The following is a 56,522-nucleotide window of genomic DNA, read 5'->3' as shown; positions in this document are numbered from 1 at the left end:
GCCTCGAAACTGTCGACGCGGATCACTTGCAGCAAAGGCCCGAACAATTCGATGTCGGGGCGTTCGGGCATGCCCGTCACGTCGATGATGCCGGGGGTGAGGAACGGGCGCCCGGCGATCGGCCGCGTCATGTGACGGATCACCTGGCCACCGTTCGACATCAGGATCAGGAAGCTTTCGGTCAGATGGTCGGCGGCCTCATTGTCGATAACCGGCCCCATGTAAGGCGCGGGGTCGGCGTGCGGGTGATCGACGATCAAGCGGCTCGCGAGTGTCTTGACCTCTTCGAGCAGCGCGTCGGCCAGACTGTCGCGTACAATCAGCCGCCGCGCGTTGCTGCACCGTTGCCCGGCGCTGAGGAAGGCCGACTGAACGACAAGAATCGCCGCCGTGCGGATGTCGGCGGTGTCCCACACGACGATCGGATTGTTGCCGCCCATTTCGAGCGCGAGCATCTTGCCCGGCTGGTCGGCGAACTGGCGGTTGAGCGCGAGTCCGGTGCGCGCCGAGCCGGTGAACAGCAGCCCGTCGATGCCTGCGTGTCCAGCGAGCGCCTTGCCGGTGTCGGGGCCGCCGACAATCAGCCGCAGTACCTCGGGTGGCACCCCGGCGCTGTGAAAAAGCTCGACCAGCTTGGCGCCGACCGCAGGGGTCTTTTCCGATGGTTTGAACAGCACCGAATTGCCCGCGATCAGCGCCGGGACGATATGGCCGTTCGGCAGATGCGCGGGGAAATTATAGGGACCGAGCACCGCGAGCGCGCCATGCGGTTTGTGGCGTACCGCATTGCGCAGCCCCATCGCGCCCTCGATCCGCCGATTGGGGGTGCGCTCGGCATAGGCGGTGACCGAAATATTGACCTTGTTCACCACCGATTCGACTTCGGTTCGAGCTTCCCAGAGCGGTTTTCCGGTTTCGCGCGCGATCAGGTCGGCGAGCGCTTCACCCTCCGCCTTCACCCGGTCGGCGAAGCGGCGCAGCGTTTCGGTGCGGAAGGCAACGGGCTTGGCGGCCCATGCAGGCCAAGCCGCGCGCGCGGTCGCGACTTCATCATCGACGTTGCTGACCGCGCCGCGCCACAGTTCTTCACCGGTTGCGGGTTCGAAGGAAAGCAGGGCATCGCTCATGGTCACCCCGCTCTTATCGGCGAAAGCGGGTGGCGGCAACCTGTGCGGCGCGATGGTACGACGGATCGCTTGCGCCGCGCGGTCTGGTTGGCGATAGACACGGACGACTCCCGCGGACGGCACGCCAGGGACATCAGCCAAGGGGACGAGCCATATTGGCCAAGCACGACGCAAAGCAGGACGGGCGCCGCGACTGGTCGGACCAATATTGGTGGTCGGGCGACGGCGTGCGACTGCACGCGCGCATCTATGCCGGGCCTGAAGCGGCAGAGAGCGCGCCGCCGGTGCTGTGCATGCCGGGGCTGGCGCGGAATGCGCGGGATTTCGAAATGCTGGCGCCGCACGTTGCGCAGCACCGCAAGGCGATCGTGATCGAATTTCGTGGGCGCGGCGAGAGCGCCTATGCCAAGGACCCGATGACCTATATCCCGCTCACCTATGTTCAGGATGTCGTCGCGCTGCTCGACGAACTGGGCATTGATCGGTTTGCAACGATCGGTACGTCGCTCGGCGGCCTGGTGTCGATGCTGATGGCGGCGACGCTGCCCGGGCGGTTGGTCGGCGCGGTGCTGAACGACGTCGGCCCCGAATTAGAGACCGCGGGGCTTGACCGGATCCGCGACTATATCGGCGCCGGGGGCAGCCAGCCGACATGGATGCACGCGGCGCGCGCCTTTGCCGAACTGAACGGTGCGATTTACCCGCACTATGGCGTTCACGACTGGTTGCGGCTGACCAAGCGCACCCACCGCCTGACCCCCGAAGGCCGCATCGTTACCGATTATGACAAGCAGATCGCGGCGCCGCTGCGCGCGCCGGGCGGGGAGGGCGCGTTCGACCTGTGGCCCGTGTATCACGCGCTGGGCGATGTGCCGCTGTTGATCCTGCGCGGCGAATTGTCCGACATATTGGCGCGATCGGCGGGAGAGAAGATGGTCGCCGCGCTGCCGCAGGCGCGCTTTGTCGAGGTTCCGGGGGTCGGTCATGCGCCGACGATGGACGAACCCGAAGCTCTCGCTGCGATCGACGCCTGGCTGAGCGACTTGCCCGCCGCGTGATCGGCGCGAATACGCCTCTGCGCCTGTTGCACCTTCATTCCAGTTTTTCGCTGGGCGGAAAGGAGGCGCGCGCCGTCCGCCTGATGAACCTGATGGGGCCGCGCGCGCGGCACACGATCCTGTCGGCCGTCCCCGACGCGCTCGGCGCCCGCGATGCGATCGATCCCGCCATCGATGTCGAATTTCCGGACGATAGGGCGCCGCCGCTGCATGGCAAGCCGGGGCTGGCGCGGTACCGCGACCTGGCGCGCTTCATGCAGCAATTCGACCTTGTGCTCAGCTATAATTGGGGTTCGATGGACGGGGTGATGGCGCACCGGATTTTCGCGCCGTTTCGCGACCTGCCGCCGCTCATCCACCATGAGGATGGGTTCAACGAGGATGAAAGCGTCCGGCGCCACTGGAAACGCAACAGTTTCCGGCGCCTCGCGCTCCCGACCGCCGAGGCGTTGGTCGTGCCGTCCGAACTGCTGCAGCACATTGCCGCCGACGAATGGCGCGCGCGGCGGCGTACCGTGTTGATCCGCAACGGCATCGACGTCGCGGTCTATGCGGGCGCCCCCGCGATGCCGATTCCGGGGCTCGACAAAGGCGAAGAAGGGGTGGTGATCGGTACCGTTGCGGGGCTCCGCAAGGTTAAGAATCTGACCCGGCTCGTCCAGCTAACGGCGCATCTTCGTGGCGACGCGCGGCTCGTGATCGTCGGCGAAGGGCCGGAACGCGTTGCGATCGCGGCCGAAGCCATGGCTTGTGGATGGGGCGATGATCTCGTCCTCCCGGGCTTCATGCCCACGCCCCATCGCTGGATCGGCCATTTCGACATCCTCGCGCTGACCTCGCTCAGCGAACAGGCGCCGATCGCCGTCATCGAGGCGATGGCCGCCGGGCTTCCGGTGGCGAGCTTCGACGTCGGCGACGTACGTGCGATGGTGGCGCCGGAAAACCTGCCTTTCATCACATCGGACGAGGCTGCCTTTCGCAAAGGGATCGAGCAGCTTGCATCCGATGCCGCGCTGCGCCGCCGGATCGGCGAGGCGAACCGGCGCGTCGCTGCCGACCGTTTCGACGAATCAATCATGGTCGCTGCCTATGAAAAGCTCTATGGTCGGGCGCTGGGCGGACGCCGCCTCTTTGGTGGCTGAACCACCGCGGAACCATTGACTTTCGCCGCGCGCTTCCGCTTACGGAACCGGCACGGGGACCGGCCCAAAACACGGCGGCCGGTGGAGAGAAAGAGATATAAAATGTTCAAAGGATTGAAGCCCATCCTTTACGGCGGACGCGAAGTCTGGCCGTTGGTCGAGGGCGGCAAGGGCGTGTCGGCGACCAACCATATGTCGAGCGGCGCGTGGGCGGCGGCGGGCGGCATCGGCACCGTGTCGGCAGTCAACGCCGACAGCTACGACGCCGAGGGCAAGATTGTGCCGCAGGTGTACAAGTCGCTCACCCGCAAGGAACGCCACGAAGAACTGATCCATTACGGCATCGAAGGCGCGGTCGCGCAGGTCGAACGCGCTTATGAAATCGCGGACGGGAAGGGCGCGATCAACATCAACGTGCTTTGGGAAATGGGCGGCGCACAGCAAATCCTGGAAGGCGTGCTGGCGCGTACCCAAGGGAAGATCGCCGGGGTCACCTGCGGCGCCGGGATGCCGTACAAGCTCAGCGAAATAGCCGAGCGCCACAATGTCCTGTATCTGCCGATCATCAGCTCGGCGCGCGCTTTCCGCGCGCTGTGGAAGCGCGCCTATCACAAGGTACCGCAGCTGTTGGGCGCGGTGGTCTATGAAGACCCTTGGCTCGCTGGCGGCCACAACGGTCTGTCGAACGCCGAGGACCCCTTGGTGCCGCAGGATCCGTACCCGCGCGTGAAGGCGCTGCGTGACGTCATGAAGGCAGAAGGGATCGCCGACAGCGTGCCGATCGTGATGGCGGGCGGCGTCTGGTATCTGCGCGACTGGAACGACTGGATCGACAATCCCGAGCTGGGCCAGATCGTTTTCCAATATGGCACGCGCCCGCTGTTGACCGAAGAAAGCCCGATCCCACAGGCGTGGAAGGATCGCCTCCGCACCCTCGACGACGGCGACGTGCTGCTCCACCGCTTCTCGCCGACCGGATTTTATTCGAGCGCGGTGCGCACGCCCTTCCTGCGCGACCTCGAAGCGCGCTCGGAGCGCCAGATTCCTTACTCGAAGCAGGAAGCGGGGGACCATATCGTCCAGCTCGACGTCGGGGTGAAGGGCAAGAATTTCTGGGTCACCCCGCACGACCGCGCCCGCGCGCGCGATTGGGCGGCGGAGGGCTATACCGAGGCGCTCAAGACGCCCGATAACACGGTGGTTTTCGTCACCGAAGCCGACAAGGCGGTGATCCGCAAGGATCAGACCGACTGCATGGGCTGCCTGTCGCATTGCGGTTTTTCGTCGTGGAAGGATCATGACGACTACACCACCGGCTACCTCGCCGACCCGCGCAGCTTTTGTATCCAGAAGACGTTGCAGGACATCGCGCATGGCGGCGATCCCGAACAGAATCTGATGTTCGCGGGCCATGCCGCGTTCAATTTCAAGACCGATCCCTTTTATTCGAACAACTTCACCCCGACGGTGAAGCAGCTGGTGGATCGGATTTTGACGGGGGATTAAAGAGCGTCGCCCCCGCAGAGGCGGGGGCCGCTGGAGATGTTGCGCAAGGCCGATTGCGACCGCGCCCAGTGGCACGTGACTCTGGTCGCATTTCCGCGGGGGCGACGGGTTGCTAAGCCCATCCCTCCAGCACCTGATCCTGCGGGCGATGTCCGTCGCACCAGGCGCGGATGTTCGCGATGACTTTTTCACCCGATGCCTCGCGCCCCTCGATCGTGGCCGAGCCGAGGTGCGGGAGCAGCACCACGTTGTCGAGCGCGAGCAGCGCGGGGTCGACCGCGGGTTCGTGCGTGTACACATCGAGTCCGGCGCCGGCGATGCGCCCGGTCTGGAGCGCAGCGATCAGCGCCTTTTCGTCGACGATCTCGCCGCGCGCGGTGTTGATCAGATAGGCGGTGGGTTTCATCGACCCGATCCGCGCTGCACTCACCATCTCGTGCGTTTCGGCGGTGTGCGGGCAGTGGATCGTCACGACATCGCTGATCCGCAGCAGCGTGTCGACGCTGGCATGATAGCTGGCGCCCAATTCCTCCTCGATTGCTTCGGGCAAGCGGCGGCGGTTGTGGTAGTGGATCGACAGCCCGAACGCCCGCGCGCGGCGGGCGACGGCCAGCCCGATGCGCCCCATGCCGATGATGCCGAGCAATTTGCCGCCGACGCGGTGGCCCAGCATCGCGCTCGGCGCCCAGCCGGCCCATTGGCCCGAGCGCATCAGTTTCTCGCCTTCCGCCAATCGCCGCGGCACCGACAGGATCAGCGCCATCGTCATGTCGGCGGTATCCTCGGTAAACACGCCCGGCGTATTCGAAACCATGATGCCTTTGGCGCGCGCCGCCGCGAGGTCGATATGATCGACCCCGGCGCCGAAATTGGCGATCAGCTTGAGCCGGTCGCCCGCTGCCGCGATGACATCGGCGTCGATTTCGTCGGTTACGGTCGGGACGAACACATCGCAGTCGGCGACCGCCGCCTTCAACTCGTCCTTGGTAAAGGCGTGGTCGTGCGCCGACAGCGCGACGTCGAACAATTCGGCCATGCGCGCCTCGACATGCGGCATCAGTTGGCGGGTGACGATGACGCGTGGGCGTTTCGGGCGGGATGAATCGGGCATGGGGGCCGATAGAGCGCGCCGGGACGCCACGGTCAAGGGTGCGAACGCAGAGAGAAGCTTGAAAAGGCTGGGGATGAACGCAGCCTTTTGCGCGGCGAGCGGTTGAATATCGGGTCCGAGTTTGACAAGGCAGAATGATGACCAGCCGCCTGATATTCGCAACCGCCGCGCTGCTCGCCGTCGTAGGACCGGCCGCGGCGCAGTCCGATCCCGTATTGCCCTACTGGGCGTCGATCAGCGTCGATGAGGCGCGGATGCGCAAGGGGCCGTCGCCCGACGTTCCGGTGATCTGGGAATATCGGCGCAAGGATTTGCCGGTCAAGGTCGTCGCGCGGCACGAGACATGGCGCAAGATCGAAGACCCCGACGGAACGCAGGGCTGGATGGCGGCCCGGCTGCTCAGCCGCACGCGGACCGCGATCGTGACCGGGGATATTCGCCCGATGCGCGAACAGGCCAGCGCTTCGGCCGCAATCGCCTATCGCGCCGAACCGGGTGTTGTCGGGCGGATCACCGAATGCAACGCTGGCTGGTGCCTGTTCGACGTCAAGGGCCGCAAGGGCTGGATCCAGACCGATCATATCTGGGGCGATTGATCGCCTGTATGGAAAAGGGCCGGACGGTTTCCCGCCCGACCTTTCCTTGGCTGTCGGCTGATGCCGTTAGCGGTTAGCGCCACCGGAAATGGTTGCGGTAAACCTTGATCACCCGACCGTTGCGCTCGTTGACGAGCAGCAGGTCATTATAGTGACGCACATAGGTCAGGTTGCGACCGGCGCGCGGCACGCCCCAGCGGCTATCCCACGCCGGGCGATAGGCCGGTGCGTAATAGTTCGGTCGGATCGTCGCGCCGACCGCGAACTGCTGGTAGCGGAAGGGCGCGCGGTAATTCTGGTAGCGCGTGTCGCGGCGCCAGTCGCGCTTGCTGTCGCGCAGGTCCTGACGGGCGTCGCGCAGCTCGCGGCGTTCTTCGCGAATGTCGCCACGGTCGCCATAGCGCTGCGCCTGACGCAGTTCGCGCTGCTCTTCGCGCACGTCGCGTCGGTCTTCGCGGATTTCGCGGGTCTGCGCCTGCGCGGCGGCAGGTACCATTATGGCGGCGATCAGGCCGACGGTCAGAAACTTGGTCTTCATAGGTCTATCCTTTCAATCCGTCAGGGGGAGGGGACTGCCCGATGACAAGGATAGATTTACGAGAGTCGATTTGAATTGTTCCGGAACGGCGCGTTTATTTTCAGGACATTAGTGTCGCAATTTGTCGCGATGATGCGGTGGGGCGGGCGTAGGGTACGACCAAGTAACGCAACCTTTGGCGCCGTCATTGCGAGCGCAGCGAAGTAATCCAGAGCGGCTTGTCACGCTCTGGATTGCTTCGCTGCGCTCGCAATGACGGAAGTGGCGGCTAGACCAGCTCGACCGCGACCGCCGTTGCCTCGCCGCCGCCGATGCACAGGCTCGCGATACCGCGCGTCTTGCCGTGGCGTTGGAGTGCTGCGATCAGCGTCGTGATGATGCGCGTGCCGCTGGCGCCGATCGGGTGGCCGAGCGCGGTTGCGCCGCCGTGGACGTTGATCTTTTCGTGCGGAATGCCGAGGTCGTGCATCGCGAACATCGCGACGCAGGCAAAGGCTTCGTTGACTTCGAACAGGTCGACGTCGCCGATCGTCCAGCCAGCCTTGGCCAGCACCTTATTGATCGCGCCGACGGGGGCGATGGTGAAATCCTTCGGTTCCTGCGCGTGCGCAGCGTGCGCGACGAGGCGCGCGACGGGCTTCGCGCCCTTGGCGTCCGCGACCGACTGGCGCGTCAGCACCACCGCAGCGGCGCCATCCGAAATCGAGCTGCTGGTCGCCGCGGTGATCGTGCCATCCTTGGCAAAGGCGGGCTTCAGGGTCGGGATCTTGTCGGGCATCGCCTTGCCGGGGGCTTCGTCGGTATCGACGATGGTGTCGCCCTTGCGGCCCGCGATCGTCACCGGCGCGATTTCTGCGGCGAAGGCGCCGTCGGTGATTGCGGCCTTGGCGCGGCTCAGCGATGCGAGCGTATAGTCATCCTGCGCCTGGCGGCTCAGCTGGTAGGCGTCGGCGGTGTCCTGCGCGAAAGTCCCCATCGCGCGGCCCGCTTCATAGGCATCTTCCAGCCCGTCGAGGAACATATGGTCATAGGCGGTGTCATGACCGATGCGCGCGCCGCCGCGGTGCTTCTTGAGCAGATAGGGCGCGTTGGTCATCGATTCCATGCCGCCCGCAACAATCAAATCGACGCTGCCCGCGGCAAGCGCTTCGGCGCCCATGATCACCGTCTGCATGCCCGACCCGCAGACCTTGTTGACCGTGGTCGCCTGCACCGACTTGGGCAGGCCCGCCTTGATCGCCGCTTGGCGCGCTGGCGCCTGGCCGAGCCCGGCGGGCAGCACGCAGCCCATATAGATGCGCTCGATGTCGTCACCCGCGACGCCCGCGCGCTCGACCGCCGCCTTGACCGCGGTCGCGCCCAGGTCGGTTGCGCTTGCGTCCGACAGGCTGCCCTGCATGCTCCCCATCGGAGTGCGGGCATAGGACAGGAAGACGACGGGATCGGTGGCGGCCATGGGACAAGACTCCGTAAGGGAAAACAGGATCGGCGGCCCGATTAGCGGAAATGCTGCAACTGCGAAAGGGGGTGATATAGCGTACGGCTTTTGTCGAGAGGGGGCGACCCACCCGCGCGGCGCGGGTTCAAAGTTCAGTAAAGTTCAGCCCAACGACGAGCCCTGCGGCCTTGCTATCCGCCGTGGAATCGCGTGCCTGAGCCGGCGTGACGTCATTGCTCTGCCATGTTCAAGCATAGCGAAATATAATAGGAAAGCGGCTTCTTTGCCCGAGGGCGTCGAGCGCAAGGACAGTATTTCAACCGTCCAGCCACTCGCAGATAATTTCTCCCCGATGCCCCTCCGGCGCGAGCGCGCGCCGCATGGCTTCCAGCAGCGGCGGCAACGCCTGCGTGAAGGCATAGGGCGGGTTGACGATGAAAAGGCCCGCGCCGTTATAGATGTCGGACTGATCGCGATCGTACAGCCAATGCTCGACCACCAGAAACTTCGGGATCCCGAGATTTCGCAACTGCTGCTTCCACCGCCGATGCGTTTCGCGGTCCTTCAGCGGAAACCAGATCACCGTGACGCCATGCGCCCATTTGCGATGCGCGGCGGCGAGGGTCGATGTGATGCGCGCGCGTTCGTCGGTCTGCTCATAGGGCGGATCGACCACCACCACGCCGCGCGGGGTGCGTGTCGGCAGCAGCGCCAGCCAAAGCTCGTAGGCGTCGCGTTGATGCACCGCGGCGGATGTGCCGCGCATCGCGCCGCGCAGGGTGTAAGCATCATTGGGATGCTTTTCGTTGAGGATCAGAAAATCCTGCGGCCGCAGAAGCTGCGCCAGAACCTGCGGCGAGCCGGGGTAGAGACGCGGCTCCGCCCCGGCATTCACCGCCCGCACGGCGGCGCGATAGTCGTCCAATAAGGGATTGTCGTCGGCAAAGGCGCGCAGCACGCCCTGGGTGGCTTCGCCGGTCCGCTGGGCCTCCTCGCTGCCCAAGTCATACAGGCCGCAACCAGCATGGGTGTCGATCAGGGTCAACGGCCCTTCTTTGAGTTGCAAGGCCCGCACGAGCGCGATCAGCAGGCCGTGCTTTACGACATCGGCGCTATTGCCAGCATGAAAGGAATGACGATAATTCATGGCAATTCAAAATCCCGGCGATCTGCCTTCTTGCGGACGGCCGGGCGCAGCAGCCGGGCGCGAGGCGGTGAAAGCAATCAATCCGGTGCCCGTATAGCGTCGGGCGGAAAGCTTCAAAGCTTTCTGCGCAACGCTTGGCCCCACGATGACAATCGTCGCCAGAGGCGGAGATGTCGCGAACGCGGGTTTCAACTTGCAACGCACCGCGCGTCATGGTGAAGTCGTGCAAATCGAAACAGGGGAGACAGGTCATGGCCACCGCCATCAAGCAGGATATCACCGGCGAAACCGCACGGATGCACAAGATACTCGAGGCGCAGAAGGCGAGCTTTACCGCAGCGATGCCCGAAAGCCTGAGCGTCCGTACCGATCGTATCGACCGCGCGATCGCCTTGCTCGTCGACAATGCCGAGGATTTCGCCAAGGCGGTCAGCGAGGATTTCGGGCATCGCAGCCGCGAACAGACGCTGATGACCGACATCATGCCCTCGGTAAGCGCGCTCAAGCATGCGAAGAAGCATATTGCCGCCTGGTCGAAGGGCGAAAAACGGAAGCCCACCTTCCCGCTCGGCCTGCTCGGCGCGAAGGCGGAGGTCGTCTATCAGCCCAAGGGCGTCGTCGGCGTTGTCGCGCCGTGGAATTTTCCTGTCGGCATGGTGTTCGTACCGATGGCGGGCATCCTGGCCGCGGGCAACCGCGCGATGATCAAGCCGAGCGAGTTCACCGAGAATGTCTCGGCGCTGATCGCGCGGCTGGTGCCCGAATATTTCGATGAGACCGAAATGGCCGTGTTTACGGGCGATGCCGATGTCGGGGTCGCTTTTTCGAAGCTCGCGTTCGACCATCTGATCTTTACCGGCGCGACGAGCGTCGGGCGCCACATCATGCGCGCCGCGGCGGACAATCTGGTGCCGGTGACGCTCGAACTCGGCGGCAAGTCGCCGACCTTTATCGGGCGCAGCGCCAACAAGGATCTGGTCGGGCAGCGCGTGGCGCTTGGCAAGATGATGAACGCAGGGCAAATCTGTCTCGCTCCCGATTATCTGTTGGTGGCGGAGGATCAGGAGGGCGAAGTCATCGACAGCGTCACCAAGGGCGCGACCGCGCTTTATCCGACGCTCCTCGCCAATGACGACTATACGTCGGTGGTGAACGGCCGCAATTACGACCGGCTGCAATCCTATCTGGCCGATGCGCGCGAAAAGGGCGCCGAGGTGATCGAGGTCAATCCGGCGGGCGAGGATTTCGCGAGTGCCAATGGCCACAAGATGCCGCTCCACATCGTCCGCAATCCGACCGACGACATGAAGGTGATGCAGGAGGAAATCTTTGGCCCGATCCTGCCGGTCAAGACGTACAAGAATATCGACGAGGCGATCGACTATGTGAACGCGAACGACCGCCCGCTCGGCCTCTATTATTTCGGGCAGGACAAGAGCGAGGAGGATCGCGTGCTGACGCGGACGATCTCGGGCGGGGTGACGGTCAACGACGTGCTGTTCCACAATGCGATGGAGGATCTGCCGTTCGGCGGGGTCGGGCCGTCGGGGATGGGCAATTATCACGGCGTCGACGGCTTCCGCACCTTCAGCCATTCGCGCGCCGTGTATCGTCAGCCGAAGCTGGATGTAGCGGGCTTAGCGGGCTTCAAGCCGCCCTATGGCAAGGCGACGGCGAAGACGTTGGCCAAGGAATTGAAGAAATAGGTAAACCACAGCGACAAAATCACCATAGCCCTGAGCCTGTCGAAGGGCGCCTCTCGGATAGGCGCCCTTCGACAGGCTCAGGGCTACGGTCTTTGCCTAAGCGGCGACCTCAATCCGCCCCGGCGATCTTGATATCCTTGCCCAGCAACGTCTTCACATACACCCGCTGCACCAGCACATAGACCACGACCGTCAGCGGCGCCGCGAGCAGCACGCCGAGGAAACCGAACAGCACCCCCGCCGCGACCACCGCGAACAGCAGCACCGCGGGCGGCACGTCGACCGCCTGTTTCTGGATCATCGGTTGCAGGAAATTGCCCTGCAACTGCTGGATCACCAAGAACAGCACCAGTGTCCACAGCGCGGTCGCGGGCGATACGGTGAAGGCGAGCAGCACCGCGGGGATCCCCGCGATGATCGGCCCGATCATCGGGATGACGTCGAGCAGGCCGGCGATCAGGCCGAGCCCGCCTGCGGCCGGAACGCCAAGCAGCGCCAGCCCTGCCCAGGTCAGCGCCGCGACGACCAGCGACGACACCGCTTGCCCGACCATCCAGCCCTTCAGCCCGCGCCCGGCATCGTCGAGCGCCAGCGCGGCGGTTGCTTCGGCCTTGGCGGGCATCAGCAGCAACAGGCCGCGGCGGTAGGTGGCGGGATCGCTGGCGAGGAAGATCGCCGCGACCAGCACCAGCACGAAATCGGCGATGCCGCTGCCTGCGGCCAGCGCATAGCCGCCCGCTTGCGACACGAGCTGCGAGATGTCGTTGCCGCCGACTTCGGCGAGTTCGCGTACGCGCTCGCCGAGGCCATAGCGGTCGAGGAAGGCCTCCACCCCTTGCAAGGCGCGCGGAACCTGCTGGCGGATCGTATCGACCTCGTTCGCGAGCTGCGATCCGAACAGCACGAAGGCGCCGGCAAAGACCGCGATGATCCCGGCCACCGATCCGGCCAGCGCGAAACCGCGCTTCATGCCGGTCCGACGCACGAGCCAGCTGGCGATGGCGTCAAAGATCGCGCCCAGCACGATCGCGGCGAACACCAGCATGAAAAAGCGGGTGAGGGTGATCGCCAGCCACGCGACCCCGATGATCGCAATGACGATCAGCGCCGTCATCGCGATCTTGCCGGGGCCGAAAGGCGCGGCGGCGGCTGGCTGCGCGCGGGCGGGCTTGGCGGGGGCGGGGCGTGATGGCGATGCAGCGGGGGCTGGCTTGCTCTTGTCGGTCATTCCACCGTCTTATGCACGATGCCGCTTATCCACTAGACTAAAACCACCTTTCTGTGGCAACGGCACCTCCGCATCGGTCGTCCGGCGGGAATCAGTCCCGGCGCGGGCGCCGTCCACGGGCCCCTGTGGTGAAATTGGTAGACGCGCCGCACTCAAAATCGCGTTTAGCCTAAAAATCTAAGCCAAAAACCCTGTAAAACCAACAGTTTGAGTAAGGACGAGGTTTCCAAAAAGACTTACACAAGTCTTACACACTTTGGGGACTTCGTAATGCCAGTTGAAACCCACGAGCTAATGGATGGTGCGCTCCACGTTTATCGGCGTGAGGGTAGCCGCTACTGGCAATGCGCCACCTATCTGGGAAGTCGCAACCATCGCCAGACGACCAAGGAAACGAGCCTTGCCGCTGCAAAGGATTTTGCCCGCGATTGGTATATGGAGCGATGCGTCGAGGATCGCCAACGCCGACGCGGTGGCGTTTCCTTGCTGGACGTTCCCGTCCAGAATCTTATCGCCGGACCCGGCGCGCCGACCGATGGGCGGCGTAGGCGAACGCCAACTGGCCCCAGTTTCGAGGATGCCGCCAAAGCGTTCACCAGCGAGTTCGAGGTCATCACGATGGGCGAGCGTAATGCAGGATATGTGGCGTCGAAGTCCGACATAATCCGCGTCCATCTGTTGCCGTTCTTTGGTAACACGGCTCTGGAGGACATTACCGCTGGCAAAGTGCAGGAGTATCGGGCGCACCGTCAAACATCGCGGCTCGATCCAAAGACCGGCAAACCGAAGAAGCCTGCCCGTGCCACCCTACATCACGAAATCGTCACGCTCCGTCAGGTGTTGAAAACCGCCAACCGTAAGGGCTGGATCGCGGCAATCCCGGATATGTCAGCGCCCTACAAGACTTCCGGCAAGCTGGAGCATCGCGCCTGGTTCTCGCCCGAGGAATACAAGATGCTCTACGAGGCGACGCGCGAGCGGGCGAAGAATCCGCCCAAGCCGCGCTGGCGCGAAGTCTGCGAGACCTTTCACGATTATGTCCTGTTCATGGGGAATACGGGGCTGCGTCCCGATGAGGCCTCGCGGCTTGAGCTGCGGGACGTCAAGATCGTGAACGACGAATCGACCGGTGAGCGCATCCTGGAGATTGAGGTTCGCGGCAAGCGCGGCGTTGGTTTCTGCAAGTCAATGCCCGGTGCGATCCTGCCCTTTGAGCGTGTTCGCAAGCGCAAACAGCTCAAACTGACCGACAAGGTTTTCGGGAAGTCGCCGCGCGAATTGATGAACACTGTCTTAGATGAGCTGAATCTGAAATTCGACCGGGATGGTCACGTCCGCACCTGTTACAGCCTGCGGCATACCTATATTTGCCTTCGCTTGCTCGAAGGTGCAGATATTTATCAAGTTGCGAAGAACTGCCGCACGAGTGTCGAAATGATTGAGAAATATTACGGGCGGCATTTGAAGAACAACATTGACGCCTCGGCTGTCAATGTTCGCAAAGCGCGACCAAAGCCAGTCGCCGCTGGTAAGAAGGCTGCGAAGTCAACGAAATAAGCTACATAGTTCGCTTTTCACGTTGCACATTTTGATCTCGTCGCTATAGGCGTGTCGCAACGCGGGCGTGGTGGAATTGGTAGACGCGCGGGATTCAAAATCCCGTTCCGCAAGGAGTGTGGGTTCGATTCCCACCGCCCGCACCATCCATGATAGCAGGCTCCGAAAGCACACCGCACGGTGGGCAGGAGCCTGCATCAGCGGACGCCCAAGGGTCGCACGATCCGCGCTCCGCTGTGCGAAATGACAATCGAACGACATTGTCATGCTGGCCCTAGGAATTCCGGACGGGATTCGGCCATCGCCCAAACCTATGTTCGCTGGGCTTATGCCATCTTTTCGTCTCACTAGCTGGAACCAAGGACCAACAGTGCTTTCGACGCTGTCTTACCGGTTTGAAACGCGCGCGCGAAGGGAACTTATTCGACAGGCCTGATCGTCCAACGTGCTTGTGTCATCTGAGAAAGATTGACATCAGCCGAATCATCATTATTCTCACTGCAAATAGTGAGGATAATGATGATTCGGTATTCCATATTCGATATTGCCGCCAAAAGGGCGACCCTAGCGGGCAGCGCAATGGGGCGGCAGATGCTTGCCAGCCTTATCGGCGAAACCCAGCCAGTAACCGCGCCGGTTGTTGCCTATCTCGATTTCGCAGGCGTTGACATCGCCACTGGCTCGTTTTTGCGTGAGGCCGTCCTCGGCTTCCGTGACTTCGGTCGCAATGCCATTGGGATGCTTTATCCGGTCGTGGCGAACGCAAACGCAACCATAGAGGAAGAGCTTTCCGTATATCTTAAGGATCGCAATGACGCGATCTGGGCGTGTTCGCTGAGCGACGCGGGGAACGCTTCGCAGCCGCATATTCTTGGCGAACTGGATGCAGCACAACAGTCCACCATGAAGCTCATTGCCCAGCATCACCGTATCTCGGCACCGGAACTGGCGAAGCTCCGCCCCGACGAGGGAATAGGGACAACCGCATGGAATAACCGGCTTGCAACGCTCACCGCCAAGGGCATTTTGATGGAATTCAAGAGCGGTAAGACCAAGACGTTTGCGCCTGTGATGGAGGCGATTTGATGGGCGTCGATTTCATCCGCGAACAGTCTGGCAAACCGTGGCGCAAGCGCTGGGACAAAGGATTGGACCGCCTAACATCACCTGGCCTGTTCGACGTTCAATTCACCAATCGACAGCGCATTGTGACCGCCGACCTTAGCGGCGGATCGACTTTGAAGGTTGGCGACCAAGTGGTTGTGCAATGCAACGGTCAGGCGGTCATTGTGTGCAGCGGCCACCGGCAGGTGGGCGCAATTCAGGGGATTTCGGCTGATGTTCGCGCCGCCATTGATGGGTGCGGTGGGGTGGCCCTGGGCATGGTGGAGCGCGTCGGTTTGTTTGGCAACAATGCGGAGCTGAGTATCAGATGAAAGACCCCCCTCAACATCACTCCCTCCGGCAAATACCGAATACGCAAGCGTTATGGGACGATGCGGAAACTGCATCCGCGTCGCTCGGATGCTGGACCTGCGTGGATCGCGGCACCTGCGGCGGCGCGCACAAAGATTCCAGTTTTTTTGACTGCAACGATTATTGTCGCTGTGCAGACAAGGCATCCTGCGATTTGGTGTGCCGAGGAAATCCGGCAGCATTCGTTGCTCGATGGCGTGAAATAGGCGGATTCGATTTGGCGACTGCGCGGCGAGCGCCCGAAATTAGTGTTGATCCGTTGCCGAGCATGGTCCCGCTGATCGAGCACAATTCAGCAAGGCACGGACGCCTCAATTTCCCGATCGTCGCGATCCCGCTCTACGCGCTGATCGACCTTGGCAACGCATCGTTGAAATTCAAAGACCGCGAAGCTATCGCCAACCAATTCGGCATCGCGTCGGAAGCGCGGATTGTGGTGTCGGGCGTTGGGCGCGACTCCGACATCGAGCGCTATTGGGGACTGCCGAACCGTGCCGAGTTGCTTGGTCAGCTCCAATCGCTTGGCATCGCACTTATCACTCCGCCTAATTTCAGCGTGCTAACTAACGTGCCGCGCACCGACAACCTGCACGCTATGAAACGGATATTATTGGCTTGGCTGGAAATGGCCGAGGCGGGGCTGCCCGCCGCGCTTCACGTCAACGCCCGCACCGAACGCGACTATCAGCGCTGGGCTGAACTGATTGCGGCTCGTCCCGAGATCCAATCCATTGCCGTCGAGTTTGCAACCGGAGCAGGGCGCGGTAGCAGAATCGATTGGCATGTTGCCCGACTTCGCCAGCTTGCCGCTGTAGTAAATCGCCCGCTGCGTCTTATGGTGCGAGGCGGAGCGAGGGTGCTTGAACCCCTTCGTCAATCATTTGATGCGGTCACCGTGATTGATACCGATGCGTTCCACAAAACTCGTTGTCGCAAGCAGGCCTACTTTACAGAGTCCGGTAAACTGCATTGGCACAGCCACCCAACAGCCGCTGGCGAGCCGCTTGATGGGTTGCTTCAACAGAACGTCGCTACCCTCCACAGCCATCATACCTATCTGGAACGTCTGCACGCAGATCGAAGGGTAGTGCGTTCAGGGCAAAGCCCCACCATTGCAAAACACGGATATGGACAGTCCGGCCAGCGGGGCAACTTGAGCCAAGACCGACGCGCCTTCGGTGAAATCGCGACCAGGTCTAAGGGTTAGAGCATGATCGCCACTGCGAAATCGTAGTTCGGCGTTGTGGCCAACAAGCGCACGAAATAGCTGGTTGAAGCCCTGGCCGTGCCCCGTCTCCGACGGGAAGCGAGAAACACCGTCGGTTATCGCCAATCCCAATGCAACACCCGCGTCGCTGACATGCGCGTATTTGGGGTTCTGCCGCAGGCTCGACAGCACACCGATACCGCGATCCGCTACCACGAACTCAAATGAGCTTGCAGTCGTCGCGTAGGCGACGACTCCGGATTCGGGAGCGCCGCTGTGCTCATAAATGTTATCCTGAATTTCAATCAACGCACCGAGCAAGCCCGCAACGAGCTGGGCATTGAACCCTTGGGCCTTGGCGATGTTTTCTGCATGGGTCGTCCATTGATCCCATTCCGGCCCAGTCGAAGTGACGGGGTTGACCGCGCTGAGCGGGAACGCGCCCGCACGATCATTATAGCTACTGCCGAATGGACAGCGCGATTGCAGTGCTTGATTCAGGTGCGCGGCAAATGAGCTGTTCATGGAAACGCCGCGATATTGGTCGCCATGCGTCATGGCAGCCAACGCAATCTCGACAAGAGGACCAATTCGACCAGATTTTTGCAGAACGATTGAGCCATGGCCAGCCAGTCGCCCTTGGCCAGCTTCGCGCAACAGATCATCGGCTGCTGCAAAGTCTGCGACAACAGATGCCATCTATGTCTCTATGTTCGCTTTAGACCCGCACATACGCCGCCAACAGCCCGGTCAGTGTCGCATTCTCGGTAATCGCCTGTGCGGGAACCAAGGCGTAACGCCAATGCTTCCCGTCGCCATCGGCGGCGAACTCGTTGGCGTGTTTCACCCATTCCGAAGCAGCCCGCGCCTTTTCCAGCACGGTAGGATCAGCCATTTCATTGTCGGCTTTCACCTCGACGATCAGCTTTTCGGCAGTGGTTTCGATCACGAAGTCCGGCTCATATGGCTTGCCCGGCTGATATTCGATCCTGAATTGCCCGCGCCCCGGCTTGAGCCAGCGCAGCACGTCCTTTTCAAATCCGCTGTCGATCATCACCGCAAAACGCCGTTCGGGATCGGAATGGAATTTGTGGAACTGATACGGGCTTTTGCTGCTGCCGGAGAAGGTGAAGCCCGGTGTCGTCGAAAGCGGCATCGCGGCTTGCGACATCGGTAACAGCTTGGCGAGCGAATAGCTGAATTGCTGCGGTTGCAACGCGCGGAACGACCGAACCTTGCTCGCACGGTATTCGGCGGGGGTTTGCCGGTAATGCGCCTTCATCTGCGAGAAAATCCGCTGGGCGAGCATCTTGCCGTGCGCCAGCGCGACGTTCTCAACGTCTTCCTCCGAGGTGAGATAGCTGCGGAGGTAGTCGATCATCTGCCCCGCCAGCTTGTAAAGCAGATCGGCCTGGCTGTCATAATCCACCTGCGGGTAATCCATCAGGTGCTTGACGAGATAATTTTCGACCCGCGCCTCTTTCGGCCCTTCCAATGCCCGCGCCAGTTCGCGTTGCGATTGATCGCGCAGGTTACGGATCAACAGGCGGTCGGAGATTGGCTGCAACCGAATGTCGGCCATGCTGCCGAGGTCAAAATCCTCGAACCAGAAATTGACTTCACGGCTTGGCAGCACGACGATTTCGGGAATCTCGATGGTGTTCTCGGCAACGCTAGCGGTGACGATGCCGACCAGTTTGGCAATGTCAGGCGTTTGGACGATGCCGCCCAAAACGCCTTGGCTCTGGCGCGCGGCGGAAAGCCGCGTCACGTCAGCCGCAATCGCCTTTTGAACTTCGGGCTTGAGCAAATCCTTGAGGCCGCCGGTCAACTGCCGCTCATATTTGTCGCGGATCACGTCGATAGTGGTCTGGGCAATCTGGCGATCTTCGAGGCTGTCAAAGATGAAGGGCGTCCGTTCCTCACGCACCCCTTCCGGCACATCCTTGCCCGTCAGCGCCGCTTCAAATGTCGTCGTCACTTCCATGATGGATTGCGGCTCGGTCGAAATGTCGCCGCCCGCGCCGATGGTGAATGCCTTAAGCTGGACGAGTGAATCAGCTTCCTTCGCCTTGCTGATGACTTCGCTGAATCGGTCATGCGCGATGACGGTCAGCGTATCGACCGCCTCGTTGCCGGTGCGTTCGCCGTAAGGCAGGCGCAGGCCTCGCCCCAAAGTCTGTTCGGTGAGAATGTCGGAGGCCGACGCGCGCAGCGGGACGATGGTGTAAAGGTTGGTGACGTCCCAGCCTTCTTTCAGCTTGTTGACGTGAATCACGATGTCCGTGTCGCCCGCTTCCTCCAGCGTCACCAGCCGCTGCGAGGCTTCATCGCTTTCAACGCCGGTCTGGTTGGAATGCACTTCCACCACGCGGCCCTTGTAGGCTGCGTTGAAAAAATCATCGCTTTCGATCCAGTCGCGCAGCCGCTTGGCTTCCGCCGTATCTTTCGCCACGACCAGCATGAACGGGTGGACGTGCTTGCGCCCGGTCTGGCGCGCGTAAAGCTCCAGCTCGGTCTTCACATGCTCGTGATAATGCGCTCCGTCTTCCAGCATGATCTTTTCAAGGCTGTCGGCATCATAGTCTTTGGCGTTGAAATCCGCGCGCGTCGCGACGGCGGGTTCCTTCACATAGCCATCGGCCATCGCGTTGCCGAGACCGTAATGGTAGATGACATTTTTGAAATCCTTGGGGCTTGCGCCGACCGTCTTGGGTGTCGCGGTGAGTTCCAGCCCTAGCTTGGGATCAAGTTCAAACACCGCCTGCGCCGCCGCCTTCGCGCGGTATCGGTGCGCTTCGTCCATCAGCATGACGAGATCGGGCAGCTTGGAGAGATAGTCGAAATAGCTGTCGCCCAGCGTCTCGCGGAAAGACCGGATTTTGCCGCTTTCCCGGTTGATCTTGTCTACGTTGAAAATGTTGATGATCGCTTCGTTGCCGAACAGATCGGCCCCGCGAATACCGCGCCCTTCCTGCCATGTGTCGCCCGTCACGATCACCGGCGGCGTCTGAGCAAATTGGGATATGCCGCGAAACACGTATTTCGGTGAAGATTGCTTGGAGAAATCATCGACCAGCTTGTTGTAGATCGTCGTGTTGGGAGCGAGGACGAAGAAATTTTTGGAACGGCCTGTGAGGTAGAGGTAGGAGATGAACGCACCCATCAGCCGCGTTTTGCCAACGCCGGTGGCGAGGGCGAAGCAGAGCGAGGGGAAGTCCCGCTCAAACGCTTCGACACTGGGATAGGTCTTTTTGATTTCAGCGAGCAGCGCCGCCAGATCGCATGGCGCGCTGAAATCCATATGCGTCAGCACATCGCCGAGAATGCCCAGCGCCAGTTCCTGCGGCCCGCGCAATGAGAGGCGCTGCGCAATCTGACGGCGGACGCGGGTTTCGTTCACATCACTCATCGCCTGCCTCCCCGCCGAACAGGGGGAGGGCATCGGCGGTGGGCGCACCGTCATTTTCCATCAGCGGCAGGTTCGCGATATTGAGCGAATAATCGTCACGGCCCCATTCGCATTTTTGCAGGATGGCGGTGGGGATTTTCACCAGCGTCAAATTTTCAAACGCCTCGGCTTCGGCGCTATAGGCTTTGCAGCAGATCAGCAGCGAACGATCCGGCCCGACATCCTGCGATATTTTCGCGCAGGCTTCATGCGTCAGGCTTTGGGTGGTGACGTAGATGAAGTCGGTTTCGGTCGATGCCCCGTGCCGCCAATAATCCCCTGCCGATGGCGCATAGGTAAAGCCCATATGCTTGCACATCGCCTCTGCCAGCATCGCGGGGTTATAATCCTGGGCGATCACCCAATTGCCATATTTGTCCTGGGTGAGCAGCGAGGGCGCGAGCGTGAAATAGCGGAACCCACCGCCGCCCTTCCAATCCACCGCCTTGCTGATCCCGCCCTGATCGCTGCCGTCGATCACCTTTTGCAGACGCGGCACGATATGCGTATCCGCATGATCGCCAATTTCGACCATGATCCAGCGGCGGCCCATTTTGTGCGCGACTGCGCCAGTGGTGCCGGAACCGGCAAATGAGTCGAGGACGAGATCACCGGGATCGCTACCTAGGTCTATGCACCGTTTTATCAGAGCTTCCGGTTTCTTACCTTTGGGAAAATCGACGCCACCCTCATTGTGCAAATTGTTCGACAGAAGATCATCCCAAATGGTCGTTAGCGGTTCACCCGCTACATATTCGCCATCGACCAACTTCAATTTATCAGAGTAAAATAGAATTCTTTGCCCACCTATGAAATACATATCCGAGTGGTCATCGCGATTCAGGCAAAGAATGCTCTCTATATTTCTAAGAGATTGGTCGATCATGTCCCTAGCTGCTGCACTAACCGCTTTGTAATCCGGTTTTGCGACACGAATTACGCTTCTAGCATTTGTATGCACAAAGCCCTCAATTTGCGTTTCAAAATCCTCGCCAAGCTCCTTTTTGAGCGCCTTCTCCGGTAAACCAAGGTGGGCAGCAAACGCTTTCGCAAGTGTCGTAAATCGCCATTCTGAAAAATGGTCATCGCGGTTAGTGATGAATTGACCGTATCGCTTGTCCCTCTCTCCGCGAGCGGTGAAAAGGCGATTTGGTTTCCATTCAGATTTATCTTTGGCATAGATCAGCAAGAAGTTAGACGTGCTAACAACGCCGGGGTTGATCGACTTGTGCCCGGTTGCAGCCCCTTGCTTGAAGGTAACGATGTTGATCCGGTTTTGTCGCCCGAAGACCTCGTCCGCCACTATGGTCAGATAGGCCAGCTCGTTATCGTCGATGTGAATGAAGAGGCTACCATCCGAGGATAGCAATTCTCGAATGTATTTGAGCCGCTGTTGCATAAGGCTGAGCCAGAGCGAATGCTCAAGGCCGTCCTCATAGTGGTCGAACGCCTGCTTGGTATTGAACGGCGGATCAATATAGATGCACTTCACCTTGCCCGCGTAATCCGCTTCCAGCGCTTTGAGCGCGAGCAGATTATCCCCCTTGATGAGCATATTATCGAATATATCAGCGTCCGACCGCCGCGCGGCGGCGTGGGTGCTTTTGTCCGGGTTCTCGATCAGAATGCGCGGCTCCAGCTTGGGGCAATCCTCCTTGCCGGGCCAGGTCAGTTCAAGTTTGGTCTTTTTGGTCATAGGATTCGATAGTCATTTCTTAGCTGATTGTCTCGTCGCCAGTTGTTGAATTGAAAGGCAATCCAAGCCGTTTTGCCTTGCCGATCACGGCATTGCGGCTGACATCGCCGATCTGCTTGGCGATTTCGCCTGCCGATACCCCGTTGAGCCATAGCTGCCTCAACATTTCTACCCGCTTGAAAGGCCACTTGCTGGCCGGATCGTCGCGCGATTCGGCAGGTGTTGCCGCCTGTTTCCCAGCGATCATAGCATCCAGTGCCGCTATGCGCCGCGCCATGTCGGCCCGCTGCTCCTGATTTTGCAGATATTTCCGGGAGCTGGGGAAGAATTTCTGCCCCTGTTCCTCCAGTCCTTCCAGCAAGCCCGCTAACACGTCTCGTTCGATGTTGAGTTTGCCATAGGATGCGCCGTTGGATTCGGTAGTTGCGACGGGCAAGGGGCCAAGTGGCGGCTTCGGGACGACACGCGCGGGCGCGGGAATCGTTGCAGCAGTCGCCAGCTTGCGCAGGAATGGCGAAGTTTTGGGCAGGTCTTCAAGCCCGACTGCGGGCGCAGGCAAATCATCCGCCGGGCGATTTTCGGACTGACGCTGTGCATTGGCACGCAACGCCGCCGTTACTTTGGCGAGCACAACATCGGCCTCTTCAGGTTCGGCAAATTCGCCAGAAACCTTCGGTGCGTAGAATCGTCCGGCTTGCCAGACGGGGAAGAGCGCGCGTTCGGCGGCAGGACGACCATCGCGCCAATGGATAACCCTCGTTGTCTCAACTTCGATCAGCACGTCGGTATTCTGCCAAAGCGCTTCTTCGGCGAAATCAGCTCGGCGTCGCATTGTAATCCTTTGATCTATCAACCACTCGGCGTCGGCGTCGCCCTCTTCTTCCAAGTCGGCGATCACCGACGCGAACGCCGCGCGCGCGGCTTCATTGTCTGTCATACGCCGTCGTCGTTGAAGATCGCGGATTTGTCTGTCTAGCTTGCGCGCCTTGCTGGTCGCTTTTGCTTCCAGAGCATCCATGTTCCGCTGCGCTTGTTCGTGCAGTGAGGCAAGCTCGCTATTGGCTTCGCGCTGCCATCGCGCATAAAGCGCACCTTCCTCTTCACATAGCAGCTCATCCAGCATTGCCGGCGGTTCGTAAGGGCAATGATCGAGATCAGACCATTGGCATTGTGCCAGATGAGTGGCCCGCCAAGCTGGGATGGCATTCTCTTGGGCGTCGCAGGCAACGATCAGATTCGCATGGAGAATATCATGAGCGCTCTGAATGGTCGCAGATGCCATCAACAGCCAGCCCGAATGTCCGCGAAAGGCGGCAACGTGTCTCCAGTCATCCTCATAGCTGCTGAAATCGAGCGCCAGGCTGATAGGAACAGGGCCAAACTCGCGGAACATCCAATCATTCAACCGTCCAGCGCAGCGTCATCAGCGGCGTGATGGACGGTTGCATGTTCAGGCTTTCGGCAAATTCGTCGAGCTTGTCGCTGACATCGCGCCGCACCTTCTTGCGCCGTTCAAATTTGGACAATTTGAGATCATCGACCTCACCCTCCATCCGCTTGACCTTGCGGCTGAGCGCCACCTTGTCCTCCATCGAAAGATCGGGCGACCGCTTTTGCCGTTGCAGTTCCTTGACCTCGGTTTCCAGCGTATCAATCTGGGCATCGAGCTCAATTTCAATATCCGCCGCGTAGCGATCCAGCCGGTCTTCTTCGGCCTGAATCCACGCGAAATTCTCGTTTTTGATCTTGTCCGAAAATGCCGCGAACTGCGTATGTTCGATGGCTTTGAGCGACGCTTCATCGGGAGCGATTTGCGTGTGTGAAGGCGCTCCCTTGGCAGGAACCATGAACATCTTGTCGGCCACTTCGCCCGAAATGAGCGCCCCGGCATCGCTGCTACAGGCAATCAGCAATTCTTCGCGCAGGGCATCGGGCGTCGGCATCACCGCCCGGAACACCCGCAGCCAGCCGGACTGTCCGGCCAAATCCTTCACCGCGCCCATCTGCCCAGCATAGGGAAAATCATCGGGCCGGAATGTCAGTGCGGCGCACTGGCTCGCATGATCGCGCGCCTTGGCGGCTTCGACGATTTCCAACCCCAGGCCATCCGACACGCGCAGGAATTGCCAATCATTGTCATCGGCAATCGGCCACTCGGTCGTGAACGTGAGTCCGTCCAGATCGAACCGCTGGCTGTCAGGCGCGGGAAACGCGGCGCCGGGCAATTCCGCTTTAGCGATAGTCAGGAGCCTTTGCCGGAACTCGGGCACGCTGGTTGCCAGTTCAGCCTCGCGGTGGTGGAGCTTTGCTATGACCTCCGCATCAAGCGCGCCAAGCACTTTGGCGCGCGCCGCTTCCATATCGGCGTTGATCGTGTCCTCAATGGAGGATTTCAGGGCGTCAAATTCAAACTCCGATTGTTCCGGTGTCCGGCAATCCTGCACGATGCGCAGCACCTCACGTTCAAAATCCAGACCGCTGACCAGCGTGCCCAGAACTTCATCGCTGGCCCCGAAGACTCCCTCGAACAGATGGAATTTATGGGCGAGCAGGTCGTGAATCCGTTGTTCCGTCTGGTTCTTGAGGTTGAGCATGTTGACTACGGTGACGTCGATCAACTGCCCATAACGGTGACAACGCCCGATACGCTGTTCAACCCGCTGCGGATTCCACGGCAGGTCATAATTGACGATCAGCGAGCAGAACTGAAGGTTGATGCCTTCTGCCCCGCTTTCGGTCGCAATCAGGATCGCCTTGTCCTCTCCTTTGAACGCTTCGACTATCGCGGCCTTCATATCGGCCGATTTTGAACCGGAAATCTTGTCCGTTCCCTTGTGGCGCTCCTTCCACGCGGCATAGACTTCCTTGCTGGCAGGGTCAGCATTGGAGCCATTCATCAAGACTATCTGTCCTGCATAGCCATGCTTGCTGAGCAGCTCGTTCAGATAGCTTTGAGTGCGGACGCTTTCGGTGAAGATCACCGCTTTGCGTTGGCCGCCCTTGTTCGCGATTTCATCAAGCACCGTGGGCAATTGGTGGAGCAGCACTTCGCCCTTGGCATTGCTACCGATAGACCGGGCCAGCGCCAGATAGGTTTCCAGTTCGGCGATTTCCGCCGCCAGCTTCACCGGATCAATGGGTTCGGCCTCGTCGGCCTCATCATCTACATCGGCCTCTTCAAACGTCGTTTCGATGTCTTCGACATCATCGGTAATATCCAGCGTCGCACGTTCCTTGCGGCGCAGGCGTTCGATCAGCTTGTCGAGATAACTTGCAACGGCGAATGTTGAAGACCCCAGGATTTTGCGGACTTGCAGCACGACGAGCTGATTGGCCTTGTCGCCATATGAAATGCTATCTTTCCGCTGCAAAAATGCCGACAGACTGTTGTAGAGTGTCAGTTCGTCGGCGGACGGATCGAAGGTAAATGTTCGGGCGTTGCGCCGCTTGAAATTGATATGGCCAGCTTTTTGCACCTGTTTGCGCAATGTTCGGTGACAGATCGGCGCCAGCCGTTCCTTCAACACGTCGAGCGCGCTACTATTCGCCGAAGCCCCGGCATATTGCGCCTTGAACGCATTCTCCCCGCCGAAATGTTCGTCGTCGATCACCGAGACGATTCCGTAGAGTTCCATGAGAGAATTTTGCAACGGCGTTGCCGTCAGCAGGATTTTGAAGGGGTCTTGCAGTGCGGCTTTCAGCTCCTTTGCGCGCTGAGATCCGCCCTTTTTATATACGTTGCGCAAGCGATGGGCTTCATCGAAAACAACAAGATCCCATTTTGCTGCGCGCAGCTCGTCAGCCTTCCGTGCGGCAAATTCATAGGATGAAATGACGATGCCATCGGCTGACTCGAAAGGGCGGGCAATCTTGTCCTTTTTCATCGCCTTGTAGGTAGCTGCTTCAATGATAGTGCTACGGATAGAAAACTTCTCAAACAACTCCTGTTGCCATTGCTTGCGGAGTGACGCTGGCACGATCAGGATTATCCGGCGCTTATGTTCAGCCCACCTCTGGGAGATGACCAATCCGGCCTCAATCGTCTTGCCTAATCCCACTTCATCAGCGAGCAAAACGCCTTTTGAAAGGGGGGATTTGAGGGCAAAAAGTGCAGCATCAACTTGGTGAGGGTTCATTTCAACCCGTGCGGATGTCAGCGAACGCGTAAATGCTTCGTCATCAGTGCCAGCCAATGTTAGCTTGTGGGCATGGTAATGCGCGTGGATTTGCGTGAACACTATGCATCTCATCCATTTTCTAGTGCCAAACTATTTGGCATTGTAAGCTTGCTCGACTTGCCGCTTTTGCGCAACCCTGCCAGATATTTGATTGTCTAGAAGCCGTTTTTTAATGGCATCTCTTGCGCGATGACGCTCAGCGCGAAGTTCGAACAGTCGTTTCAATTGCCGGTTCGGCAATTTAGTTCTGTCACCAACGACAATGACGCCGGTAATGTCAGCAGGACTGTCAATCAGACTCAATTCCTTATCTGCCTTTATCTTCATCCCGTGTTTATGTACGGATTGCTTTACCTCCCAAATTAATTCTTTCCTTATCATCTGGCCTGAAATCGTAATATCGTCGGCATAGACGCTGTGTTTCAGTCCTGCTTGCATGACTGATTGCTCAATCTCTTGCCACAGGTCCAGATTAGAAAAATATGCGAGGATTGGGCTGCATGGCGATCCTTGAGGCAAGCATTGTTGCCAGGTGGTCAGATGGACAAGTATAGCGGTAACATCTGGTGAACATTCAAGTTTGCGGTTGAAAAAATGTGCTACATTGTTGGCACTACAACTTGGGAAATAGTCTGCAATATCCAACAACCAGTATGCCCGAGCACCTTTATGGGACGCGGCATTGTCAACATACGACCTCCCTTTGACCGGGCTGAATAACCAGTCTGGAGGGGTGATACGGCTCAGCAGGCCAGCAATTCTAGACTGAACTGCCTTGAGGCCGCTGTCTGGAATATCAATAGGACGGTAATGCGCCGCAATATCTGGGGCTGGTTGCTCGCGCAGCCAGATGTCTTTGTCCTTCTTGTGTTTCCAGCACCTTACATAGAGATCATTGCGCGCGGAAATATCAGCAAGAGCAGCTTCCGAAACGCGCAGCAATGTCGCCAGCTTCTTGCGAGTGCGCAGGCGGAAAAATGGACTGTCGCGCAACGTGTAGGGTGTGGCGCTATGCCGCAGTGGCATCCGCCTTCCTCTCGATAAAGCTCAGCAAATCAAGAACGGTTGACGCAATTTTTGTCCGCGCTTTTTCACCGCGCTTGGCATTGGGGATTTGCTCAGCGAAGAACATGATCGCTGAAACCGGAATCCGAAATTCGATCGAATATTTTTCGATCAAATCCAGTGATGGCGTTTTGCTACCGCTTTCAATCTCCGAGATGTGTGATTTTGAAACCTTGAGGCGGTCTGCCAGCTCAAATTGTTTCAGATCGTGAAATACACGGATCAGTCTGAGGGCTTCATTTATCATGTCATTTCCTAACGTCCGCTGCATGTAGATATTAGGTTGGCGGTTTACTCGAAGAGCTGATGGATTTTCTGCAATGAGCGGAAAACCCGGTAGATCATAAAGCCCACCGAAATGATGAACTTCAAAGTATTTGGGGACCGGAGTTTCATCCAGAACCCACGACGCTGCTCAAGAGGTTCTCCTCGCAGCCCACGTCGCCGCCGTCGTCGGTATGTGATCTTAGAAAAAGCCATAGCTTTTCCTTTCTCTGTTTGCCTTGGCGACCAGCCCGGAATGGACTGGTCTGACCAAGGATTCTCGCCAAACAGAGCGGACCCGACGACTACACCCGTTACCTAGAGACGATAGCAATTCTCGCTATCGTCTCTGCTTCGCCCGTCCCGTCCGCGCCGTCCCGTCGCCGGGGCCATCGCGGGCAGTGCGGATAAAGTGACAGAGACCCTTCGATCTCCACGCTTCGGCATAAGCCAAAGCTGAATATGAGAACTTCTTCCGTTATTCACACCATGCCTACATAGGCTGAAAAATCTCGATTGCAAGATAATAGTTCGCTCATGGCGAATTTATGTCGCATTCAGAGATGGGCTTCTACGTCGTTCCCATTGGACAATGTAAATCGCGGCATTCGGGGGAGGGATGTTCGAAGGCAGCTCGGCGAGTAGACCGAATTTCTGACTACAACGTCACCAGATGAAAGCGTTGGTCGCTGCCCTCTGGGCAACCCGCTCTATCCGCTGCGCGGACCAAGCCTGTAGTCTTGGCCCTTCGGGTGACGATCGGGAGCGCGTGAAAATGAGCGGGAGAATCCAGGGACGCACTCTTTCCCGCTGCGCTCCTTAGGGTGCGGTGATTTCTGGCTGACCCGCTGGCGCTCTTGCCTCTCTCCTTGACGAGCGGGCGACGGACGCGCCTTCGCTTCGACTGGCGGCGCAGCGCCGTTGGCGCGACAGCCTGGTCAGCGCTCTGCTTGCCGCCACACCGCCCGTCGGCGTCGCGCCGTGCAAGGGTGCCGTTCTTGTTGCGCCGCTGCGCGGCGGTATTCTTTCAATGATATTCGACTGATTTTTTGGACGGCGCGGATGCGCCGGCGTCTGTGTGGCCGTCCCCGAAGAGGGGGATGGGCGGCGCTTCCGGCTAGGCCCGCCGCGCTCAGGCGCAACCCGCAAGCGGGTCTTTCACTTTGTTACAGCCTTTCAGGTGCGCCTGATCCCGGCGGGCCTCTTGGTCGCTCTTTGCCGCCCACCCCCCTCTCCGGGGGCGTGTGGTTTTAGAGGCGAGGAGGCGACGATGGTGGATCAAGGCAGGATGCGGCGGAGCAGAGGCAAGGGCGGGGCAGAAGGCAGCGCGTCACGCGCATCGCTTTATGACGAGGTGACGGCCAAGATCATTGCCCAGCTTGAAGCGGGCCGCTTCCCGTGGGCGCAGCCGTGGAGTTCAGCGGCGGCAGTTCCGGGACTCCCCCGCAACGCGGTTTCGGGGCGTCCCTATTCGGGCGTCAATGTTCTCATTCTGTGGGGCGCAGTCATTGAAGGCTGTTACCCGTCACAGGATTGGTTGACCTTCCGGCAGGCTCTGGCTGCTGGCGGATGCGTCCGCAAGGGTGAGCGCGGTCATACGATTTTCTATGCCGACCGCTTCACGCCCGAAGATGGACGCGAGAAGGGCGAGGGCGCGGAGGGCGAACCCCGTTCAATTCCGTTCCTCAAACGCTTTGTCGTGTTCAATGCCGCGCAGTGCGACGGATTGCCTGAGCGGCTGACAGCCGACCCCACGCCGTTACCGGCCCGCGAACAGCATGAGGGCGCGGAGTCGTTAATTGCCGCGACGGGTGCGGATTTCCGCATCGGCGGCGCGCGCGCCTTTTATGACATTGGCGGCGACTATGTGCAGGTTCCGCCGCAACCGGCGTTCACCCATCAAATCGACTTCTACCGCACGGCCCTTCACGAACTTGGACATTGGGCGGGCAGCAAGGAGCGGCTGGCGCGTGACCAGTCGGGGCGGTTCGGTTCCGCACTTTATGCCCGCGAGGAACTTTGCGCCGAATTGGCATCTGCCTATCTGTGCGCTGCGCTTGGGATCGTCCCCACCGTTCGCCATGCCGACTATCTCGGCTCTTGGCTTGCAGTGTTGCGCGCCGACAATCGCGCCATTTTCAAAGCCGCCAGCCAAGCCAGCAAGGCGGCTGATTTCCTCTTGTCCTTCGTTCGGGAGAGCGAATGCACCTTGGCGCGCGCGGCATGAGGGCCGCTCTCCCCTTATCGTCCGAGCAAACCCCCATCGGTGAGCAGACGCTTGTTTACGGGGTTGCGCCGATCACGCCCCGCGACCGTCTCGCCATGCGCGCCAATGCGCCGCTGGAGCCGCGCAAGACGCAGCGCCCCGCCGATCATGGCTTGTTCGACACCAACGCCCGCAATCAGATCGAGATGTTTTGAAAGGATTTTCGCCATGCTGCTACTTACCCAAGACTTGCGCGCGCGCCTCATCACCAACGGCAAAAGCCGTGGCGATCATGTGCCAGTCGTCAAATTCTTCAATCCCGTAGGGTCGGGCACTTGGCTGTTTTCCGAACTGGACGAAGACGGCGACATTTTGTTCGGGCTTTGCGATCTTGGCTTTGGTTGCCCCGAAATGGGGTCGGTCAGCCTTGCCGAAATTGCGGCGGTGACGTTGCCGTTCGGCCTCACCATTGAGCGCGATCTTTGTTTTGAAGGGCGCTTCCCGCTGACCATTTATGCCGATGCCGCCCGTCTTTGCGGCGGCATTACCGAGGACGAAGTGCGGCTTGAGGCCGCAGCCATCGCCATCGCCAACGAAAATTCAGAGCTTCCGCAGCCTTGACCCCCAAGGCGGCGGCAGACCCTGCGCGGGATCGTCCCGCGCGGACAACCGGCCCCATCCTCACTGCCCCCCAAGATGCCCCGAGGATGGGGCCACCCCCAAGCGAAGGAGTAACCTACCATGCACATCGACCAAATCCCGCTCGACCATCTTTCGGTTTCCAAGGCCAATATGCGGGCGGGCAAGAAGCCGCCCGAAATTGCGGACATTTTGCCGTCGATCATCAAGCGCGGCGTGATTTCGCCGCTGTTCGTTCGACCCAATTGCACCCCCGGCCATTTCGAGATCGTTGCGGGCAAGCGCCGCTACTATGCCAGCCTTGAGGCCGCGCGGCAGGGCCAGGACGGCGTGACGCTGCCCTGCATCACGCTTTGCGAGGGCGACGACGCCGAGGCGCTGGAAATCTCGATGATCGAGAATATGCTTAGGCAGAATCCCGATCAGGTGACGCAGTGGGAAAGCTACACGCGGCTGGTCAAGGAAGGCCGCAGCGTCGAGGACATTGCCGCGACCTTCGCGCTGACCGAGTTGCAGGTGAAGCGCATTCTTGCGCTGGGCAATCTGTTACCACGCATCCGCGAGGCATTCCGCGCCGAGGAAATCGACGCGCCCACGGTCAAGCACCTGACCTTGGCGACCAAGGCACAGCAAAAGGCGTGGCTGGCGCTGTTCGAGGATTCGGACGGCTATGCGCCGCGCGGGCAGCAGTTGAAGGCGTGGCTGTTCGGCGGCACGTCGATTGCGACCGGCGCGGCGCTTTTCGACCTTGCCGCTTTCGATGGCCAGATCGTCAAAGACCTATTCGGCGATGAAGGCTATTTCGCCGATGCCGATCAGTTCTGGGCCGCGCAGAGCGCGGAGATCGAGCGGCGCAAGGCCGCCTATCTCGAAGACGGGTGGAGCGCGGTCGAGATCGTCCCCGCCGGTGTCTATTTCCAGACATGGGAGCATGAAAAGACCGCCAAGCGCAAAGGCGGGCGGGTCTATATCGACGTCAACGGCAAGGGCGAGGTGGTGTTCCACGAGGGCTATTTGACCCACAAGGAGGCGCGTCGGCAGGGTGAGGGCGGCGGTGATGCGGGCAAGCAGCCCGCAGCCGCACGGCCGGAAATCACCGCAGCCATGACCAGCTATGTTGACCTGCACCGCCATGCGGCGGTGCGGTCAGCGCTTGCCGCGAATAGCGGCGTGGCGTTGCGCGTCATGGTTGCCCATGCGATTTGCGGTTCGCCCCTGTGGGGGGTGAGGGTGCAGGATCAGCGCAGCCGTAACGAAGCGATCACCGAGAGCGTTGAGGCCAGCATTGCCGAAGCCCGCTTCGACGAGCGGCGGCGCGCGGTGCTTGCCGTGCTGAACTTCGACCCCGACGAAGCCAGCATTACCTTGGGCCACGAACCGAGGAACGGCGTCAGCGGATTGTTCCAGCGGTTGCTGGAACTGCCCGACGCGGTGGTCATGGAGGTGTTGGGTGTGGTCATGGCCGAGACACTGGCAAGCGGAACCGGACTCATCGAAACCATTGGCCTTCACCTTGGCGTCAAGATGGCCGACTATTGGGTGGCGGATGATGCCTTTTATGCGCTTGTCCGCGACCGCGAGGTTTTGACCGAAGTGTTGCGCGAGGTCGGCGGCGATACGGTTGCCGAGGCCCATGCCGCCGAGAAGGGCAAGACGATCAAGGGCGTCATTGGCGACTATCTGACCGGCGGCAATGATCGCGCCAAGGTTGAAAATTGGGTGCCGCGCTGGATGGCGTTTCCGCCATCGGCCTACACCCAGCGCGGCGGGGTGGCGACGGTTGCCGCCGCCAACCGCGCGGTATGGCTGGCCGAACCCGAAGGGCCGCTCGATCCCGACCCCGCCGCCGCAGATGCGGCGGACGAGGTGGAGGGCGGCGATACCGAAAGCGCCGATGCGCTGGAGGAGATCGACGAGCAACGCCTTGCGGCGTGAGCGGGGAGCGGGCGGCAATGTGCCGCCCGCTCTTGTCCGCGTCACGCGCGCCACAAAGCCCCGTCCGGCAGGGCCGGACGGGGCTTGAGTGCCTTGTCATTTTGGATTGCGGCTGGGCACGAACCTGACCTGATGATGTGGATTCCAATCTCTGCGCGTGAACAGGCGGGCGGATCGGGGCGGGGCGGAATGCAACGCTGACCGAGTCCGTCGCCGCCTTCCTACAGCCTGCACCAGCAGCCCTGTCACCAGCAGCCACAGAACCCGGCGCGACGGAGCGATTCCATTCCCTGCCCTGTCGGCAGGATGCCGCGACGTGGCTCGACAATCCCACCCTGTGACTTCGTGCGGCAAAGTTCCGTCAGCCAGACATCGAACGCGCCAACCAATCCTTGCCAAACATCCTTGCGTCCGATGGCCAGAACCGCGCTCACCCACGGCCTCGTCAATGGCTTTGGTTGGCAGCGGACGGCTGCGCCTCTTGCCCCTTGCTGCAACGGTGCAGCCCAAAGTTTCTTCCCCTGGGCTGCGCCCATTCCTCGCGGGACAAGAAACCCCGGTCTACCCCGTCCTCCACTGCGTTGCGGCCCTGCGGGTGCAGCGGCGCAAGCCCCTGCCTTTAACCAGCCATCGAGGCCGCGAATGAGCGCGGGGTTCGACCAACTCGAAGGAACTGTATCATGGCAAATATCGGCACATTCAAGAAGTCCGGCGACACCAACTACACCGGCGAAATCGTCACGATGAGCTTGCAGAAGAAGAACGTCACCATCATCGCCGAGGAAGCGAGCGAAAATGAAAACGCCCCCTCGCACCGGGTGTTCGTGGCCAAGGCCGAGATCGGTGCCTGCTGGCAGAAGACCTCCAAGGAAGGCCGCGATTATCTCTCGATCAAGCTCGACGATCCCAGCTTCACCGCCCCGATCTTCGCCAGCCTGTTCGCCGATGAAGATGGCAAGACCTTCAATTTGATCTGGTCACGCGCCCGCACTTCCAACAGCCACTGACCACACCACCCAAGCCCCGCCCGGTTCCGCCGGGCGGGGCTTTGTGGTTTTTTCGTCTCGTTCTTCAGCTTGAGCGAACCCACATGCTTTGGCCTTGTGCGGAATTTCGCGTGCCTCGAAGGTATCGCGAGCTTACCTTGATTGCGACCATATCACCTGCGATGTTGGCGTGCATGATTGACTTGAACCTTGCTGCTTGGCCCCGAGTTGCCAACAAGCAGACGATATATCCGAATTCGGCTGGCGTTTATGCGCTGTTCCTTCACGAAGATGCGACCATACCAAATGTGCGACCGGGCGAGCTCGGATTGGTTTACGTCGGATTGGGACAAGGCGCACGAGGACTGGCGGCTCGGTGCCACTTCAAAGGCAAGACTGCTGGTCATTCGCCCCGTCGTAGCCTTTCGGCATTGCTAGCGGAACAACTGGGTTTGCGACCGATCTTCATCCGCAAACCATCCGGGGCCACGACCTTCAAACTCGACAAGGCATCGGAGCAGCTACTCGACCAATGGATGGAAAACAGCCTCAGTGTCGCATTTCAACTCAACGATAACCCAGGCGAACCTGAGCGCGAGTTGATTAGGCGTTGGGAACCGCCGCTCAACTGTGACAAGAAAATCTGCCCCTTGAATGCCCAGCAATTGTTCGTCCTGGATCGCCGTGACAAGTTCAAAGCAATGGCAGCACAAATGGCCAGCAACGGTTAGCGACCTCCCAATTTTGCCTCGGAACAGAACCCAACGGCAGCGCCCGCCATCCCCTTGCAAAGCGATTTGCACGCTGGATCGTAGCGCCAGCGTCTGCACCGGCTGCGGTCGCACACTTGGCGAGATCGCCGAATGGGGGAGCGCGACCGCCAGCCGTCAGCATGAAATAGTCCGGCGATCTTCGTCCCGCATGGGAAGCAGCGCTTCACATCAAGCCTGAAGCCTCAAACCCCAAGCGCACCCAAAGCTCCTTATTGTCAGAAGTAGAAAGCCGCTTTGGGTGCGCTTGTCTTAGGGGGTTTGTCTGATTTGTCTTTAATGCAGGATATGCCTAGCGGCGCGTGTTGTCTTACATTGCCCCTGTTTCACACGGGCATGATTGATGGCGACAAATCCACTATCGAACACCGCGACACTCACCATTCGGCTCGACGCCGATGCGCTCGCGGCGTTCGATAGGTTCGCGGTTGGCCGTGGTGGACGCAGCGCATTGTTGCGACAGGTGATCCAACAGACGGTGCAGGAGATCGCAGATCGTCCCTTCATTGACCGTCCCGATGGAGTCGCGCGCAATCGTGTTTCGCTGCGATTTACCGATGTCGAGATCGCCGTGATCGAGGTTCGGGCGGCGCAGCGTTCGACCGATCGCGCCGGTTGGATCAAGGCCTTGGTGCGCCGCCACCTCGCGCTGAAATCGCGGGTCGATGACGGGCTGCTTGCCGAACTTGCGCCGATCAGAATGCAGTTGCTGCGTATTGGCCGCAATCTCAATCAGGCGATGAAAGCCGCCAATGCGTCGATGCTCGAAACCGGCGACAAACAGATCGAACCGGAGCTGCAACGGATCGCCGACATGCGGATGGAAATCTCCGAGCAGGTGACAGCGGTTGGCGAGGCCATGCGCGGCGATGCGAGCTACTGGACGGTAGCGGATTGATGGGTTTGGAATCCGCCTTGTGGGAAGCAACCCGTCCGGCGTTTCGGGTGCGTTATATCCATGACCCCACCAGCACGCCGCGTGTCCCGCTCTATGCCAGTTACGGCTTTGCCACTGGCCCGACAGCGCGGGCCAAGCTGGCGCGGATTGTTCGCAAGGCACCTGAGGTCGTCGTCAAGGTCACGGGTCGCCAGCGGGGCGGTAGCCATGTCAAAGCCCATCTCGACTATATAGGGCGCAAGGGCGAAGTGGACATCGAAACCCGCGACGGCGAAATCCTGACAACCAAGGAAGACGTTGCCGAGCGCGCGGCAGAGTGGAGCGACACGCTCCAATGGCGGTCGCGGCCTACGGTGTCGTCGGTGTCACTGATCTTCTCGATGCCCGAAGACACTGATCCCGATAAAGTGCTGGGAGCCGTCCGCGCGCTGGCTCATGCCGAGCTGAGCGACAATCACGATTACGTTCTGGCCCTCCATACCGATACGCCGCGCCCTCATGTTCATCTGACGGTGCAGGCCGAAGGGCTGGATCGCACACGGTTCAATCCCCGTCCGGTTCAGCTCAATCGTTTCCGAGAACGCTTTGCCCGTGAGTTGCGCGCGCGGGGTGTGGCCGCCGAAGCGACGCCGAGACGGGCGCGCGGACAGGGGATAGCCGGATCGAGCATGGCGCTGGTCAAATTGCGGGCGCGGCTGCGAACCGAAGGGAGTCGCCAGATTACCCAATCCGACCGCCGCACGCACGAGCAGGCCATCGCCGTGGCACGGGGCCAGGATCAATTGCCGCCGTTCATCGCAGCCGGCACATTCCGCTGGCAAGAGATACGGCGTGCCTATGAACAAACCGCCGACGCGCTGGACGCTACCGGGCAAGCTGACGACCGGGAGCTTGCCAAGGATGTTCGCACGTTCCTCGACAAGCATCAGGGTATGAATGCCACGCCTGAAGTTTTTGCGGCACACCATGCCCGGATAATCGCGGCTGACCAAAGCAAGGCGGCTTTGCCTGCACCTGATCGACCGCCCAAAGACCACGGGCGAGGGCGATGAGAAGGTAAGGTCCGCTTTACGAAAGTGCCGCAAGGGTCGTCGCAAGCCCACGCAAACTGACCGCCTCGACACCGTTACCCATCGGGAACCCATCTTCGCCGCCATAGACGACGAAGGCACGGTCTGGTTTGATGTCATCAAGGGCGATCCTGAACCCCTTTTCGACCTGTGGTGCGCGGGTTCGTTTGATCTCAATGGCCCAGGTGCCGTGACGCGCGCCCATTTCAAGGATCAGGTCGATCTCCGCCCCCGCAGACGTGCGGTAGAAGCTCGCACGGGTGCCAATGGGGGCGACGGCAAGCAGGCTTTCGATGACAAAGCCTTCCCAGCTTGGCCCCGCAACGGGATGGCCAAGCAGATCGTCCAGCGTTTCAATGCCTAGCAGGGCATGGGTCAGGCCACTATCGCGGATATAGGTCTTGGGCGACTTGACCAGCCGCTTGCCCACATTGACATGATAGGGCGGCAGACGGCGGACGAGCAGCAGATCGACCAGCAGCCCGAGATAGCTCGTCACCGTAGGCGCAGAAATTGCCATGCTCGACGCCAGACGCGACGCATTGAGCAAGCTGCCCTGCACATGGGCGAGCATCTTCCAGAATCGTTCGAGCATTTCGGCCGGGATGCGCGGGCCGAACATCGGCACATCGCGCTCAAGATGGGTGCGAATGAAGCTCAGGCGAATAGCGAGACTGTCGGAGTCGCTGGCGGCAAGCAGGCTGTCAGGAAACCCACCGCGCAACCACAGCGACATGACACCTAAGTCGTCGGCACATTCGATGGCAGTAAGGGGGGCGAGTTCAACATATTCGATCCGGCCCGCAAGGCTCTCGCTCGACTGGCGGAGCAGGTCGATGGCCGCTGACCCGAGCATGAGGAATCGCCCGGTTCGTTTGCCCGCGCGCCTGCCTTCGTCGATGATCCCCCGCAACTCTTCAAACAACGCGGGCATCCGGTGGATTTCGTCGAGAATGACAAGCTCATCCGCATGGCGATTGAGAAAGTCATCAGGATCAGCCAGCCGTGCGCGATCCCGCTCTGCTTCAAGGTCGAGATAGACCGATGGCCGACTGTCACCAATCGCACGGGCCAGCGTGGTTTTTCCAGCTTGGCGCGGCCCGATCAAGGCCACCGATGCCTGACGGCCAAGAGCTTGGTTCAGGCGGGGAATAATGTATCGCTCAATCATCATTGCAGATTAAAACCATTGATTTTGATTTGCAAGGATGTTGCGATATTTTTGCAGCGCGATTGCGTTTGAGCAATCAGCCATCGCAACGCAACAATTCTTGACAATGGCGAAGAAGAAGCCATTGGGTGAAGGCATGGGGAGCGCGATCACCCCATGAGGCGACATGCTGAAGTATCGCGTCCTACTTTTTCATAAGGGCGCCGTATGTCTGCACTAAACACGATTCCAATTGATAAACTTGTCCGTCTCGTTGGCACCGCAAAGGGGCCAATACTCATCGACGTTCGCACACCAGAGGATTTCGCTGCCAACCCGGTATTGATTCCCGGCGCTGTTCGCAGGTCGGTGGATGATGTGGCTGTCTGGGCACCTTCCTTCTCTGGACAAAACGTCGTCGTGATTTGCCGCGAAGGCCATAAACTCAGTCAGGGCGCTGCGGCTTGGCTGAGGCAGTCCGGTGCGGATGCGGAAGCGCTGGATGGCGGCATTGCCGCTTGGGGCAAAGTCGGACATCCGGTCGTTCCCGAAAGCGCACTGCCGCCGCGCGATGCCCAAGGCCGGACGGTCTGGGTTACGCGGGCGCGGCCAAAGGTTGATCGCATCGCCTGCCCTTGGCTTATCCGGCGCTTTGTCGATCCCAACGCATTGTTCCTGTTCGTTGCTCCTGCCGAAGTGGCAGGTGTAGCCGAACGCTTTGGAGCTACCCCGTTCGATGTCGAAGGTGACGGCGTTGTCTGGAGTCATGATGGCGAACGCTGCACCTTTGATGTGATGGTTGACGGGTTTGGTCTGTCTGGACTTGCCGCGCTTACCCATCTCGCGCTGATTGTGCGCGGCGCTGATACGGCGCGGCCTGATATTGCGCCCGAAGCGGCCGGGCTGGTGGCACTATCGCTCGGCCTGTCGCGCATGTTCGCCGATGATCTGGAACAGCTCGATGCGGGCATGTTGATATATGATGCCCTTTATCGCTGGTGCCGCGATGCTACTGGCGAGACGCATGACTGGGTCTCTCATCAACCCAGAGGCGCGCGCGCCAAGGAGGTGACGCCATGAGCGCCGCAACAATTGCTACGACCCAGCCATCAAGCGGTCCGATAGCGCCGGTATCACTGCGCGAAGCATTCTGGGTGTGGCTCAGGATTGCTGCATTGTCTTTCGGCGGTCCTGCCGGACAAATTGCAGTGATGCACCGCATTCTTGTCGATGAGAAACGCTGGATCGGCGAACACCGGTTTTTGCACGCGCTGAACTATTGCATGTTGCTACCTGGCCCAGAGGCGCAGCAGCTTGCCACCTATATCGGCTGGCTACTGCACAAGACGCGCGGCGGCATCATTGCTGGCGCGCTGTTCGTCCTACCCGGTGCGATCTCGATAATGGCGTTAAGCTGGATCTATGCACTCTATGGCCGTGTCGGGATTGTCTCGGCGCTGTTCTTTGGCCTCAAAGCCGCCGTGCTGGCTGTGGTCTTGCAAGCCGTTGTCAGGATCGGCAGTCGTTCGCTCAAGAATATCGTCATGCGCAGCCTTGCAGCGGCAGCATTCATATTGATCTTCTTCCTCAATGTTCCGTTTCCGATGATTGTGCTGGGCGCAGGCGTCATTGGCTATTTCGGGGGCCGGGCAGGCATTCCCGCGTTTCAGGTGGGCGGTGGCCACGGCGCTGCAACGGGCGATATTGTCGCCGATGCCGATACGCTGCTTGGCGAGGAGCTTCCGGCACATGCCAGCCCAACAATCGGACAGTCGCTCAAACAGGCGATTGTCTGGCTGGTGCTGTGGCTCGCACCTGTCGCGGCATTGTTGCTGATGATGGGCGAAACAAGCGTCTTTACCCAGATTGCCACCTTCTTTTCCAAGATGTCAGTCGTGACATTTGGCGGAGCCTATGCGGTGCTGGCCTATGTCGCGCAACAGGCAGTCGAAAATTACCATTGGCTCACTGCGCGCGAAATGCTGGACGGACTGGGCATGGCCGAAACGACGCCGGGGCCGCTGATCATGGTGCTGCAATTTGTCGGTTTCATGGGCGCGTATCGCAATCCCGGAATGCTGTCGCCGTTACTGGCCGGGACGCTGGGAGGCCTACTCGCCACATGGGTGACGTTCATACCGTGCTTCCTCTGGATATTCCTGGGCGCGCCGTTCATCGAGCGGATGCGGGGCAACAAGGCGTTGGCGGGCGCGATGTCGGCAATTACCGCCGCCGTCGTTGGCGTCGTGCTTAATCTGGCGATCTGGTTTGCGATCCATACCATCTTCCGCGAAGTCAGACCGTTCACGCTTGGCCCGCTCAATTTTGAGATGCCCGTAATGTCCAGCGTCGATCTGTGGGCGCTGGCAATTTCAGTGGGCGCAATCATCGCCATCTTCCGGTTGAAAGTTGGTATATTCATGACGTTGGGCGGTGCATCGGCTGCTGGCATTGCCTTATATTTTGCAGGCCTGCTCGCATGAGCAACAAAACAGCCCCCAATTTCCACCCAAAGGAGAGCATTATGACTGACCACCCAATCGGCAGGCGCGGTCTTCTGACGGCGGGAGCAATGTTGGCAGGCGCTACTGCGCTTGGCACGTCATCGGCACTAGCCTCAGAATCGACGGCGGCGGTGGGGGCAACGGGTTACACGCCTCAACCCTTGCCGTTACCGTTTGATCCCAAGATGATCGCGGGCCTGTCTGAAAAGCTGCTCGTCAGCCATCACGACAATAATTACGTCGGGGCGGTCAAGCGTCTGGGCGCGATTAACAGCCAGCTATCCGCACTCGATCCGACAACCGCGCCCGGTTTTGCTCTCAATGGCCTGAAGCGCGAGGAGTTGATCGCGTGGAACTCGATGATCCTGCATGAAATCTATTTTGCAGGGCTTGGTGCGCCCACAAGTCCGGGAAAAGCACTGGCCACCGCGATTGAGCGGGACTTCGGTAGCGAAGCGCGCTGGCGTTCCGAATTTGTCGCTATGGGCAAGGCGCTTGGCGGCGGCTCTGGCTGGGTTCTGCTCACCTACAGCCACCGTGACAAGCGCCTCGTCAATCAATGGGCAGCCGATCACAGTGTGACCTTGGCAGGCGGCACACCGATCTTGGCGCTCGATATGTATGAACATGCCTACGCTATCGACTATGGCGCAAAGGCCGCTGCCTATGTCGATGCCTTTATGGGGACAGTCAACTGGACTGTCCCAGACAGCAACTTTGCAAGGGCAACGGCTATTTAATTACCGTGATCGCCCATCGCGCTGCAATACCTGCTCCTGCGTAACCTCACGAACACGCTGGGCCTGCTGGTTCCGCACCTGAATGACGGCGATCTTGTCGCCCTTGGCAATGCGAAGCGCAACCTCCTGACGTCTGGACTCTACCTCTTTTGAGGCCTTGACCGGATCGTCAGGGTATTTCGTGCGGGCAATCGAAATGGTCTGGGCAACCAGACTTTGCGCGCGGCGCAGGTCTGGGTCACGCGCATTCTCTCCGTGGGACTGGCTCAAAAACCTATCGGAGAGGGCTTTGAGCTTGCTCAGTTCGTCTTCGGTCTGCGGCGGTTTTGTGCCAGCCTTCTTACCCTCGCGACGTTTTTCCCGTTCGGCTATCCTTTCGCGGAGACGGTCAGCTTCGGCCTGGACTATTTTTGATGGACTATAATTCTCGACCGCCAGCCCTTGCGAGGCGGCGGCGAGGTATGCCGCCTTCTTGAACGTGTCGCCGCCACCTACCTTGATCGACGTCCAGCCGTTCGCCTTGGCAATCCGTATAATGTCGGGAAGGGCGTCGATATTGCTGGTCTTGAGCCGGTCGCCCGCGATCCGCACGATCGGGGTCTTGTCGTCGGAGGTGCGATAGAGCTTGTTACCGACGCGCAAAAATTTGCCGGTCAGGTCGTCGGTGATTGTGGGCGGCTCGGACTTGCGCTTTGGTTTTTCCGGGGCAGCCTTCGCCGTGACCTGCTTGGGCTTGGCCTGCTTCGACTCAGTTGGCCGGCTGCGCCCCGAAGGCACGCTTCCTTCAAGTTCATCAGCCATTTTCATCGCCTTCCTCTATGATGATGCTTGCGTTGCCGTGACGATCCAAAGTCAGGAGATCGGCACAGAAACTCGGATAGTCTTCGGTGCGGATGTCGTCCGGCGTCAGCGGATAGGCGGGGTTTCCCTCTGCCTCTTCATCGGTCATGTCGCGGAACGGTGTGGGAGCAAGTGCCACGAGAGTTTGTTTTTCGAGCGCCGACACCACAGGCGGCGGAAATGCCCGATTCTTGAAGAAGCGGCTCTTGTAGTAGAAAATCTTGGTGCCGATGATCGGCGGGATACCGCCCCGTAGCAGTAGCAGTCTGTCCGTCGGAAATTGCATCAGCTCCTGGGGCAGCAGCAAGGCGCGGCGCTGATCGGAAATTGATTTTGATCGGTTGGCTAGCAGGCCGTTTATAGTGAGGGACCGGGTGACACTCTCCTGCCCGACATAACCGATGCGATCCGACAGCTCGTTTGCAACACGAAGTTCCTTAGGTGTGAAAGCGACTTCAACCCCGCAGTTGGCGACGATTTCATCGGCCAAATGCTCGCCATAAACACCGCGCAATTGCGAGCGAGACTGGATCACCGGGAGCAGACGGATGCCGTAGCCCGCGACGTAAGAAAAGGCGCTGGCGAGCACCGATGCGCGGCCAAGCCGGGCAAATTCGTCGAGGATGACCAGCACGGGAACTGGCGTCGCTTCGCTCGGCAATTCCCGGACATTCAGGTCAATGAGCTGCTGAAAAAGCAAATTGTAGAGCGGCGCGATGCGGTCGAGTTCGTCAGGTGAAACACCGAGATAGATTGAAATGTGACGCTTTCGTAAGTTCCGCAGGTCAAAATCGCTCGCGGACGTTGCCGCATCGACCAGTGGGTTGAGCCATAGCCCAAGGACGTTGGTGATGGTTTTTTTGATGTCGGCAAAGCTGTTGTCGGAACCACCGGCAAAATCGGCCAGCGCCGTTCGGCATCCTGTGGAAAGGTTTAGCTTGGGATCGGCCAGTTCCTTTTTGAAGAAACTACGCGCATCGCCTTCAGACAAATGGCGATAGATTGTGCCCATCGTCAGCGGTTCGTCGCTCGTTTCCGCAAGCCAGGCTCCGACACCAGCAAAGCCGGTGCGCGCACCATTGGCCCAAAAGGCTTCGCCGCGTTCGGGCGTGGTAAACAGCATCGTTGCAATCTTTTGCAGCTCGATGATCACGTCGTCGGGGTCGCTGCGGTCGATATAGGCGAGCGGGTTATAGCGCGCGGTACGTCCCTGCCGGTCGGTCGGGTTGAATAGAAAGACCTGCTGGCCATAGTGCGCGCGGAACCCCGCACTCGCATCGTAATTTTCGCGTTTAACGTCGAGAACGACGACGGAGCCAGCCCATGTCAGCAAATTGGGAATGACAATGCCGATGCCCTTGCCCGAACGGGTTGGCGCTTCGACAAGGACATGCTCACTCCCGCCAAAAGTCAGGAAGCGCCCGCCTTTGCGTCCGACGACAATGCCCAAGGCCGAGCGGAAACCATGCCGCTTGAGTTCACGCTCATTAGCAAAACGAGCGGCCCCGTGAAGTGGTGCGCCGCGCGACCAAAGGGCAAAGACCAGCCCGGCAAGCAGCGTGACGCCGCCCACCAGACCGCCTGCCATAGCCTTCACGACGTGGGGATCGCCGCGATAATACCAGAAAAACTGCGGTATCTTGAGCGGGTCATAAGCTGCCACAGGAAGACCCAGAATTACCCAACCAATCATGCTGGCGATGGCGAGCGCGATCAATGCCCCGAGCGGGATGGCGATCAAATATCGTGCCGCCCCGCCGTCAGGCGAGGTGCCTGCTTTCTGGGTCATAATAGATCTCCGTCACCCGAAATTCGCCATCGGTTTTCTTGGTCTGGACGACGACATCGACGAGCATTTTGAGCAGCGCGCGAATGTCGCCGCGTGCCAGATCGGAGCCGCCTTCGCTTTCCTTGACCAGCAAAGTCAGTTGCTCGAACGCCAGTTCGGCGGAATCGGCATGGATGGTCGTGATCGAGCCGGGATGGCCGGAGTTCACGTTACGCAGGTAAAAGAACGCGGTCCCGTCACGCAATTCCTGGAGCAAAATACGGTCGGGGCGCATCCGCAGCGCGCTTTCGAGCAAATGCTTTGCCGTGACATTGGCCGTGCCCTGGCCGTCCTTGGCATAGAGCATGTGGACCACATTTTTGTGCGGGACGATTAGTTCGCGCGTGTCCTCGATCGTCAGCAACCGTTCCTCTGGCGGGATGAGCTGGATCAAGCCCTTGGACAATGTGGTCTTTCCCGATCCGGTCGCGCCGGAGATCAGGATGTTGAGCCGCGCCTTCACTGCGCCGTCGAAGAATTCAACATGGCGGCCGGCTTTGAGCAGCGCGAGCAAGTCCAGTTCCTGAGATGACACCTGCTTTTCAGCGATGCGCGTGTCCTTGAACAAACCCGCCGCTTCAAAATCCGCCAGCGTCATCGTGACTGTGGAAGGTTTGCGCACTGTGATCGACACGGTTTCATCTGGGACGACGGGCGGCACGATGATTTGCACCCGTTCGCCGGTTGGGAAGATCGTCGATACAATGGGATTTTCGCGGGTAACGTCCTGCGAAGTGAACGCCGCCGCAGCCGTCGCCAACGCCATCAGATTCTTGAAATCAAGACTTGGTTCGCTTTCCCATGTCCAGCCTCCACGGCGTTCAATGCCGACTTCGCCGGGTCGGTTGATGACGAGTTCGGTCACACGCTCGTCATCGAGATATTTGCGTAAGGGCGCAGTCACGCTGTCGAGGACAGCGGTATTTTTGCCCGGAGCCGCCATTATTTGAGCGCGAGGCCGTAAACGGTCGAGAAATCGAAATCCTGGGCGACGGTAATGCCGACATCGTCACCCTGATTTTTGCGCAGCACCGGTTTGATCTGGCCGTTCTGTTGCAAGATCGTTGAAGCTGCGTCGGAAGGAACACGGGTGGTATTGGAGGCGCTATTGCCGACAGCTTCCGCGCCCACGGTGGCCGCGTCTTCAACCAAGCTGAAGAGCAGGGCCGTGCCGAAACGCTGCCAGAAGAAGTTGTTGACCCGCCCATCCACGCCGCCGCGCCCAAGCGCGTCGGTTGCCGGTGAAGCGACATCTATTGCGATGCCTCGCGTGGTAACGGCCCGCGTCCACAAAACGAACAGCCGGTATTGGCCGCGATTGAGTCCACCCTGATATTCGCCGAGGATTTTCGTGCCTTTCTCCATCAGCACGACACGGCCATTGTCGGAGTAGATGTTTCGCGGGACGATGCAGCTCACATATCCGGGTTGGCTTGAGTCCATCGCGGATTGAAGAACGCAGGGAATGAAACTGCCCGCTGTGATTAGGAAATTGCGATCAGGAAGTGGCCGGGCCTGCGCCTGCCCGATCGCCGATGCCTGGCGGAGCGTGTCGAGATTGGTGGCCGGAGGCGATGGCTGGCGTCCGGCATTCGCCGCGCCGCCGTAGTCGCTGGAGCGAACGCCCGCGCTGCCACTGTCACGTTCGCCGCCATAGGCAATCAGCGAAGACCGCCGCGCGGCTTCGCGAAGCGCCTCGGCTTGTGATGGCTGGCGGGCTTGCTGTGCAGCGGATGGAGGAATCTGTGTCGGCGCAGGCCCGGCACCAATCGCGGGAACAATCGGTTCTCCTAAGGCGATTGGTGCATTTGGATCAGTCGCTGCACCCGCAAGCGTGGGTGCGATCACGGTTGCCGGATCATATTGCGCAGGTTCGAGCGCCGGTTTGGGTTTGACCGGGGGAAGGGTAGAGTTCCCGGTCAGCCCCGTTCCCAGCGCCAACACCGTAAACATGATGGCACCAGCGGCAGCGGCAAAACCGATCATCTTCTTCGGGTCCATTGCCGTGCCGGGCATCGACGGCATTTTGCTGGCACGCTCGGTGGCCGGTGCGCGGTCAATATCGTCAGGGTCAGGGGTTTGATCGACGGTAGCGCGTTCGCCTTTTGACATTTCGGCCATCACTTTGGCTCCCCATTACCCTGACTTGGCGTTCGTTCGACGATGCTGGATGCTGTTCCCGTCTTAGGGTCACGGCCATAGAAATCCCGAGCCTCATTGAAGACGCACAAAACCTCCCTGCCGCGACGCAAGCGGAGCTGCGCAAAGACGCCGTGGATCACGACAAATTCGTCACGGACATCGAAGGGAACTATGCTCTCGCTGCCATCGGGATTGACCGCGAAGAATGCCGGGAGTTCACGCTGGTTGGGGAATCGTAGCGCAGTGAACTGACCGTTATCGGTGATTTCGGAGGGCTGGATCGCCGACGAGCCTTGCACCGAGTAGCTCAAGTTCCGCTTGCCTTCGAGGACAGCGAGATCAAGCGCCGAGCGGATCGCGCCTGCTTGCAACGCGACGGCTTGAGTGTAGGCGGCCTGCGTCGCCGCCGCTTGTGCAGCGGCGGCTTCTTCGCGCGGATAGCGGAACACGACCTTGAAGAATGTGTCAGCCGAACGCGGGCCGATGGCCCCACGCCGTGCCGACAGCTCGAATGTATAGGTGCGATTGCCCGTGCCGGATCGGGTGATGACGATTAGATTGGTCGATCCAGCCAGCTCACGGGGTTTGATAAACAGCGAATTTTCGGCCGGGGCGACTTCCCACGATACCGTATCGCCGAGCGCGACATGCTCGACCCGCTCGCTGGGCGAAAACACGATCTGCGTTGCCGAGCGGAAAACGCCGACAATACGGAAAACTTGCGTGTCGCTGTAGATCACTTCGCGGATGCGATTATCTTGAGGCATTGAGCGGGGCGTTTCGCTTGGCATTGCCGGTTCACTGCTGAGCAGGAACGCAATTGCCGTCAGGCCGATAATTCGCTTCATTGCGTCACCTCCAGGTCGGCACGATAGGTCTGCACTTCCAGGCCGAGAGGGTTTTTGAACCGCTGCTGTTCGGTGGTCGGCGTGTCGGTGGTGTCGTAAGTCACGGTCGCAATGGCGGGGGTGTCCGTGACAGTCGAACCGCGCTGGAGCGTCTTGGTGAAGCGTATCTGGGCGACCTTCGCGGAAACGAAGGTGACGGATTTGACCGCGATGAACACCGTATCAAGATCGGTGAAAACCGATTGCGGCGACTTGGGATTGTCTTTGCCGTAGAAGGCCGTCCACCGCGCCTGCTCGTCGCGCGAGGACATTGCTAACACGCCCTCGAAAAATTCCTTGCGCGCCTGCGGTATCCAGCCTTCGCGGTTGCGGACATAATCGGCGAGGAAATATTTGGCGACGGCCTCGTTATAGGTGATTTGCCGGTCGCCCGACATCGGCGAGGTGATCTCGCTCGCGCCAGTCGCCTTGTCCACGGTAATGACATAGGGCGCGACGGTCTTGAGCGGCGTCAGCATCGCTATCGCTGCAACCCCGGTGATCGCCAGTCCGCTCGCCACCCCGGCGACCATCCACGCCAGCCGCTTCGAGCGATTGGCCGCGATCAGCCGGTCGTGATCCCAGCTTGCGGCTTCCGCAAAATAGGCTTTGAGATCCTCCCGGCCAGTGATGCCTCCCGCCATGACGCTCAACAGCTCCGGTGAGAGGTTTGCGGAGACAGGGTGCTGATTGGCGGCACTTGGCGTTCTGGCCTGCCATCTGGAATTGCGGACTTCGGCGAAGCCGGGTTTTTCTCGGGGAACACCTCGACACCCCTGCGTTCTGGTCCTTGGCTAGGCGCTTGGCCTGCGGGAGTGGACGTGCCGCTGACCGGATCGACGGTTGGTAGAATCGAACCATAGGGATTGGCCGGGCGGCGCTGCTTGCCATTGCATTTGGCCAGGTTTGGCGACTTTGCGCCTGCTTCGGCAATGCCGACCGGCGCAATCAGCGCCAATGCCGCCAAGATACTTATTATACGCTTTCCCATGACCCTATCCCTTTATGGTGTTCCCCGGCTGACCGAGCCTGACGTCCGCATCCGGGCGATGCCCCGCGCAAAGCCGCGTTCGATGGCGCGGCTGGTTGCCTGCGTAGCCGTCGCGCCGCGTCCGGCGACAAAGCCGCCCGCCGCTGCGATCGCCGATGCAAATTGATTGGCGAGCGCAGGCCCGCCCCCGCCAAGCGAGGCGGCCAGCATCGGAATTTGCAGGAAGAAAAAGAAGCCGAGCGCGTAGAAGGCCAGCGCCTTGATCGCGGCCATGCCAATCTCGTCATTCTCGGAAATCGTGGCGATGATCGCATCGCCGGTTTGCGTCAGGAACAAGGTCAGCACGAGCGCAAACACGATCAGCATCAGATAGTTGATGCAGGCCCCCAGCCAGGCGAAGAAATAACCGCGCGTGGACTCGAACAGCAAAGCCGCCACGAACAGCGGCCCGACCACCGAAAGCAGGGCAAGCGCAAACAGCCCGAACGCGCTGATCACAAAGCCGATAGCAGCACAGAGCAAAGTGGCAACAATCACCATCACCACGAGGAAACCGGCAAAGACCGCATAGCCGATGTCGGGAAGCGTTCCCTGGGTTTGCTGGTAGTCGGCTGCGATCTTCCGCATGGTGTTCGCGGTCTCGAAGCCGGTGCCCGCGAGCTTGTCATAATATCCGCCGAGTCCGCCGACGTCCGATGCGCCGAGCGCGCTAGCGAACTGGCCGGGGAGGCCGCCCAGGGCAAACATGCCAATTTGGCTTCCGTAGAGCGAGGTCACGGCAAAATAGAGAAAAGCGAGCTGGCAACCGCGATAGGCATATTCACGGAATGGATATTGGACCGCGCCGCGCATGATCGCATAGCCGAGCAGCGAGATGTAGATCACGATCCCGATGCGCAGTGCGGGGGAAACGATGCCGATCACGGCCGCGTATTTCCCCACGATGCCCGCAAGCGCATTGTTAAGCGCCTCGAACATCGTCGTGAAAACATGATCGCTGAAATCCATATCCGGCACTCATTCCTTGTGCATCTGGCCTTGAGCATTTGGGTCAGTTGCTGATTTGAAGCTGCGACTTGGCGAAAGCTGCCGCACGGCAATTTGTCGTGACGACGGCGGGTTCGGTGTCCTTGGGGGCAGCCGATCCCGCCCATTCGCGGCAAATCTTCTGCATCGGTTCGATCTCGCCCGGATTGGCGACATAGTATCGCCAATCCCGCGCTGGCATGTCGGCTTGGGGTGTGGACCTGCCACACCCCGCCAACAGTAGCCCCGTGCAGATGATCGCAGATCGCATCGTCATTGCCCGCGATAGTAGCGGCTTGCTGCATCGAGCTTTTGGGCGAGGGCCGCTTGCCCTTCGGCTGCGCGCTGGCGCTCCTGCGCCTCTTGCTGCAAGCCAATGGCCTGCAAGCGGAGCTGGTCGTTCTGCATCGCAGCGGATTCAAGTTGTAGCCGCGCCGTCAGGTCAGCCACTTCCTTCGCCGTTCCTGCGGTTGCCAACCGGCTGCGCAATTGATCCAGCCCTTGCGCCCGCGACGTGACGGCAGCGCCCATATTCTCGGCGAGACCGGCGTTGATGCCGATGTTGCGAGCATTGAGATCATAAGTCGCGCGGGATTGTTCGGAGCCGGCAAGACCCAGCTGCCCAAGCAGATCGCGATACACCGCATCGGCCTTGGCGCGGCCCGCGCCGACAACATCGAGATTACCGTTGCCAAAGCCTTCGAGCGAGCCGCCCGAAATGTCGAGTTCGCGCAGGGCATCAGACTTGAGCTGCTGTGCCAGCCCCGGAATGTCTGTGAGCTTGTTCAAATCCTGATAGAGCTTCTGCGCCTCGGCAATTTGTTGCTTGCCTTGGGCCACGACCTGGAGCGCCTGTCGGACGGCGTTGATCTGCTGGATCAGGCTGGCACTGTCATGGACAGGCATCCCCTGTGCGAATGCTGGCAATGGGGCCGCGAACAGCAATGTTGCGCTCAGTGCTTTGGTCAAATTCTTCATCGACTTACCTTTCTTTCAGTTCAGCTAGGACGCCTCCGACGGTGGAAGAGGGGCAGCCAGACAGCGGGATCGTTCCCCACCTCGGCAATAATCTCGTCAGCAACGGCGGTGGTTTCCGCGCGGCCCGACAGGACCGCCAGTTCGTCATCCAGCCCGGCCAGATCGAGTTCGACCACCACGCTGTCATGGCCTTGCTTGACCAGAAACTTGTGGCTTTCGGGCGCAAGTTCTTCGCGCACCAGTTTGAATTCGGCTTCGGACAGTGCGAACCCTTCGACATAATCGCGCCGCGCCCCGAACGGGTTGGGCAACATGATCTTGGTCGCGACCTGTTCGAGAATCGAATGGCTGATGTCGCTCTTGAGCGCGTCGGCAGGTGACTGCGTGGCGAACACCAGCACGGCGTTACGCTTGCGGTAGGTTTTGAGGCCGTCCTGGGCGAAGCGGCGGAACGCCTCGTCGCCAAGCGCTTTCCAGAATTCGTCGATGCAGATCACCATCCGCTCGCCAGTCAGAAGCTGGTCGATGCGGTGGAACAGATACAACATGACCGGCGTGCGAATGTCGGCATTGTCGAGAAAGTCGGTCATGTCGAAGCCGATGAACCGGGCATTGAGCGTCATTGAATCCGCCGGATTGTCGAACACCCAGCCAAGGGATCCTTCAGACGTCCATTTCTCAAGCCGTGCACCGACGCCGCTGGAATCCTTCATGCCAAGCATCGAGCGCAGCGCGCTAAGCGAACGATCAGCAACGTCGAGCTTCATCACGGCATTGATGCCGTCCTCGATCAGTCGTTCTTCCTGAACTGAAATCGGTTTGCCGTCCGCGCGGACGAGCTGGCGGATGAACAGCGATAGGAAACTCTTGTCCTCTGCGCGATTGGCGAGCGCCTTGAGCGGGGAGAAGCCGGTCGGGACGCCGTTATGGAGCGCGAGATAGGTGCCGCCGCTGGCCTGCACGAAAATTTGCGCGCCGCGATCCTTGTCGATGAATATCTGCCGTGCGCCGGTCTTTTCTGTCTGCGCCATCAGGAAGTTGAGCAACACTGTCTTGCCGCCGCCCGATGGCCCAATGATGAGGGTATGACCGAGATCGCCCTTGTGGAAATTGAAGAAATAGGGGCTGCGGGCATTGGTTTTCAGCAAGGCAATCGCATCGCCCCAATGATTGCCACTGGCACTTCCTGCCGGAAAAGTATGGAACGGCGAAAAGGCCGCGAAATTTAGCGAGGTGATCGGTGCGGGCCGGGCGCGCCATGCGAAATTGCCGACGAGCTGCGACCAATAGGCTGCTTCAAGAGCCGCCCCTTCGCGCGCTGCCACCATGCCAGTGTCGGCCAGCGCCGCCCGTGCGACCGACATATGATCCCGCAAACCCTTCACGCTGTCGGCATAAACCGCGAGCGTGAAGTGGTGATCGCCCAGCACAAAGCGGTTCGACATCAGATCATCGCCCGCGTCGATCAGCGCATCAGCTTGGCTCACGGCCCTGTCGCCTGCATTTTCCATCTGGGTCATGCGCAGCCGGAATTTTTCGGTCGCAGCAGCCCGCCCGAGGAAAGTGAAACTCTGCGTCAGCACGAACCCGAAATCGACCGATAGCAGCGCCTCGAATTGGCGCGGCGTGGTTTGGGCGGGATATTCGCGGATACCGAAGATCCCGCCGAATGCCGAAGCATCGGCATCTCGCACTTCGATTGTTTCTGCGCCAAAGATGGTGCGCGAGCGGTAGAGCGCACCGCCGAGATGCCCGCGCACAACGGGGACGCGGCGATGGCGACCGGTCATCACCATGTCGGCCACTTCCATCGTTTCCGAAAACATCAAGCCGCGATGCTCGTAGATCGAGCAGCGGCGCGGTTCGCAGCGCGCCATCAATTTCTCGAAATCGCGCGCTTTGTCGTCAAGCAGTTCGACAAGCGCCTCGTCGATCATCGGTCCTTGCCGCACCTCTTTGGAAACGCGACGTTTGAACAACTGGATAATCTTGTCGCCGCCCGTGGCACCTGGACGGATTACCAACGTGACGAAGAAGCGGTTGATGAACATCCGCTCCCGGTTGATCCGCCCGAAATAGGCGCGGTCGAGATCGGCGGCAAAACCGGATTTGAACGTGCCGCCTGGATATTGATCGACCCGCATCCTGATCAGATGTGTCCAGATTGACAGCCGCTCGTCATGGAGGTTGCGGAACAGCCCGTTGAGCTTGGTATGCCAGTCGTTGAGGTCGCGGACGTCGGCGGTCTCGAACGCACGGCCTTGCAGCTCGAATGTCAGCATGATGTCGCCGGAATCCAGCGCCACCATGTCTTCGTTCAAATGCCGGGCATAAGGCAGGAATTTGGCTGGGTCGGCCTCGCGCTGCGCCACCTTGAGTGGCACTGCATTTGTCGAGGGGAGCAGCTTAGCCATGACGGCCAAAGCCCTTCCGGCGAAGTCCGGCCAGTGGAAGCGGCGAATAGCTGCTACCGCCCCAGAACGCCCGATTGCGATTGCCGAGCTTTGTCCGCCCCCACAGGAACAGCAGGCGGAATGCGTTGACGTCGTGCCGCACGATCAACCGCGAGATCGAATATCCGAAAGCGACAACCAGCGCGGCATAAACGGGGCTGTTGCTCCATATCAGCACCGACGCGCTTGAGATCAGCAATAGCACCGCCGCCTCGATCGGGATGCCCGCCCAAAGTGCGGGGCGCGTCACCGCAAGAAACAGCTCGTTCTTGGTCAGGATTTCGGTTTCGTCCGACATCGCATTATCCCGCGATGATGCCGACGATTGAGTCCGCCGAGAAGACAATCGCAATCCCGATAATCACCGTCACCAGCACCGCTGTCGAAGCGCGACCCGTAAACCAGAGCAAGCCCGTGACGATGACGGCGATCACCGCGAGCGTTCGCAGCAGCGTCGATGAGAGCAGGCCGCGCACCTTGCTCGCGAAACTCTCCAGATTCTGCGCATAGGCAGGATCGGGGTTTGCAAACGATATAATGGTCGCCGCAGTTAATGCCGCGCCCCACACTATGGCGCTTTGTCGCGATTTGGGCATGGCATTGAATCTGGCTGCAATGCTTGCCCGCCAGTTTCCGACACCACGCCCAACTTTCAGGATTATATTCATATGCTGCTCCTCTCGTTTCCGGCGAGAATTTGAGTTTCGCGGTCGTAAGCAGCACGCTCAAAGACGTTCCACTTGGGTGGCGGAGCCGGGCGGGGCTGTGCTTCTAGTGCCTGTGGCACTGTGTTTTCTGAGGTCAGCAGTCCGCGCAGATCGCCGTTTGCCGGTGGGGCAACGGCAACTGGCGGCAAGGCCTGAGCGAATGATATGCCAGTGTCCGCGACGCCAGCGTTGCCAATGACCTTGGCAACATAGCCATTCCGAAAACCGCGCGTCTGGCTTCCCGTGTTATACATCGAGAGTGCGACCCGAAGGGCAGCTTGTGGATCGCGTCCGGCTTTCGCCGCATTGTAGTTCGTGGTGAGTACGCGGCCGAGAGCCGCGACATTGGTGCAGGGGTCGAATATGGTCTCCCAGGTCAGGCCAAGCCAGCGCATGTTGCGCGAGTTGATTTGGCCAAGTCCGAGATCGACAGAATATCCGGCTGCTACATACCGCCGAGCTGTTGCTGCTGCATCGGCGGCGCTGGTTTGGCGGGCGGGTTGCCTCCCACCGTTTACATTGAGGGCGAATTGCTCGCCGCTGCTTTCGGTCTGAACGATGGCTAACACCGTTTCGGGTGCGACTGTTGGTGCGCATTGCGACGCCAATGCAAGTATGGCAGCCGCAGAGTAGGCCATCAGACCATATCCCCAATTGATCTCAGGTGCGCTTGGCTGCTCACTGCGCCGTTCCTCCCAACTTTCTCTGTCAGGCATGAATACTCTGCCTGACTGTGGGACTATTGATAGCGGGCGGGCTGATCAGTCAGCTATAGATTGAAAAAGGCTCAACGGGCTTTTCGACTTATCTATCGAACCCTGTGGCAGCCTTTGACCTTCAATCTTGATCCTGCGGACTATGTGTTCATCGCTGGGTGGGTTCGCAGTCATGCCGATTCTTGATCTGAGTTTGAATAAGTAAGGCGAAATCGAACATTTGCCTTTGCAATCCCAAGGCCTCGCCGGTGTCAACCAGCTAGAGGCGAACTATGAACCGAAGCCGTTATGTAACTCGGCCACTCGATGGGACTGATCGAGCGATTATCACCGCGTTGACCGGGAATGGCCGCATGACCGTTCGGGAGCTTGCGGAACAGATCGGCTTGTCCAGCCCCAGCGTAACCGAGCGCATTCACAAGCTGGAAGATGCGGGCGCTATCCGGGGATATACGGTTTTGGTCGATTCCAAAGTCTTCGGCCTTGGCATCGCCGCTCACGTCCGACTGCGCGCCATGCCCGGTGAAGTGAAACGGGTTGCACAGATGCTGATCGACACGCCTGAGGTCGTCGAAGCGGATCGCGTAACAGGGGAAGATTGTTTTCTGGCGAAGGTCATGGTTAGCGATGTGCAGGAGCTTGAGACTGTGATTGATCGTTTTCAGCCATTTGCATCGGCAGATACGTCCATCATTCTATCGTCAACGGTCGTTCCACGCCTTCCCAAAATCTAGGAGATCTCACTTGGGCAACGGCCTTGATCCCGTATGGCGGATGCTTGTCAGTGGCCACTGGGCCGTGCTGAACCAATGCCGTGGCTGATTTGAACGCGATCCTTTGAAAGTATCGCAACGCTGATTAGCCTTGTATGTCGAACGCAATGGATAGTGCGCGCAAGTTTCTGGAAAGCCTTCAGCGATTCGATTTGTCGATGCTGCTACGACATTGCCAGGCGTCGGTTGAACAGCTCGAAACTGCACTGGATTGGTTTTCTGACTTAGAAGACGAAGCAATCATCGTGCGCGCGCCAGTGCCGATAGCGGATGCGTTGCGCTCACTTCCGCAACAGGATCGCAAGCGGATTGCCGAAGCTGTTTCGAGCGGTCAGCAGGTCAGCAAACAACACGATGATATTCGCGTCGAAACGCTGGACGGTGCTCACGCATCCGGCACAGTTGCGCTGCTTTCGGAATTGCTGATCCATCGCGGGATGATGATCGACGTTGCGACCGGAGGCGCACGCATACAGGACGTTGACGACTACTACAGGGCGCGGGAAGTCCGAATCCGAGAAGCAATCCCGGAAGGCGTCACATACGAGAACCCGCACGTCGATTTGTGGGCATGGTATCGCCATTGGGGAGCGGAACTGCCTCAATACAAGGATCGGCGCTTTTACGTTCGCCAGCTATTCAGTCACGCGATCGAAACCCTTTCAAAACGATCGTCATTGCCATCTGAGCCTCGCGAGGTGACGGGATGGGAGCGAGTTGACCGCGCCTTGTCAAAGGCGCGAACGCAACTTGAATCGGCTTCCGCCGAAGAAGATTGCCAAGCCATCGGGCTACTTTGCCGCGAGGTCATCATATCGCTGGCGCAGGCAGTTTATGATCCCACTATCCACGAATCGTTAGATGGCGTGCGGCCAAGCGACACAGACGCGAACCGAATGCTTGAAGCCTATATCGGGCACGTCTTTCCCGGCGCGAGCAACAAGGAAGTGCGGGCGCACCATCGAGCATCGCTGGCGTTGGCGCTGAACCTCCAACATCGCCGAACCGCTACTCGACTACTGGCTGCACTCTGCGTTGAAGCAACCGCATCAACGACGGCTGTTGTGTCGATCATCGCTCGTTCGGACAGCGTTTGACGACGGACGGATCGTAGGGTGGCCATTTCAAAACCGGAAAGACAGAAACGGGATGGCGAGCGATCAGCCTACTCAGGCATCAGCAGATCGTCACCGTCTCGCACTTCCTTTTGGCGCCCCCTAGCATGGGTGCATTTGGCCTAAAACTTACACAAAGTCTTACACAGTTTTCACTTGCCTGACAAAATATAACCGTTTATCAATGCCATACGGAAGCCTCGTCCCACTCAAAATGCGGTTCCGCAAGGAGTGCTGGTTCGAGTCCGGCCAGGGGCACCATCATCTTTTCGGCCGCCTTCGCGAAAAAAATGGCGGACCGCATGGCGGCCCGCCAAGGTTTCGACCGGCGTGCTTGGGGTCATCGCCGGTCGCCCCGTTCGATTGCTTATTCGGCCGGTTGCTGCCCGCTACGCTGCTGTTCGGCGGTCTTTTTCAGCCGGCCCTTGGTCATTCCCGTGACCAGCACGTCGCCCGATCCGGCAAAGCTCGCGGCGGGCAGCGTCGCAACGCGGTTGCCGACTTCGACAGTCACCGCTTCGACCACGCCGCGACCCGTCTGGCGCAGCTCCTGGACATGGCCGATCACCTTGCCGCGCGCGTCGGTCACGGGCATTCCCGGCTCCACCGCGAACATGCCGTTGCCGCTCGCCGCGCCGCTGCCCGCGGCGGCGAGTTGGCCGAGGCTGCCCTGGAAGCTGCCCGCGGCCGATCCGGCGCCGCTGGCGCTGCCTGAGACGTTCGACAACGCGCCGCCGGTTCGATCGCGGACAGTCCCGACCGCACCCTGCGCGGTGCCGGTTACGGTCGAAGCCGTGCCCCGGGCAGTGCCGACGGCGCCGCGCGCAGTCTGCCCCACAAAATCGGTTCCCACGGCCTGCGCATCGACGCTGCCGCTACCCGCGGCGCTGCCCGACCCATTAGCATTGCCGCCGATGCTGTTGCCCAGCAGGTCGCCATTGCCGCCCGCCGAACCCCGACCGTTCGCGTCGGCGCTGCCCTTGCCCTGTACGCGGCCCGAACGGCGATCGACCTGCGCATCGCCGCGGCCCGAACCGGCGAGCTCGCCCGCCGAGCCCAGCGTGCCGCCGATCGGGCCCGTCGGATTGCCAAGCGTCCCGCTCAGCGTGCCGCCCAAGCCGCCGCTCAGCCCGCCGCTGCCGCCAAGCAGCTGCGCCGACGCCGGGACCGAAAGGGTCATGGCCGACGCAGCGATTGCGAGGGCCGAGACGAAGATATGTTTTGCCATTGCTCTTCTCCTGAATTTGCGGCCCGAAGGGGATGGGCCTGACAAGAGAACGATGGCGCTTGCGAATTTCTTCCGAAAAATTTCGGGTCGGGGTCAGCGGCCGCCGCAGCTGCTGCAGATCAGGCCGTGGCCATAGATTTTGTCGCGGCCCTTCTTGCCCAGATCGCGCGCTTCGAGCACCAGCGCGGTCACCGCGGCGGCGATCCGGTCCGTCGCGGGCGCGGCATAATGCTGCGCCAGTCGCCCGGCGACCAGCGGTGCGGCGAAGGATGTTCCGCGCAGCCGATCGCTGGTGGCGGCGCCGGTGGCGGCGTGGACATCGGCGCCGGGGGCGGCGAAATCGACGTGCAGCGCGCGGCCTGCCTCGGGCAGCGCGCGGTAGCGGGCGTCGACGCCGGTCACCGCGAAGACGCCCTTGTACGAGGCCGGATAGGCGGGCGGCGCGGCGG

The 56,522-nt window shown here is 60.2% G+C and carries 53 protein-coding genes and 1 tRNA gene (2 of these 54 cut by a window edge); 25 read left to right on the top strand and 29 right to left on the bottom strand.

What is annotated here, in order from left to right; genetic code table 11:
- Positions 1-1,127 carry the 5' portion of a succinylglutamate-semialdehyde dehydrogenase gene (astD, locus tag FFS18_RS04975; protein WP_137869999.1) on the bottom strand. The gene continues 319 nt to the left of window position 1, outside the view, so 1,127 of the gene's 1,446 nt are visible here — the first part of the coding sequence; it begins with the start codon at positions 1,125-1,127; its stop codon lies off the left edge, out of view.
- Between the two features lie 155 nt (positions 1,128-1,282).
- On the opposite strand from astD, the gene FFS18_RS04970 reads away from it, so the two are divergent.
- From FFS18_RS04970 to FFS18_RS04960, 3 genes are all read left to right on the top strand, one after another.
- The gene (locus FFS18_RS04970) at positions 1,283-2,185 is read left to right on the top strand and encodes an alpha/beta fold hydrolase (protein ID WP_137869998.1); all 903 of its coding nucleotides are present in this window, start codon (positions 1,283-1,285) and stop codon (positions 2,183-2,185) included.
- Entirely contained in the window at positions 2,182-3,327 is a 1,146-nt protein-coding gene (locus FFS18_RS04965) for a glycosyltransferase family 4 protein (protein ID WP_249340302.1), read from the top strand. The genes FFS18_RS04970 and FFS18_RS04965 overlap by 4 nt, the downstream gene beginning before the upstream one ends.
- A 102-nt stretch (positions 3,328-3,429) precedes the next feature.
- Positions 3,430-4,833, top strand: a complete 1,404-nt coding sequence (locus FFS18_RS04960) for an NAD(P)H-dependent flavin oxidoreductase (RefSeq protein ID WP_137869997.1) — start codon at positions 3,430-3,432, stop codon at positions 4,831-4,833.
- Positions 4,834-4,945: 112 nt separating this feature from the next.
- Here the strand turns inward: FFS18_RS04960 and FFS18_RS04955 are convergent, their stop codons facing one another.
- Positions 4,946-5,944 (bottom strand): 2-hydroxyacid dehydrogenase, encoded by a 999-nt coding sequence (locus FFS18_RS04955; RefSeq protein ID WP_137869996.1) that lies wholly within the window; start codon positions 5,942-5,944, stop codon positions 4,946-4,948.
- Positions 5,945-6,081: 137 nt separating this feature from the next.
- Between FFS18_RS04955 and FFS18_RS04950 the strand changes: the two genes are divergently transcribed.
- A complete protein-coding gene (locus FFS18_RS04950; protein WP_137869995.1) occupies positions 6,082-6,540 on the top strand; it encodes an SH3 domain-containing protein in 459 nt (152 codons plus the stop codon).
- Positions 6,541-6,613: 73 nt separating this feature from the next.
- On the opposite strand, the gene FFS18_RS04945 is transcribed toward FFS18_RS04950, so the two are convergent.
- From FFS18_RS04945 to FFS18_RS04935, 3 genes are all read right to left on the bottom strand, one after another.
- Positions 6,614-7,078 carry a DUF1090 family protein gene (locus FFS18_RS04945; RefSeq protein WP_137869994.1) on the bottom strand — a complete coding sequence of 155 codons (465 nt, stop codon included), beginning with the start codon at positions 7,076-7,078 and terminating at the stop codon, positions 6,614-6,616.
- Positions 7,079-7,346: 268 nt separating this feature from the next.
- Positions 7,347-8,534 carry an acetyl-CoA C-acyltransferase gene (locus FFS18_RS04940; RefSeq protein ID WP_120215962.1) on the bottom strand — a complete coding sequence of 396 codons (1,188 nt, stop codon included), beginning with the start codon at positions 8,532-8,534 and terminating at the stop codon, positions 7,347-7,349.
- Between the two features lie 298 nt (positions 8,535-8,832).
- Positions 8,833-9,663 carry a 23S rRNA (adenine(2030)-N(6))-methyltransferase RlmJ gene (locus FFS18_RS04935; protein WP_137869993.1) on the bottom strand — a complete coding sequence of 277 codons (831 nt, stop codon included), beginning with the start codon at positions 9,661-9,663 and terminating at the stop codon, positions 8,833-8,835.
- A 251-nt stretch (positions 9,664-9,914) separates the two neighbouring features.
- On the opposite strand from FFS18_RS04935, the gene FFS18_RS04930 reads away from it, so the two are divergent.
- On the top strand, positions 9,915-11,369 hold the full coding sequence (locus FFS18_RS04930) for a coniferyl aldehyde dehydrogenase (protein ID WP_137869992.1): 1,455 nt from the start codon (positions 9,915-9,917) through the stop codon (positions 11,367-11,369).
- A 109-nt stretch (positions 11,370-11,478) separates the two neighbouring features.
- On the opposite strand, the gene FFS18_RS04925 is transcribed toward FFS18_RS04930, so the two are convergent.
- Entirely contained in the window at positions 11,479-12,597 is a 1,119-nt protein-coding gene (locus tag FFS18_RS04925) for an AI-2E family transporter (protein ID WP_137869991.1), read from the bottom strand.
- 270 nt (positions 12,598-12,867) lie between these two features.
- On the opposite strand from FFS18_RS04925, the gene FFS18_RS04920 reads away from it, so the two are divergent.
- The 5 genes from FFS18_RS04920 (at position 12,868) to FFS18_RS04900 (ending at position 16,837) form a co-directional block, all read left to right on the top strand.
- Positions 12,868-14,154 carry a site-specific integrase gene (locus FFS18_RS04920; RefSeq protein WP_249340301.1) on the top strand — a complete coding sequence of 429 codons (1,287 nt, stop codon included), beginning with the start codon at positions 12,868-12,870 and terminating at the stop codon, positions 14,152-14,154.
- 61 nt (positions 14,155-14,215) lie between these two features.
- Positions 14,216-14,300: transfer RNA gene (locus FFS18_RS04915), tRNA-Leu, on the top strand.
- 370 nt (positions 14,301-14,670) lie between these two features.
- Entirely contained in the window at positions 14,671-15,240 is a 570-nt protein-coding gene (locus tag FFS18_RS04910) for a hypothetical protein (protein WP_212743021.1), read from the top strand.
- Positions 15,240-15,590 (top strand): hypothetical protein, encoded by a 351-nt coding sequence (locus FFS18_RS04905; protein ID WP_137869989.1) that lies wholly within the window; start codon positions 15,240-15,242, stop codon positions 15,588-15,590. Before FFS18_RS04910 ends, FFS18_RS04905 begins: the two co-directional genes overlap by 1 nt.
- Positions 15,587-16,837, top strand: a complete 1,251-nt coding sequence (locus FFS18_RS04900) for a DUF4417 domain-containing protein (protein WP_212743020.1) — start codon at positions 15,587-15,589, stop codon at positions 16,835-16,837. The genes FFS18_RS04905 and FFS18_RS04900 overlap by 4 nt, the downstream gene beginning before the upstream one ends.
- Here FFS18_RS04900 and FFS18_RS04895 read toward each other — a convergent pair.
- Genes FFS18_RS04895 through FFS18_RS04865 form a run of 7 tightly spaced genes read right to left on the bottom strand, consistent with a single transcriptional unit; the run spans position 16,724 to position 27,474 of the window.
- Positions 16,724-17,536: a hypothetical protein gene (locus FFS18_RS04895; RefSeq protein ID WP_137869987.1), complete on the bottom strand. Its 813-nt coding sequence runs from the start codon at positions 17,534-17,536 to the stop codon at positions 16,724-16,726. The two genes, FFS18_RS04900 and FFS18_RS04895, sit on opposite strands and share 114 nt — an antisense overlap.
- A gap of 19 nt (positions 17,537-17,555) precedes the next feature.
- Positions 17,556-20,249: a DEAD/DEAH box helicase gene (locus FFS18_RS04890; protein ID WP_137869986.1), complete on the bottom strand. Its 2,694-nt coding sequence runs from the start codon at positions 20,247-20,249 to the stop codon at positions 17,556-17,558.
- Positions 20,242-21,984 carry a site-specific DNA-methyltransferase gene (locus tag FFS18_RS04885; RefSeq protein ID WP_137869985.1) on the bottom strand — a complete coding sequence of 581 codons (1,743 nt, stop codon included), beginning with the start codon at positions 21,982-21,984 and terminating at the stop codon, positions 20,242-20,244. Before FFS18_RS04885 ends, FFS18_RS04890 begins: the two co-directional genes overlap by 8 nt.
- A 19-nt stretch (positions 21,985-22,003) precedes the next feature.
- Positions 22,004-23,377: a GcrA family cell cycle regulator gene (locus tag FFS18_RS17865; RefSeq protein ID WP_349304039.1), complete on the bottom strand. Its 1,374-nt coding sequence runs from the start codon at positions 23,375-23,377 to the stop codon at positions 22,004-22,006.
- Positions 23,378-23,381: 4 nt separating this feature from the next.
- The gene (locus FFS18_RS04875) at positions 23,382-26,222 is read right to left on the bottom strand and encodes an SNF2-related protein (RefSeq protein WP_249340300.1); all 2,841 of its coding nucleotides are present in this window, start codon (positions 26,220-26,222) and stop codon (positions 23,382-23,384) included.
- 30 nt (positions 26,223-26,252) lie between these two features.
- Complete coding sequence (locus FFS18_RS04870; protein ID WP_137869983.1) at positions 26,253-27,188, bottom strand: reverse transcriptase family protein; 936 nt, start codon at positions 27,186-27,188, stop codon at positions 26,253-26,255.
- Positions 27,172-27,474, bottom strand: a complete 303-nt coding sequence (locus FFS18_RS04865) for a helix-turn-helix transcriptional regulator (protein WP_137869982.1) — start codon at positions 27,472-27,474, stop codon at positions 27,172-27,174. Before FFS18_RS04865 ends, FFS18_RS04870 begins: the two co-directional genes overlap by 17 nt.
- A gap of 1,287 nt (positions 27,475-28,761) precedes the next feature.
- Between FFS18_RS04865 and FFS18_RS04860 the strand changes: the two genes are divergently transcribed.
- From FFS18_RS04860 to FFS18_RS04820, 9 genes are all read left to right on the top strand, one after another.
- Positions 28,762-29,718 (top strand): zincin-like metallopeptidase domain-containing protein, encoded by a 957-nt coding sequence (locus tag FFS18_RS04860; RefSeq protein ID WP_137870070.1) that lies wholly within the window; start codon positions 28,762-28,764, stop codon positions 29,716-29,718.
- Entirely contained in the window at positions 29,694-29,912 is a 219-nt protein-coding gene (locus tag FFS18_RS04855) for a hypothetical protein (protein WP_137869981.1), read from the top strand. The genes FFS18_RS04860 and FFS18_RS04855 overlap by 25 nt, the downstream gene beginning before the upstream one ends.
- 13 nt (positions 29,913-29,925) lie before the next feature.
- Positions 29,926-30,318: a DUF2958 domain-containing protein gene (locus FFS18_RS04850; protein ID WP_137869980.1), complete on the top strand. Its 393-nt coding sequence runs from the start codon at positions 29,926-29,928 to the stop codon at positions 30,316-30,318.
- A 120-nt stretch (positions 30,319-30,438) separates the two neighbouring features.
- Positions 30,439-32,271 carry a ParB/RepB/Spo0J family partition protein gene (locus tag FFS18_RS04845; RefSeq protein WP_212743019.1) on the top strand — a complete coding sequence of 611 codons (1,833 nt, stop codon included), beginning with the start codon at positions 30,439-30,441 and terminating at the stop codon, positions 32,269-32,271.
- Positions 32,272-32,951: 680 nt separating this feature from the next.
- A complete protein-coding gene (locus tag FFS18_RS04840; protein WP_137869979.1) occupies positions 32,952-33,278 on the top strand; it encodes a DUF736 domain-containing protein in 327 nt (108 codons plus the stop codon).
- A 173-nt stretch (positions 33,279-33,451) separates the two neighbouring features.
- Positions 33,452-33,988, top strand: coding sequence for a GIY-YIG nuclease family protein (locus FFS18_RS04835; protein WP_137869978.1), 537 nt, complete (start codon positions 33,452-33,454; stop codon positions 33,986-33,988).
- Entirely contained in the window at positions 33,912-34,208 is a 297-nt protein-coding gene (locus FFS18_RS04830) for a DUF1289 domain-containing protein (RefSeq protein ID WP_137869977.1), read from the top strand. The genes FFS18_RS04835 and FFS18_RS04830 overlap by 77 nt, the downstream gene beginning before the upstream one ends.
- 162 nt (positions 34,209-34,370) lie before the next feature.
- Positions 34,371-34,925: a hypothetical protein gene (locus tag FFS18_RS04825; RefSeq protein ID WP_137869976.1), complete on the top strand. Its 555-nt coding sequence runs from the start codon at positions 34,371-34,373 to the stop codon at positions 34,923-34,925.
- Positions 34,925-35,977, top strand: coding sequence for a relaxase/mobilization nuclease domain-containing protein (locus FFS18_RS04820; RefSeq protein WP_137869975.1), 1,053 nt, complete (start codon positions 34,925-34,927; stop codon positions 35,975-35,977). The genes FFS18_RS04825 and FFS18_RS04820 overlap by 1 nt, the downstream gene beginning before the upstream one ends.
- Positions 35,978-35,993: 16 nt before the next feature.
- Here FFS18_RS04820 and FFS18_RS04815 read toward each other — a convergent pair whose 3' ends face one another.
- Positions 35,994-37,166, bottom strand: a complete 1,173-nt coding sequence (locus FFS18_RS04815) for an ATP-binding protein (protein WP_137869974.1) — start codon at positions 37,164-37,166, stop codon at positions 35,994-35,996.
- 37 nt (positions 37,167-37,203) lie between these two features.
- On the opposite strand from FFS18_RS04815, the gene FFS18_RS17810 reads away from it, so the two are divergent.
- Genes FFS18_RS17810 through FFS18_RS04800 form a run of 4 tightly spaced genes read left to right on the top strand, consistent with a single transcriptional unit; the run spans position 37,204 to position 40,389 of the window.
- A complete protein-coding gene (locus FFS18_RS17810; RefSeq protein WP_283214396.1) occupies positions 37,204-37,326 on the top strand; it encodes a hypothetical protein in 123 nt (40 codons plus the stop codon).
- Positions 37,327-37,373: 47 nt separating this feature from the next.
- Entirely contained in the window at positions 37,374-38,225 is an 852-nt protein-coding gene (locus FFS18_RS04810; protein ID WP_137869973.1) for a chromate resistance protein ChrB domain-containing protein, read from the top strand.
- A complete protein-coding gene (gene chrA, locus FFS18_RS04805; RefSeq protein WP_137869972.1) occupies positions 38,222-39,628 on the top strand; it encodes a chromate efflux transporter in 1,407 nt (468 codons plus the stop codon). The genes FFS18_RS04810 and chrA overlap by 4 nt, the downstream gene beginning before the upstream one ends.
- Entirely contained in the window at positions 39,625-40,389 is a 765-nt protein-coding gene (locus tag FFS18_RS04800; protein ID WP_249340299.1) for a superoxide dismutase, read from the top strand. Before chrA ends, FFS18_RS04800 begins: the two co-directional genes overlap by 4 nt.
- Here FFS18_RS04800 and FFS18_RS04795 read toward each other — a convergent pair whose 3' ends face one another.
- From FFS18_RS04795 to FFS18_RS04740, 13 genes are all read right to left on the bottom strand, one after another.
- Complete coding sequence (locus FFS18_RS04795) at positions 40,390-41,190, bottom strand: LPD7 domain-containing protein (RefSeq protein ID WP_137869970.1); 801 nt, start codon at positions 41,188-41,190, stop codon at positions 40,390-40,392.
- The gene (locus FFS18_RS04790) at positions 41,183-43,018 is read right to left on the bottom strand and encodes a type IV secretory system conjugative DNA transfer family protein (RefSeq protein ID WP_137869969.1); all 1,836 of its coding nucleotides are present in this window, start codon (positions 43,016-43,018) and stop codon (positions 41,183-41,185) included. Before FFS18_RS04790 ends, FFS18_RS04795 begins: the two co-directional genes overlap by 8 nt.
- On the bottom strand, positions 42,990-44,000 hold the full coding sequence (gene virB11 / locus FFS18_RS04785) for a P-type DNA transfer ATPase VirB11 (RefSeq protein WP_137869968.1): 1,011 nt from the start codon (positions 43,998-44,000) through the stop codon (positions 42,990-42,992). Before virB11 ends, FFS18_RS04790 begins: the two co-directional genes overlap by 29 nt.
- Positions 44,000-45,178, bottom strand: coding sequence for a type IV secretion system protein VirB10 (gene virB10 / locus FFS18_RS04780; RefSeq protein WP_249340298.1), 1,179 nt, complete (start codon positions 45,176-45,178; stop codon positions 44,000-44,002). The genes virB11 and virB10 overlap by 1 nt, the downstream gene beginning before the upstream one ends.
- On the bottom strand, positions 45,178-46,047 hold the full coding sequence (virB9, locus tag FFS18_RS04775) for a P-type conjugative transfer protein VirB9 (RefSeq protein WP_137869967.1): 870 nt from the start codon (positions 46,045-46,047) through the stop codon (positions 45,178-45,180). The genes virB10 and virB9 overlap by 1 nt, the downstream gene beginning before the upstream one ends.
- Complete coding sequence (locus FFS18_RS04770; protein WP_137869966.1) at positions 46,044-46,730, bottom strand: VirB8 family type IV secretion system protein; 687 nt, start codon at positions 46,728-46,730, stop codon at positions 46,044-46,046. The genes virB9 and FFS18_RS04770 overlap by 4 nt, the downstream gene beginning before the upstream one ends.
- 359 nt (positions 46,731-47,089) lie before the next feature.
- Positions 47,090-48,085: a TrbL/VirB6 family protein gene (locus tag FFS18_RS04765; RefSeq protein WP_137869965.1), complete on the bottom strand. Its 996-nt coding sequence runs from the start codon at positions 48,083-48,085 to the stop codon at positions 47,090-47,092.
- Between the two features lie 43 nt (positions 48,086-48,128).
- Complete coding sequence (locus FFS18_RS17395; protein ID WP_171005229.1) at positions 48,129-48,305, bottom strand: hypothetical protein; 177 nt, start codon at positions 48,303-48,305, stop codon at positions 48,129-48,131.
- A gap of 71 nt (positions 48,306-48,376) precedes the next feature.
- The gene (locus FFS18_RS04760; RefSeq protein ID WP_137869964.1) at positions 48,377-49,081 is read right to left on the bottom strand and encodes a type IV secretion system protein; all 705 of its coding nucleotides are present in this window, start codon (positions 49,079-49,081) and stop codon (positions 48,377-48,379) included.
- A 20-nt stretch (positions 49,082-49,101) separates the two neighbouring features.
- On the bottom strand, positions 49,102-51,495 hold the full coding sequence (locus tag FFS18_RS04755) for a VirB4 family type IV secretion/conjugal transfer ATPase (RefSeq protein WP_137869963.1): 2,394 nt from the start codon (positions 51,493-51,495) through the stop codon (positions 49,102-49,104).
- Positions 51,488-51,832 (bottom strand): VirB3 family type IV secretion system protein, encoded by a 345-nt coding sequence (locus FFS18_RS04750; RefSeq protein WP_137869962.1) that lies wholly within the window; start codon positions 51,830-51,832, stop codon positions 51,488-51,490. The genes FFS18_RS04755 and FFS18_RS04750 overlap by 8 nt, the downstream gene beginning before the upstream one ends.
- Before the next feature lie 4 nt (positions 51,833-51,836).
- The gene (locus FFS18_RS04745) at positions 51,837-52,202 is read right to left on the bottom strand and encodes a TrbC/VirB2 family protein (RefSeq protein WP_249340297.1); all 366 of its coding nucleotides are present in this window, start codon (positions 52,200-52,202) and stop codon (positions 51,837-51,839) included.
- Positions 52,199-52,957, bottom strand: coding sequence for a lytic transglycosylase domain-containing protein (locus FFS18_RS04740; RefSeq protein WP_249340296.1), 759 nt, complete (start codon positions 52,955-52,957; stop codon positions 52,199-52,201). The genes FFS18_RS04745 and FFS18_RS04740 overlap by 4 nt, the downstream gene beginning before the upstream one ends.
- A 272-nt stretch (positions 52,958-53,229) precedes the next feature.
- On the opposite strand from FFS18_RS04740, the gene FFS18_RS04735 reads away from it, so the two are divergent.
- Together FFS18_RS04735 and FFS18_RS04730 are read left to right on the top strand one after the other, a co-directional pair.
- Positions 53,230-53,691 (top strand): Lrp/AsnC family transcriptional regulator, encoded by a 462-nt coding sequence (locus tag FFS18_RS04735; protein WP_137869961.1) that lies wholly within the window; start codon positions 53,230-53,232, stop codon positions 53,689-53,691.
- 146 nt (positions 53,692-53,837) lie between these two features.
- Complete coding sequence (locus FFS18_RS04730) at positions 53,838-54,827, top strand: hypothetical protein (protein ID WP_137869960.1); 990 nt, start codon at positions 53,838-53,840, stop codon at positions 54,825-54,827.
- Between the two features lie 385 nt (positions 54,828-55,212).
- Here FFS18_RS04730 and FFS18_RS04725 read toward each other — a convergent pair whose 3' ends face one another.
- Positions 55,213-56,073: a hypothetical protein gene (locus FFS18_RS04725; protein ID WP_137869959.1), complete on the bottom strand. Its 861-nt coding sequence runs from the start codon at positions 56,071-56,073 to the stop codon at positions 55,213-55,215.
- A gap of 93 nt (positions 56,074-56,166) precedes the next feature.
- A protein-coding gene (locus tag FFS18_RS04720; protein ID WP_249340294.1) for a S8 family serine peptidase crosses the window boundary here: on the bottom strand, positions 56,167-56,522 show its 3' end. It continues 910 nt past the right edge of the window; only the last 356 of its 1,266 coding nucleotides appear in the window; its start codon lies beyond the right edge, outside the window; its stop codon occupies positions 56,167-56,169.

Origin of the sequence: Sphingopyxis sp. 2PD, from assembly GCF_005503695.1 — a bacterium.
In the GTDB taxonomy this organism is placed as follows: domain Bacteria; phylum Pseudomonadota; class Alphaproteobacteria; order Sphingomonadales; family Sphingomonadaceae; genus Sphingopyxis.
The sequence above is the reverse complement of the archived record's forward strand: the minus strand, read 5'-3'. Positions and strand labels throughout refer to the sequence as shown.

What these genes read in the sequence shown, in the direction of transcription:
- FFS18_RS04960 (WP_137869997.1), top strand. Translation starts at nt 3,430, where the DNA reads ATGTTCAAAGGATTGAAGCCCATCCTTTACGGCGGACGCGAAGTCTGG.
- FFS18_RS04955 (WP_137869996.1), bottom strand. Translation starts at nt 5,944, where the DNA reads ATGCCCGATTCATCCCGCCCGAAACGCCCACGCGTCATCGTCACCCGC.
- FFS18_RS04950 (WP_137869995.1), top strand. Translation starts at nt 6,082, where the DNA reads ATGACCAGCCGCCTGATATTCGCAACCGCCGCGCTGCTCGCCGTCGTA.
- FFS18_RS04945 (WP_137869994.1), bottom strand. Translation starts at nt 7,078, where the DNA reads ATGAAGACCAAGTTTCTGACCGTCGGCCTGATCGCCGCCATAATGGTA.
- FFS18_RS04940 (WP_120215962.1), bottom strand. Translation starts at nt 8,534, where the DNA reads ATGGCCGCCACCGATCCCGTCGTCTTCCTGTCCTATGCCCGCACTCCG.
- FFS18_RS04935 (WP_137869993.1), bottom strand. Translation starts at nt 9,663, where the DNA reads ATGAATTATCGTCATTCCTTTCATGCTGGCAATAGCGCCGATGTCGTA.
- FFS18_RS04930 (WP_137869992.1), top strand. Translation starts at nt 9,915, where the DNA reads ATGGCCACCGCCATCAAGCAGGATATCACCGGCGAAACCGCACGGATG.
- FFS18_RS04925 (WP_137869991.1), bottom strand. Translation starts at nt 12,597, where the DNA reads ATGACCGACAAGAGCAAGCCAGCCCCCGCTGCATCGCCATCACGCCCC.
- FFS18_RS04920 (WP_249340301.1), top strand. Translation starts at nt 12,868, where the DNA reads ATGCCAGTTGAAACCCACGAGCTAATGGATGGTGCGCTCCACGTTTAT.
- FFS18_RS04910 (WP_212743021.1), top strand. Translation starts at nt 14,671, where the DNA reads ATGATGATTCGGTATTCCATATTCGATATTGCCGCCAAAAGGGCGACC.
- FFS18_RS04905 (WP_137869989.1), top strand. Translation starts at nt 15,240, where the DNA reads ATGGGCGTCGATTTCATCCGCGAACAGTCTGGCAAACCGTGGCGCAAG.
- FFS18_RS04900 (WP_212743020.1), top strand. Translation starts at nt 15,587, where the DNA reads ATGAAAGACCCCCCTCAACATCACTCCCTCCGGCAAATACCGAATACG.
- FFS18_RS04895 (WP_137869987.1), bottom strand. Translation starts at nt 17,536, where the DNA reads ATGGCATCTGTTGTCGCAGACTTTGCAGCAGCCGATGATCTGTTGCGC.
- FFS18_RS04890 (WP_137869986.1), bottom strand. Translation starts at nt 20,249, where the DNA reads ATGAGTGATGTGAACGAAACCCGCGTCCGCCGTCAGATTGCGCAGCGC.
- FFS18_RS04885 (WP_137869985.1), bottom strand. Translation starts at nt 21,984, where the DNA reads ATGACCAAAAAGACCAAACTTGAACTGACCTGGCCCGGCAAGGAGGAT.
- FFS18_RS17865 (WP_349304039.1), bottom strand. Translation starts at nt 23,377, where the DNA reads ATGTTCCGCGAGTTTGGCCCTGTTCCTATCAGCCTGGCGCTCGATTTC.
- FFS18_RS04870 (WP_137869983.1), bottom strand. Translation starts at nt 27,188, where the DNA reads ATGCCACTGCGGCATAGCGCCACACCCTACACGTTGCGCGACAGTCCA.
- FFS18_RS04865 (WP_137869982.1), bottom strand. Translation starts at nt 27,474, where the DNA reads ATGATAAATGAAGCCCTCAGACTGATCCGTGTATTTCACGATCTGAAA.
- FFS18_RS04860 (WP_137870070.1), top strand. Translation starts at nt 28,762, where the DNA reads ATGGTGGATCAAGGCAGGATGCGGCGGAGCAGAGGCAAGGGCGGGGCA.
- FFS18_RS04855 (WP_137869981.1), top strand. Translation starts at nt 29,694, where the DNA reads ATGCACCTTGGCGCGCGCGGCATGAGGGCCGCTCTCCCCTTATCGTCC.
- FFS18_RS04850 (WP_137869980.1), top strand. Translation starts at nt 29,926, where the DNA reads ATGCTGCTACTTACCCAAGACTTGCGCGCGCGCCTCATCACCAACGGC.
- FFS18_RS04845 (WP_212743019.1), top strand. Translation starts at nt 30,439, where the DNA reads ATGCACATCGACCAAATCCCGCTCGACCATCTTTCGGTTTCCAAGGCC.
- FFS18_RS04840 (WP_137869979.1), top strand. Translation starts at nt 32,952, where the DNA reads ATGGCAAATATCGGCACATTCAAGAAGTCCGGCGACACCAACTACACC.
- FFS18_RS04835 (WP_137869978.1), top strand. Translation starts at nt 33,452, where the DNA reads ATGATTGACTTGAACCTTGCTGCTTGGCCCCGAGTTGCCAACAAGCAG.
- FFS18_RS04830 (WP_137869977.1), top strand. Translation starts at nt 33,912, where the DNA reads ATGCCCAGCAATTGTTCGTCCTGGATCGCCGTGACAAGTTCAAAGCAA.
- FFS18_RS04825 (WP_137869976.1), top strand. Translation starts at nt 34,371, where the DNA reads ATGGCGACAAATCCACTATCGAACACCGCGACACTCACCATTCGGCTC.
- FFS18_RS04820 (WP_137869975.1), top strand. Translation starts at nt 34,925, where the DNA reads ATGGGTTTGGAATCCGCCTTGTGGGAAGCAACCCGTCCGGCGTTTCGG.
- FFS18_RS04815 (WP_137869974.1), bottom strand. Translation starts at nt 37,166, where the DNA reads ATGATTGAGCGATACATTATTCCCCGCCTGAACCAAGCTCTTGGCCGT.
- FFS18_RS17810 (WP_283214396.1), top strand. Translation starts at nt 37,204, where the DNA reads ATGTTGCGATATTTTTGCAGCGCGATTGCGTTTGAGCAATCAGCCATC.
- FFS18_RS04810 (WP_137869973.1), top strand. Translation starts at nt 37,374, where the DNA reads ATGTCTGCACTAAACACGATTCCAATTGATAAACTTGTCCGTCTCGTT.
- chrA (WP_137869972.1), top strand. Translation starts at nt 38,222, where the DNA reads ATGAGCGCCGCAACAATTGCTACGACCCAGCCATCAAGCGGTCCGATA.
- FFS18_RS04800 (WP_249340299.1), top strand. Translation starts at nt 39,625, where the DNA reads ATGAGCAACAAAACAGCCCCCAATTTCCACCCAAAGGAGAGCATTATG.
- FFS18_RS04795 (WP_137869970.1), bottom strand. Translation starts at nt 41,190, where the DNA reads ATGGCTGATGAACTTGAAGGAAGCGTGCCTTCGGGGCGCAGCCGGCCA.
- FFS18_RS04790 (WP_137869969.1), bottom strand. Translation starts at nt 43,018, where the DNA reads ATGACCCAGAAAGCAGGCACCTCGCCTGACGGCGGGGCGGCACGATAT.
- virB11 (WP_137869968.1), bottom strand. Translation starts at nt 44,000, where the DNA reads ATGGCGGCTCCGGGCAAAAATACCGCTGTCCTCGACAGCGTGACTGCG.
- virB10 (WP_249340298.1), bottom strand. Translation starts at nt 45,178, where the DNA reads ATGGCCGAAATGTCAAAAGGCGAACGCGCTACCGTCGATCAAACCCCT.
- virB9 (WP_137869967.1), bottom strand. Translation starts at nt 46,047, where the DNA reads ATGAAGCGAATTATCGGCCTGACGGCAATTGCGTTCCTGCTCAGCAGT.
- FFS18_RS04770 (WP_137869966.1), bottom strand. Translation starts at nt 46,730, where the DNA reads ATGGCGGGAGGCATCACTGGCCGGGAGGATCTCAAAGCCTATTTTGCG.
- FFS18_RS04765 (WP_137869965.1), bottom strand. Translation starts at nt 48,085, where the DNA reads ATGGATTTCAGCGATCATGTTTTCACGACGATGTTCGAGGCGCTTAAC.
- FFS18_RS17395 (WP_171005229.1), bottom strand. Translation starts at nt 48,305, where the DNA reads ATGCCAGCGCGGGATTGGCGATACTATGTCGCCAATCCGGGCGAGATC.
- FFS18_RS04760 (WP_137869964.1), bottom strand. Translation starts at nt 49,081, where the DNA reads ATGAAGAATTTGACCAAAGCACTGAGCGCAACATTGCTGTTCGCGGCC.
- FFS18_RS04755 (WP_137869963.1), bottom strand. Translation starts at nt 51,495, where the DNA reads ATGGCTAAGCTGCTCCCCTCGACAAATGCAGTGCCACTCAAGGTGGCG.
- FFS18_RS04750 (WP_137869962.1), bottom strand. Translation starts at nt 51,832, where the DNA reads ATGTCGGACGAAACCGAAATCCTGACCAAGAACGAGCTGTTTCTTGCG.
- FFS18_RS04745 (WP_249340297.1), bottom strand. Translation starts at nt 52,202, where the DNA reads ATGAATATAATCCTGAAAGTTGGGCGTGGTGTCGGAAACTGGCGGGCA.
- FFS18_RS04740 (WP_249340296.1), bottom strand. Translation starts at nt 52,957, where the DNA reads ATGCCTGACAGAGAAAGTTGGGAGGAACGGCGCAGTGAGCAGCCAAGC.
- FFS18_RS04735 (WP_137869961.1), top strand. Translation starts at nt 53,230, where the DNA reads ATGAACCGAAGCCGTTATGTAACTCGGCCACTCGATGGGACTGATCGA.
- FFS18_RS04730 (WP_137869960.1), top strand. Translation starts at nt 53,838, where the DNA reads ATGGATAGTGCGCGCAAGTTTCTGGAAAGCCTTCAGCGATTCGATTTG.
- FFS18_RS04725 (WP_137869959.1), bottom strand. Translation starts at nt 56,073, where the DNA reads ATGGCAAAACATATCTTCGTCTCGGCCCTCGCAATCGCTGCGTCGGCC.